General features: G+C 55.7%; 37 protein-coding genes (1 of these 37 cut by a window edge). 26 read left to right on the top strand and 11 right to left on the bottom strand.

Annotated features, from left to right (window positions below; translation table 11 throughout):
• Positions 1–1,499: 1,499 nt before the first annotated feature.
• Entirely contained in the window at positions 1,500–1,955 is a 456-nt protein-coding gene (locus OXR04_RS20755; RefSeq protein ID WP_267372811.1) for an NmrA family NAD(P)-binding protein, read from the bottom strand.
• 705 nt (positions 1,956–2,660) lie between these two features.
• Here OXR04_RS20755 and OXR04_RS20750 point away from each other — a divergent pair.
• The 12 genes from OXR04_RS20750 (at position 2,661) to OXR04_RS20695 (ending at position 17,049) form a co-directional block, all read left to right on the top strand.
• Positions 2,661–3,863, top strand: coding sequence for an AAA family ATPase (locus OXR04_RS20750; protein ID WP_009093252.1), 1,203 nt, complete (start codon positions 2,661–2,663; stop codon positions 3,861–3,863).
• Complete coding sequence (locus tag OXR04_RS20745; protein WP_009093251.1) at positions 3,860–4,831, top strand: ParB family protein; 972 nt, start codon at positions 3,860–3,862, stop codon at positions 4,829–4,831. The genes OXR04_RS20750 and OXR04_RS20745 overlap by 4 nt, the downstream gene beginning before the upstream one ends.
• Before the next feature lie 184 nt (positions 4,832–5,015).
• On the top strand, positions 5,016–5,942 hold the full coding sequence (locus OXR04_RS20740) for an aminoimidazole riboside kinase (RefSeq protein ID WP_058958383.1): 927 nt from the start codon (positions 5,016–5,018) through the stop codon (positions 5,940–5,942).
• A gap of 158 nt (positions 5,943–6,100) precedes the next feature.
• Positions 6,101–7,615, top strand: a complete 1,515-nt coding sequence (locus tag OXR04_RS20735) for a carbohydrate porin (protein ID WP_267372807.1) — start codon at positions 6,101–6,103, stop codon at positions 7,613–7,615.
• Positions 7,616–7,681: 66 nt separating this feature from the next.
• Entirely contained in the window at positions 7,682–9,052 is a 1,371-nt protein-coding gene (locus OXR04_RS20730; protein WP_046103061.1) for a sucrose-specific PTS transporter subunit IIBC, read from the top strand.
• A complete protein-coding gene (locus tag OXR04_RS20725) occupies positions 9,052–10,461 on the top strand; it encodes a sucrose-6-phosphate hydrolase (RefSeq protein WP_267372805.1) in 1,410 nt (469 codons plus the stop codon). The genes OXR04_RS20730 and OXR04_RS20725 overlap by 1 nt, the downstream gene beginning before the upstream one ends.
• 28 nt (positions 10,462–10,489) lie before the next feature.
• Complete coding sequence (locus OXR04_RS20720) at positions 10,490–11,494, top strand: substrate-binding domain-containing protein (RefSeq protein ID WP_150030333.1); 1,005 nt, start codon at positions 10,490–10,492, stop codon at positions 11,492–11,494.
• A gap of 476 nt (positions 11,495–11,970) precedes the next feature.
• Complete coding sequence (locus OXR04_RS20715; RefSeq protein WP_267372804.1) at positions 11,971–12,918, top strand: LysR family transcriptional regulator; 948 nt, start codon at positions 11,971–11,973, stop codon at positions 12,916–12,918.
• 325 nt (positions 12,919–13,243) lie between these two features.
• On the top strand, positions 13,244–13,813 hold the full coding sequence (locus tag OXR04_RS20710; protein WP_267395161.1) for an HD domain-containing protein: 570 nt from the start codon (positions 13,244–13,246) through the stop codon (positions 13,811–13,813).
• Between the two features lie 37 nt (positions 13,814–13,850).
• Positions 13,851–14,549, top strand: a complete 699-nt coding sequence (locus OXR04_RS20705) for an RraA family protein (RefSeq protein ID WP_167429373.1) — start codon at positions 13,851–13,853, stop codon at positions 14,547–14,549.
• Between the two features lie 26 nt (positions 14,550–14,575).
• The gene (locus OXR04_RS20700) at positions 14,576–15,994 is read left to right on the top strand and encodes a DASS family sodium-coupled anion symporter (protein WP_267372770.1); all 1,419 of its coding nucleotides are present in this window, start codon (positions 14,576–14,578) and stop codon (positions 15,992–15,994) included.
• Between the two features lie 23 nt (positions 15,995–16,017).
• Complete coding sequence (locus OXR04_RS20695; protein ID WP_267372769.1) at positions 16,018–17,049, top strand: hydroxyacid dehydrogenase; 1,032 nt, start codon at positions 16,018–16,020, stop codon at positions 17,047–17,049.
• Positions 17,050–17,300: 251 nt separating this feature from the next.
• Here the strand turns inward: OXR04_RS20695 and OXR04_RS20690 are convergent, their stop codons facing one another.
• From OXR04_RS20690 to OXR04_RS20680, 3 genes are all read right to left on the bottom strand, one after another.
• Entirely contained in the window at positions 17,301–17,846 is a 546-nt protein-coding gene (locus tag OXR04_RS20690; RefSeq protein WP_267372768.1) for a chorismate mutase, read from the bottom strand.
• A 309-nt stretch (positions 17,847–18,155) separates the two neighbouring features.
• Positions 18,156–19,322, bottom strand: a complete 1,167-nt coding sequence (locus OXR04_RS20685) for a zinc-dependent alcohol dehydrogenase (protein ID WP_267372767.1) — start codon at positions 19,320–19,322, stop codon at positions 18,156–18,158.
• Entirely contained in the window at positions 19,323–19,856 is a 534-nt protein-coding gene (locus OXR04_RS20680) for an SRPBCC family protein (RefSeq protein ID WP_058958374.1), read from the bottom strand.
• Positions 19,857–20,085: 229 nt separating this feature from the next.
• Here OXR04_RS20680 and OXR04_RS20675 point away from each other — a divergent pair, with 229 nt between their 5' ends.
• On the top strand, positions 20,086–20,325 hold the full coding sequence (locus OXR04_RS20675) for a hypothetical protein (RefSeq protein WP_267372766.1): 240 nt from the start codon (positions 20,086–20,088) through the stop codon (positions 20,323–20,325).
• Between the two features lie 2 nt (positions 20,326–20,327).
• Here the strand turns inward: OXR04_RS20675 and OXR04_RS20670 are convergent, their stop codons facing one another.
• On the bottom strand, positions 20,328–21,239 hold the full coding sequence (locus OXR04_RS20670) for an N-acetyltransferase (RefSeq protein ID WP_267372765.1): 912 nt from the start codon (positions 21,237–21,239) through the stop codon (positions 20,328–20,330).
• Between the two features lie 415 nt (positions 21,240–21,654).
• On the opposite strand from OXR04_RS20670, the gene OXR04_RS20665 reads away from it, so the two are divergent.
• The 7 genes from OXR04_RS20665 to OXR04_RS20635 all read left to right on the top strand — a co-directional run bounded on the left by OXR04_RS20665 (position 21,655) and on the right by OXR04_RS20635 (position 30,492).
• Entirely contained in the window at positions 21,655–21,864 is a 210-nt protein-coding gene (locus tag OXR04_RS20665) for a hypothetical protein (RefSeq protein WP_058958532.1), read from the top strand.
• Between the two features lie 588 nt (positions 21,865–22,452).
• Positions 22,453–23,406, top strand: a complete 954-nt coding sequence (locus OXR04_RS20660; protein ID WP_267372764.1) for a hydroxyacid dehydrogenase — start codon at positions 22,453–22,455, stop codon at positions 23,404–23,406.
• 10 nt (positions 23,407–23,416) lie between these two features.
• Positions 23,417–24,115 carry an RraA family protein gene (locus OXR04_RS20655; protein WP_267372763.1) on the top strand — a complete coding sequence of 233 codons (699 nt, stop codon included), beginning with the start codon at positions 23,417–23,419 and terminating at the stop codon, positions 24,113–24,115.
• 70 nt (positions 24,116–24,185) lie between these two features.
• Positions 24,186–25,583 (top strand): DASS family sodium-coupled anion symporter, encoded by a 1,398-nt coding sequence (locus tag OXR04_RS20650; protein WP_267372762.1) that lies wholly within the window; start codon positions 24,186–24,188, stop codon positions 25,581–25,583.
• Between the two features lie 13 nt (positions 25,584–25,596).
• Positions 25,597–26,760, top strand: a complete 1,164-nt coding sequence (locus tag OXR04_RS20645; RefSeq protein WP_167432330.1) for a metallo-dependent hydrolase — start codon at positions 25,597–25,599, stop codon at positions 26,758–26,760.
• A 136-nt stretch (positions 26,761–26,896) separates the two neighbouring features.
• Entirely contained in the window at positions 26,897–28,777 is a 1,881-nt protein-coding gene (locus tag OXR04_RS20640) for a sigma 54-interacting transcriptional regulator (protein ID WP_267372761.1), read from the top strand.
• 134 nt (positions 28,778–28,911) lie between these two features.
• Positions 28,912–30,492 (top strand): sensor domain-containing diguanylate cyclase, encoded by a 1,581-nt coding sequence (locus tag OXR04_RS20635; protein WP_267372760.1) that lies wholly within the window; start codon positions 28,912–28,914, stop codon positions 30,490–30,492.
• 24 nt (positions 30,493–30,516) lie between these two features.
• On the opposite strand, the gene OXR04_RS20630 is transcribed toward OXR04_RS20635, so the two are convergent.
• Positions 30,517–32,298, bottom strand: a complete 1,782-nt coding sequence (locus tag OXR04_RS20630) for a sensor domain-containing phosphodiesterase (protein ID WP_267372759.1) — start codon at positions 32,296–32,298, stop codon at positions 30,517–30,519.
• Positions 32,299–32,644: 346 nt separating this feature from the next.
• Here OXR04_RS20630 and OXR04_RS20625 point away from each other — a divergent pair, with 346 nt between their 5' ends.
• The 3 genes from OXR04_RS20625 (at position 32,645) to OXR04_RS20615 (ending at position 37,080) form a co-directional block, all read left to right on the top strand.
• The gene (locus OXR04_RS20625) at positions 32,645–34,078 is read left to right on the top strand and encodes a methyl-accepting chemotaxis protein (protein WP_267372758.1); all 1,434 of its coding nucleotides are present in this window, start codon (positions 32,645–32,647) and stop codon (positions 34,076–34,078) included.
• Between the two features lie 348 nt (positions 34,079–34,426).
• Positions 34,427–34,666, top strand: a complete 240-nt coding sequence (locus OXR04_RS20620; protein WP_009093224.1) for a hypothetical protein — start codon at positions 34,427–34,429, stop codon at positions 34,664–34,666.
• A 278-nt stretch (positions 34,667–34,944) separates the two neighbouring features.
• The gene (locus tag OXR04_RS20615; protein ID WP_267372772.1) at positions 34,945–37,080 is read left to right on the top strand and encodes an EAL domain-containing protein; all 2,136 of its coding nucleotides are present in this window, start codon (positions 34,945–34,947) and stop codon (positions 37,078–37,080) included.
• A 48-nt stretch (positions 37,081–37,128) separates the two neighbouring features.
• Here the strand turns inward: OXR04_RS20615 and OXR04_RS20610 are convergent, their stop codons facing one another.
• Complete coding sequence (locus OXR04_RS20610) at positions 37,129–37,665, bottom strand: GNAT family protein (protein WP_267372757.1); 537 nt, start codon at positions 37,663–37,665, stop codon at positions 37,129–37,131.
• A 245-nt stretch (positions 37,666–37,910) separates the two neighbouring features.
• On the opposite strand from OXR04_RS20610, the gene OXR04_RS20605 reads away from it, so the two are divergent.
• From OXR04_RS20605 to OXR04_RS20595, 3 genes are all read left to right on the top strand, one after another.
• On the top strand, positions 37,911–38,480 hold the full coding sequence (locus OXR04_RS20605) for a pyridoxamine 5'-phosphate oxidase family protein (protein ID WP_267372756.1): 570 nt from the start codon (positions 37,911–37,913) through the stop codon (positions 38,478–38,480).
• Between the two features lie 266 nt (positions 38,481–38,746).
• Positions 38,747–40,219, top strand: a complete 1,473-nt coding sequence (locus tag OXR04_RS20600; protein WP_346659855.1) for a YsnF/AvaK domain-containing protein — start codon at positions 38,747–38,749, stop codon at positions 40,217–40,219.
• A gap of 270 nt (positions 40,220–40,489) precedes the next feature.
• A complete protein-coding gene (locus tag OXR04_RS20595; RefSeq protein ID WP_267372754.1) occupies positions 40,490–43,027 on the top strand; it encodes an excinuclease ABC subunit UvrA in 2,538 nt (845 codons plus the stop codon).
• Here OXR04_RS20595 and OXR04_RS20590 read toward each other — a convergent pair.
• The 4 genes from OXR04_RS20590 to OXR04_RS20575 form a co-directional block, all read right to left on the bottom strand.
• A complete protein-coding gene (locus OXR04_RS20590; protein WP_267372753.1) occupies positions 43,024–43,884 on the bottom strand; it encodes an MBL fold metallo-hydrolase in 861 nt (286 codons plus the stop codon). The genes OXR04_RS20595 and OXR04_RS20590 overlap by 4 nt on opposite strands.
• Before the next feature lie 165 nt (positions 43,885–44,049).
• Positions 44,050–45,363 carry a CitMHS family transporter gene (locus tag OXR04_RS20585; RefSeq protein WP_009093217.1) on the bottom strand — a complete coding sequence of 438 codons (1,314 nt, stop codon included), beginning with the start codon at positions 45,361–45,363 and terminating at the stop codon, positions 44,050–44,052.
• 331 nt (positions 45,364–45,694) lie between these two features.
• Positions 45,695–47,146: a flagellin gene (locus tag OXR04_RS20580; RefSeq protein WP_267372752.1), complete on the bottom strand. Its 1,452-nt coding sequence runs from the start codon at positions 47,144–47,146 to the stop codon at positions 45,695–45,697.
• A 203-nt stretch (positions 47,147–47,349) separates the two neighbouring features.
• Positions 47,350–47,942 carry the 3' portion of a (S)-acetoin forming diacetyl reductase gene (locus tag OXR04_RS20575; RefSeq protein WP_267372751.1) on the bottom strand. The gene runs 181 nt beyond the window's last position, so only the last 593 of its 774 coding nucleotides appear in the window; the start codon falls outside the window, past its right edge; it ends in the stop codon at positions 47,350–47,352.

The raw sequence follows: 47,942 nt of genomic DNA, 5'->3' as shown, positions 1-47,942 counted from the left end.
CAGGCAGATCCGTGTTATGAACAGGCAACAGCCGCTGTTACTCGATACAGTGGATACTATCACTCACTATAGCGGTTAATCTACTTACCGCAGTGGTTATTTCTCTCACCACAGTGGTTATCTTACTCGCTACAGTGGTTGCTGACAGGGCCTTAAGCCAGCGCTGTCGGAGCCTGGCGTGCTGCAGGGATCTTTCAGGAACTATTAATGATCTTATGAGGATCGGTTACTGGATCGAATCGGTGGATAAAGGTGTAAAAACGGGTGGTTAAACGTTCATTTTCAGAAAATCAGACCAGCCGACCAGACCCATATCTTCAGAGCCAGCCTGAAAGCAGGCTGTAGCTGATAGCACTGCCGTTTATCCACCGTTATCAGAGCCGTCTACTCGCTACAGTGGTTGTTCACTACTCACCAGCGCGGTTACTTCTCTCGCCATAGTGGTTGTTATACTCTCCGCAGTGGTTGTTTTTCTCGCTATAGTGGTTATTGATCCCCTCTCAGGCCTTGTGTCACAAGGGTCTGGCCGCTGCGGGGATCTGTTTAGGATCTCAATTTGATCTATTGAGGATCGACCAATTGGATCTGGCCTGTGGATAACGGGGATAAAAAGACCCAAACCAGACGCTATTCCCGTCTCAAATGAAACTGCTTTTCTGCCGTGATTCGGCGTTAAGCCGTTTCAGCAAACATGACCAGATCCAAAGCCTGATACAGGAGGGTTTAAACAGACTCACCGAAAAACAAAAATTATCGTCAGCGGGGTTTCCAGGTGAGTAGTGCGCTTAAGTTGTCGATCAGCCATCAACTTTTTCTGAAGAGAAAAAACGTAAACTCACCCTGAAGAAATCTTACCTAAGCAATTGATTTATATATTTTTATCTGGATTTTTTCATGATGAAAACACCGTGCATTATTGCGATATTCAACTGACATCCAGTGAAAAACTTTTGCCGGTAAAGGGAAATTACACACCAGTAAAGTAAGAGCCAGAATGCGAGAGCAGAATGATAGCCAGAAGAAGAGAAGTTCAGGCTTACCAGAAAAGAATCCGATTCAGAGCGCAGTAGTCAATTCGGGTCTGTATAAAAAGGCGGGAATTTATCTGCATATCATCTGCTATTGAATACATTCAGCTAAGAAAATGAAGTGTGGGATCTCATAGAGGACGGTTTTAACCGCCCTGATCCTTATCCCGCCTTCCGGTTAAACTCTCCCCTTTTTCATCCGGCCAGAGCCAGAGCCGTTTCGCGGTAAGAATGCAAATTACGGCCTGGCATCTTAACCAGACGCTCGCGGTCGCCCTCCGGAGGGATCATGCCGTCGCTGACGTAACAGTTCGGCCATAATGCGCATTTCATATGCCATCCACTCAGGTATGAAATTCGCCATACTGGCCTCAAAGCCGCCCGGATCATCGCCTCCATAAGCAATGGGGCGACCCAGCACCTCAGTCCAGATTGCAGCCACATCAGCACCGGTGAGGATGTCGGGCCCGACTATATTGATTGTCTCAACAGACAGCTTCCCCGATCGCGACGAATCAGTTCAATGGCAGCTATTTCAGCAATATCACGGGCTTCAACCATAGCCACCCCTTTGGAACCGATGGGCATCGGATAAACGTTATGCTTTCTGACCACGTCTGCAATCATTACCTCATTATCGATGAAGCAGGCAGGCCGCAGGATGGTGGCGCTGAAGCCCAGCGTTTCAGGCATGCGCTCTGCGCCGAACTTTACAGCAAAGTGGGGCACGTTTACGGCCTTATCAGCATCAAACACCGACAGGTAAACGACCCGGTCAATGCCGGCTTCCTGGGCTAAATATAGCGTGATCAGGGCCTGAGTGAATTCATCCCCGGTGACAGCATTCAGAAGAAAAAGCATGTCGACGCCAGAGAAGACTTTCCGCAGGGAATCGATATCGAGCAGATCGCCTTTGAAGACGTCCACGCCGGTTGCAAAGCCCGAAGGTAAAATGCTTCGTTGAATTCATCTGTAGCAGATATAAGACGGGCTGGTTTATGCCATAAGAAAGAGAAAGGTTAAAACTGATGATCATCCCCGAAACCAGACGCCTTATCACATCGCACGCACTGTGCTTACAGCTTCTTCGCCTCTGGTAGTGATCTGGTTGACGCCGGACACAACGGCCTACAAAACAACGTTTTACTCCCCCGCCTTCTTGCTGCGCTGTCAGGCAGGTTTAACTAAGAAAAGGATTTTTGTAAACGATTACGCCGCTGAATAGAGCTGTGAAAGTCGCCTTTCAGTAAGCGTGGTTCAGAATTCATTGCCGGTCTGAACAGCAAAATGGAAAAGCACCCTGTCTGACCATGCACAACTGCAATTTTCACCAGGCGATTTCACAGTTTACTTATTGATAAATAATAACTATTTTACGATTTTCATGATGAAAACACCCTTCTCACGGCGTTGCCTGCATCGGAACGCCACATCATAAAGACGCTCAGAGCTGGCTGTATCCTACAGAAAATGCCCGCGCCATCACTCCGCTCCCTTCTATACCCTGCCTGATTTCCCGACGATTTCTTATCGTCTGCACTGAAAAATCCAGGTTTTTGGCATTTTTCTAAAAAATTGGCAGATATGCGCTTTTTGTGTAGTATGCCAAAAAACATTAAATCAGAGGGGCTTATGAAGCGTGATTATGGTGGCGTGCTGGAAATGGCCACGCGCGCCAATTCCATGTTACATGGACTGAGTAACCATATTGAGCAGCAGCGTCAGGAGTTTAACCAGACCGGTTTTTACCAGACCTTCTCACGTAATGCCGTTGCCAATATGCCTTTGCTGAGCAAGCACGCGGTCGTCGCGGCTATCGGGGATATGGAAGCTGCAGGCTACCAGTTTGGCAAAAAACAGACGGGCAGTACCTCGCAGTATGCACTGACCATTCAGAACGTCGTCGACATTTATCAGCACCGTAAAGTGCCGAAATATCGCGACCGCCACGACGGCCCCTTTGTCGTCTTTGTTGTCAGCCTTAAGGGCGGGGTCTCTAAAACGGTCAGCACCGTTACGCTCGCCCACGGTATGCGCGCGCACCCCTCCATGCTGCATAACGATCTGCGCATCCTGGTTATCGACCTGGACCCGCAGGCATCAAGCACCATGTTCCTGAGTCATACCAACAGCGTGGGTTCCGTTCTGGAAACGGCCGCTCAGGCGATGCTCAACGATCTCGATGCAGACCAGCTTCGCGAACAGTTCATCAAACCTACCGTCATGCCTGGCGTGGATGTTATCCCGGCGTCAATTGACGATGGCTTTGTGGCCAGCGACTGGGAAGAGCTGGTTGCCGAACACCTGCCGGGGGTCGCGCCATCCGAAGTTTTACGCCGTAACGTCATCGATCGTCTGGCAGGTGATTACGATTTTATCTTTCTCGACACCGGCCCGCATCTGGATTCCTTTATGCTAAACGCGATCGCAGCCAGTGATGTGCTGCTGACGCCTACGCCACCGGCCCAGGTCGACTTCCACTCCACGATGAAGTATCTGACCCGCCTGCCGGAAATGCTGGAGCGTATAGAATCTGAAGGCGTTGAACCGCGACTGAAGGCAAATATCGGCTTCATGTCAAAAATGACCTCTAAACACGATCACCTGACTTCACAAAGCTATGCGCGGGAAGTCTTTACGAAATCGATGCTGGACTGCAGCTTACCGCGCCTGGATGGATTTGAACGCTGCGGTGAATCTTTTGACACAGTGATCAGCGCCAACCCCTCCTCGTATCCGGGCAGTGCCGATGCCCTGCGTAAAGCGAAATATGAAGCTGAGCAGTTCTCAAGGGCGGTATTTGATCGCATCGAATATATCAGGAGCACCCTGTGAGCAAACCTATACAGCGCATTGGCCGCAAATTTGGCGACTCCGCGATAGCAAGCATGATCGACAGCAGCAGCCAGTCGCGGACTTTTACGCTGAAATCAGGCGCGAAGGCGACCTTTGTGCGTCAGCTGATCCCGCATGACGATATCGAAACCCGGACCAGCGTCGACCCGGCCATTAACGGAAGGGACCAGAGCAGCCTGACACCGGAGTCGCTGCAGGAGATCACCCGGACCATTACCCTGCAGCAGTTTTTCCCGGCCATTGGTCGCGTGAACGGTGACAAAATTGAGATCATGGACGGTTCCCGCCGCCGCGCCGCCTGCATTCTGTCGGGTGCCAGTCTGGAAGTCCTGGTAACCGCCGATGCGCTGAGCCTCGCGGATGCGCGTCAGCTGGCCGCGGATATTCAGACAGCAAAAGAGCATAACCTGCGCGAGCTGGGACTGCGCTTTATGCTGATGAACGAGAACGGCATGAGCAAATCAGAGATTGCTAAAGCCGAAGGCATCTCTAACGCCAAAGTCTCCCGCGCGTTCCAGGCGGCTGCCGTACCCGCCGAATTTATCGGCCTCTTCCCGGTGGTGTCGGAACTGACATTGCAGGACTACCAGTTACTGCTCGACGTCTGGGAGGAAGCAAAGGCGGAGGCCGCAGACGTCACGGAACTGGTCAGCGGGATTGAGCAGCAGCTGGAGGCTGAGGGTTCACTGCTGAGCGCAAATGCAGATGAGAAAAAAAGTGCCATTCTCAATGCCTTTAAAAGCGCCCGTCGCCAGTTAAAAAAGCCCGCGCCGGTCAGCAAAACGGTGACGGAAAAACTGGCCACCTTTACCACAGCAAACACCTATGCGCGCCGTAAAACCAATGACGAGAAACGCACCGTACAGTATGAATTCAGTCGTCTGCCGAAAGAGATCGCTGAGCAGATAGATGCATCAATCCGGCAGATTCTCGCCACCATGAAGTAACCTGCCTCGCTTCAGCGTAAACGAAACCGGCTCAGGCCGGTTTTTTTATATCGCTTCTCTACCCCAATGACCTGCTCGCGGCTGTCAGCGAGATATCACTCCAGCAGAAGAACACTTGAAGTCGGCATCGTTTCCCGCTATAGCTAAAACGGTTTAGCGTTCAGGTCTGATTAAAGGAGTAGGTATGTCAGTTCGCGTGTGGTGCCTCGGCGATGCCGTGGTGGATTTACTTCCCGAAATGCCGGGTCGGTTAATGCAGTGTCCGGGCGGGGCGCCCGCCAATGTCGCAGTGGGCGTCGCGCGTCTGGGGGGAAACAGCGCGTTTATCGGCCGGGTTGGCGCGGATCCCTTTGGAGAGTTCATGCGGCAGACGCTGCAGGAAGAGCAGGTCGACACCGGGGCCATGATAAACGATCCCCGGCACCGCACCTCGACGGTGGTGGTCGGGCTGGATGAACAGGGCGAACGCTCCTTTACCTTTATGGTGCGGCCAAGCGCCGACCTGTTTCTTGAACCGGGCGACCTGCCTGCGTTTGACCGCGGGGAGTGGCTGCACTGCTGTTCCATCGCCTTAGCGGCAGAGCCTTCGCGCAGCACCACGCTGAAGGCGATGGAACAGATCCGGGCCGCAGGCGGGCATGTCAGTTTTGATTTGAATCTGCGCCACGACCTCTGGCCCAATCCGGCACTGCTGCAGGCGGTAGTGAGCGAGGCGCTCAGCCACGCCGACGTCGTTAAACTGTCAGATGAAGAGCTCGATTTTCTCTGTCCGGAGGGTGAAGCGGCCGGGCGCATGCTGCAACTGGCGTCGCGTTATCAGATCAATTTGTTGCTGGTGACGCGGGGCAGGGAAGGGGTGCTGACCTGTTATCAGGGCCGGGTTGCGCACTACAGCACCTCCCCTGTGGTCAGTGTCGATACGACGGGCGCAGGCGATGCCTTCGTGGCGGGGTTATTGTGGGAACTCGCAAAGTCGGGTCTGCCCGCCAATGAATCGCAGCTGGCCCGCGCGCTGGCGAGTGCCCAGCGCTGCGGGGCACTCGCTACCACGGCTAAAGGTGCCATGACTGCACTCCCCTGGCTCCACCAGCTTCACGAACTGACGGAGTAATCCCTGCTTTTTAACCCCTGTTTTGCGAACTATCTCACAATCACTAAACCGGTTTAGCTATTTTCGTTGCGAAGGGAAATTACCCGTGGCTATGATTTGGCCTAAACCGGTTTAGCAAAAAGCCGGTGATGATAGCCTCCTCTCAGGGACATAAAAAAATGAAAAAAAGCACCATTGCAGTGACCCTTTCTACCCTGTTGCTTTCCTCTCCCGTCTGGGCCGATTCCAGCATGAGCAGTATCGAAGCCCGTCTGGCAGCCATGGAGCAGCGGCTTCAGGCGGCCGAGCAGCGGGCGGATGCCGCCGAAACCCGCGCGCGGGCTGCTGAGAAGCAGGCTCAGCAGCTGGCGGCGGTTCAGCAGCAGAATCAGGCCTCTGCCGCTCAGGTCGAACAGCGCACCGCGAAGCTGGAGCAGCATTCGGCCGATGAAGGCGGCTTTGAATTTCACGGCTATGCCCGATCCGGCCTGCTGATGAACAGTTCAGCCGCGAAAACCCAGGGCGGTCCGACCGTAACCCCCGCCGGGGAGACCGGCGGTCACGTTGGTCGTCTGGGTAATGAACCGGACACCTACGTTGAGCTGAATCTGGAGCATAAGCAGACGCTGGCCAGCGGGGCCACAACCCGTTTCAAAGCGATGCTGGCCGACGGGCAGCGGACCTATAACGACTGGACGGCCGCCAGCAGCGACCTCAATCTGCGTCAGGCGTTTGTTGAACTGGGCCAGCTGCCTACTTTTACCGGCGCCTTCGACAACGCCACCGTCTGGGCCGGTAAGCGTTTTGACCGTGATAACTTTGATATCCACTGGATCGACTCCGATGTGGTGTTCCTTGCCGGAACCGGTGCCGGTATCTACGACATGAAATGGAGCGATCAGGCGCGCAGCAACCTCTCTCTCTATGGCCGTACTTTTGGCGACATTGAAAACAACGAAAACACCGCGCAGAACTACATCCTGTCACTGAACAACTTTGTCGGTCCGGTGCAGATGATGGTCAGCGGCCTGCGGGCAAAGGATAACGATGACCGCCGGGATATTGAGGGTAACAAAGTCAAAAGCGATGCAGCCAATACCGGCGTCCACGCGCTGCTGGGCCTGCACAACGACAGCTTCTATGGGCTGACAGACGGTTCGTCGAAAACTGCACTGCTTTACGGTCACGGACTGGGGGCGGAGGTGAAATCCATTGGCTCTGACGGCGCACTGCTGCCGGAGGCCAGCACCTGGCGTCTGGCAAGTTACGGCATCACGCCGCTGGGCGGAGGCTGGCACATTGCGCCTGCTTTACTGGCGCAGCGCAGTGACGACCGTTACGTCAAAGGGGACAGCTACGACTGGGCGACGGTCAACCTGCGGCTGATTCAGGAAATCACGCAGAACTTTGAGATGCAGTATGAGGGCTCCTATCAGTACATGGATCTGCGTCCGCAGGGGTATAACAATCGCAACGCGGTCAGCGGCAGCTTCACCAAGCTCACCGTGGCGCCCACGCTGAAAGCCGGTGATGTCGGTGACTTCCTCAAGCGCCCGGAAATCCGGCTCTTTGCTACCTGGATGGACTGGGATCACCGGCTGGATAACTATGCCAGTGACGACGCCTTCGGCAGTAAAGGGTTTGATGCCGGTGGCGAATGGAACTTCGGCGTTCAGATGGAAACATGGTTCTGACCGGCTGGCCCCGCATCCGGGGCCGGATAGTCACGCGGATAAAAACATAACAAGACAGAGGTATGTATGGACTATGTGAAGATTTCCCGGGCACTCCTGCCCCTGCTGGGTGGCAAAGCGAACATCGCCAGTGCCGCACACTGCGCTACCCGGCTGAGGCTGGTGCTGGCCGATGATGCGCTGGCGGACACCGCTGCCATTGGCCGGATTGAGGGGGTAAAGGGGTGCTTCCGCAATGCGGGACAGCTTCAGGTGATCTTTGGCACCGGCGTGGTGAACAAGGTGTATGCGGCGTTCATCGCCGAGGCGGGCATCAGCGAATCGAGCAAGTCGGAGGCGGCGGATATTGCGGCCCGTAAGCTCAACCCTTTCCAGCGAATCGCCCGTCTGTTGTCGAACATCTTTGTGCCGATCATTCCGGCCATTGTGGCGTCAGGCCTGCTGATGGGCCTGCTGGGGATGGTCAAAACCTACGGCTGGGTTAACCCGGAGAATGCGCTCTATATCATGCTCGATATGTGCAGCTCGGCGGCCTTTATTATCCTGCCGATCCTGATTGGCTTTACGGCGGCGCGCGAGTTTGGCGGTAACCCCTTTCTCGGCGCGACCCTCGGCGGCATCCTGACGCATCCGGCCCTGACTAACGCCTGGGGGGTGGCGTCGGGTTTCCACACCATGAACTTCTTTGGTTTTGAAGTGGCGATGATCGGCTATCAGGGGACGGTATTCCCGGTGCTGCTGGCCGTGTGGTTTATGAGCATGCTGGAAAAGCAGCTGCGCCGGGTTATTCCGGATGCCCTCGATCTGATCCTGACCCCGTTTCTGACGGTGATTCTGTCCGGCTTTATTGCGCTGCTGATCATCGGTCCGGCCGGCCGTATGCTGGGTGATGGCATCTCCTTTGTGCTCAGCACCCTGATCGCACACGCAGGCTGGCTGGCAGGCCTGGTGTTCGGCGGACTCTATTCCGTGATCGTTATTACCGGTGTGCATCACAGCTTTCACGCTATCGAGGCGGGGCTGCTGGGTAACCCGTCCATCGGGGTGAACTTCCTGCTGCCTGTCTGGGCGATGGCGAATGTCGCTCAGGGCGGTGCCTGCCTGGCGGTGTGGTTTAAAACCCGTGATGCAAAAATCAAAGCGATTTCGCTGCCCTCCGCGTTCTCTGCGCTGCTGGGGATCACGGAAGCCGCGATCTTTGGTATCAACCTGCGGTTTATGAAACCTTTCATTGCCGGCCTGGTCGGGGGCGCGCTGGGGGGAGCCTGGGTGGTTTCGGTGCACGTCTACATGACCGCCGTCGGCCTGACCGGTCTGCCGGGCATGGCGATAGTGCAGGCCGGATCGCTGCTGAACTATATTATCGGTATCGCCATCGCCTTCATTTCGGCGTTTGTGATCTCTTACCTGCTTAAATATAAAACGGACGCGGAATAATGAGCGCATCAACACGTCTGGCCGCCATCCTGCAGGCGGTCATGCAGGGTATGCCCGCGGCGCTCAGCGACCGCCACTATCCCGGCTGGCATCTGGCACCGGTTACCGGGCTGCTCAACGATCCTAACGGCTTTATCCATTTTGACGGACACTATCATCTCTTTTACCAGTGGAATCCGCTGGGGTGTGCGCATCAGCATAAGTGCTGGGGGCACTGGCGCTCAGCGGATCTGCTGCACTGGCAGCATCAGCCCATTGCCCTGATGCCTGATGAGGAGTATGACCGCAGCGGTTGCTACTCCGGCAGCGCTGTGGAGGAGAACGGCGTGCTGACGCTGATCTACACCGGTAACGTCAAATTTGAGGATGGCTCGCGCACCGCGTGGCAGTGCCTGGCGCAGCAGAACAGCGCAGGGGGATTCGACAAACTCGGCCCGGTCATTGCCGTGCCGGAGGGCTATACCGGCCACGTCCGCGATCCGAAAGTGTGGCGGCACGAAAACCACTGGTACATGGTTCTGGCGGCGCAGACCACGCAGCGGCAGGGCAGGGTGCTGTTACTGCGTTCTGACGATCTGCGCGCGTGGCACTCTCTCGGCGAAATAGCGGGCAGCGAGCGGGGGGGACTGGGTGCTGCGGGCTACATGTGGGAATGCCCGGATATGTTCACGCTGGGTGACAGCACCTATCTGATCTGCTGTCCGCAGGGCGTGGCGCCGGAAGAAAAACGCTACCTGAACAGCCACGCCTGCGCCTGGCTGAGCGGCTCTCTGGATTACGCACGGGCTGAATACACACACGGCCCGCTGAATGAAATGGATGCCGGGTTTGAATTCTATGCGCCGCAGACCACGCTTACTGCGGACGGACGGCGTCTGCTGGTGGGCTGGATGGGTACGCCGGATGGCGAAGAGATGGCCCAGCCGACGGTCGCGCATCACTGGATCCACCAGATGACCTGCCTGCGTGAACTGAGCTCACGCAACGGGCGGCTCTGTCAGCAACCGGTTGCTGAACTGCAGGCGCTGCGCGAAGCGGAGCAGCACTATCAGGGTCGCGCTGATGACATGCCACCGATCGCCGCCGCGCGACTGGAGCTGATGCTGGAGAGTCAGGGAGATATCGAACTCAATTTTGCCGATACGCTGATCCTGTCGTGGCAGCAGGATGAACTGCGGCTTGCCCGTCGCAGTCTGGTTTCGGGCGAGTGGATCTTCCGCTACTGGACGGGGGCAGCCTGCCGGTTGCAGATCCTCTGCGACCACTCCAGCGTGGAGATTTTCATCAATGAGGGGGAGGGCGTGATGAGCAGCCGCTATTTTCCGGACACGCCGGTGAAGCTCACCCTGCGCGGAGGCGCAGAACTGACGGCCCGCTACTGGTCGTTGCGTCGCTGCATGGTAGAATAACGGCCTGTTCCATCAACCGTGTCCTGCCGTGAGAAAAACCAAACGCGTTACCATCAGTGACATTGCCGGGCTGGCTGGCGTTTCAAAAGCCACTGCCAGCCTGGTGCTTAACGGCCGTGGCGAAGAGTTACGGGTGGCAAAGGAGACGCGTGAGCGGGTTCTGACGCTGGCCCGTGAACACCATTATCAGCCCAGCATCCATGCCCGGATGCTGCATGATGCCCGCAGCCACACGCTGGGGCTGGTGGTGCCGGAGATCACTAACCATGGTTTCGCGGCCTTTTCGCATGCGCTGGAAAATCTCTGCCGGGCAGCCGGTCTCCAGCTACTGATCTCCTGTACCGATGAAAATGGTGCTCAGGAGAGGGTGGTCGTGAATAACCTGGTTGCCCGTCAGGTCGATGGGCTGATTGTCGCCTCCAGCATGCTGGATGACAGTGACTATGTCAGCCTCAGCGAACAGTTACCGGTACTGCTGTTTGATCGCCACATGAACAACACCGCGCTTCCCTGGGTGATCACCGACTCGGTCACCCCTACCGCCGATCTCGTTGAAAAACTGGCGCGCGCCTGTCCGGAAGAGATCTACTTCCTTGGCGGACAGTCTGCGCTGTCGCCCACCCAGGATCGTCTGTCGGGATTCCGGCAGGGGCTGGCGCGCGCGGGGGTGACCCTGCAGCCGGAGTGGATTATTCAGGGTAACTACCATCCCGGCAGCGGCTATGAGATGTTTTCGGCCTTGTGTGACCGGCTGGGACGTCCTCCTAAAGCGATGTTCACCGCCGCCTGTGGTCTGCTGGAAGGGGTGCTGCGCTACATGAGCGAGCATCACCTGCTGACCCGCGATATCCGCATCGCCAGTTTTGACGATCACTATCTGTATGATTCGCTCTCCATTCCGATCGATACGGTAGAGCAGAATGTTCCGGCGCTGGCGCAGGCCTGTTTCTCCATGCTGACCACCCTGATCCGGGGAGACGATCCCTCCGAGAGCCAGCTGGTCTTGCCGGCCACACTGCGGCTGCGCGGTTAACGGATGCGGGTCAGATCCAGCGCCTGAGAGCGCTGTTCTCTGCATCACTGAGGCATACAACGTCATTTACACCCGCCAGATCATTTTCGCCGTATCGTTATAACGATACGGCGACCTCTTAAGGTGCGTAATGCACTGTGCATTCACCCTGAGACTGCGGCACCTGATAAGGGTACAGCCGGTATCGGGTAATGCATAACGAGCCATCGCTCACACGTATTAAAAAAATCATCGCTTCAGCTCAGGTTGTCGGGGGACACAGCGCGCGAGAAAAAATATAATGGCAATCGATAATTCAAAGAAGATGATGCAAAAAAGTTAACGATGTTTAACCTCATTTACTTGCAAATATAAAATCATCATCTCTTTTAGCAACTTTGAATTTTTAATCATTATCTTCAGTATTTCAATACACGCAGATTGCCGTAAATCAGACGAGTAAAACGCGCTGGTTACAGGCTTACAGGGAGGTCATTATGAACTTAATCAGCATGCGTTACTTTGTTGAGCTGGCTGAAAATTTAAATTTTACCAGGGCTGCACAAAATCTTTCAACCTCTCAGCAAAATCTCAGTGTACACATAAAAAAATTAGAGGATTATTATGATACGATTCTCTTCCACAGAAAACCGCAGATTAAACTCACTCAGGCTGGCAGCGCGCTGTATGATTCTGCGATAAAGATACTGATGGAGAGCGATAATATCTCATCGCGATTAAGCGATATTAAGCATCATCATATTGGCACGTTATATATCGGGGCGACGCCCTACAGAGGAAGTTACTGGCTTCCTATGGTTCTGCCGGATTATATAAAAAAATGGCCCAACATTACGATAAACCTGACAAACGAAAAATCAGCCAGGATGGAACAGATGCTGATGTCCGGAGAGCTGGATTTTTTTGTCGGGATAAAACAAGGGGATGACCCCCTGTTAAAAACCATCCCATTGATGAACGACAGGCTCTATCTTGCCGTAAATAAAAATCTGCTGATTGAGCATTTTGGCAGTGACACGGATAATTTTATCGCAGGATGCCAGCAGGGCACGACGCTTGATAAATTCAAAAACTTTCCCTTTATCTGTTTTAAATCGGATTACCGGCTGCACAAAATTGTTAACGCATGCTTTGAGGAGGCGGGATTTGAACCGCGGAGAATATTTGAGGTTGACTCCATCGATGTTATGCTTGCCCTGTTTGAATTTGGTGTCTTTTTTCTGACTGAAATAAGAATACCCTCCTTACAGGAACGCTATCCGGAAGGTGTGTTTCTGCCCGTTCTTCTTCAGAATGACTATGTTTTCAGTCCGCTGAGCATTATTTACCACAAAAACCGCTATCTATCACGCTATGCGCGTGACTTCATCTCCCGGACAACGGCGCTATTTGGTACGCCCGGACCTTTTTCACGGCATCGCTGACGCAACCCGCGTGGTGATAAGCCTTCCAGTAACGGAGTTGACGGTTTTATTATGAACCAGACTCCGGAATTTCTGTGAGGTTAATTGCAAATCTCACCGTTTTATATTGACGGCTTAAGCGTGATTAACGAAGGCCTTATTGCAGAATAGTTAAATTAATTTTAAATAATGCATAAACAACATTTCTTTGTCGGAAATAAATAAAATATTGTTTCTGTTGGTGCGTATTAAAAAATAGAATGCCCGCAAGATCATTATATTCACCCGGTTTCCGATAGGGTGAAGGTTCTTCTTTATTATCTGACAGGACTTTGTGAGGCAGGAAATGTGCAAAATCACTATTGAAAAGATAAAAGAGTTTTTCCCTCAGTTAGCAGCAGTCAAAAACAGAAGGCTTGCGGATGCTGCATGTGAAATCTGGGTTGAGGCATTTCGGAACAGTGCATGGGAGAACATTGAAGATGCACAGTTTGCAATCAGAGCACCGGATGTTTCTTTGGTTAAGCACACCGAGAATGTCACGGACAATGTCCTGCTTATTGCCCGGAATATCCAGAAAAAATTCGGGTATGAAGTTGACACCGATATTCTGATTGTTTCCGCTGTACTGCATGACGTATGCAAGCTGGAAGAGATGGAGATGGGGGCGGGTGGGCCGGGCACCAGTAAAAAAAGTCAAACAGGTAAGCTTTATCAGCATGGCTTTTTAAGTGGCTATTACACCCATAAATACCGACTTCCGGAAGCAATTACGGCATTGGTCGTCGCGCATTCAGGACAATCCAAAGTTATCCCTCAGGGCATTGAGGGGATGATTTTATTCTATGCAGACATGATGGATGCTGATGTCCATTTTGTTCATGCCGGAACAGATATTTGTCTTACTGAAAAATAAAACGTCAGAAACAGATCATATTAATAAGGAGTCGCTCATGTCAGTGGGTAATCGCGTTTTCACCAGGAGAAAATTGCCGGATCCTGAACTGGTTAAAGCTTTCAGTAAAATTGCAGCCGCAAATGTGGCGGATTGCATGGGGAGATTATGCGGAATGAACCCGCAAATCAGACTAATGTCGAACCCCTCCGGCAGAATTATGTGCGGGGTTGCATTGACGGTCAAAGCCCGAGCGGGTGACAACATGATGCTCCATAAAGCGATGAATATTTCACAACCTGGCGATGTGATTGTTGTTTCCAATGAGGGGGAACGGAGCCGGGCTATCATGGGTGAAATCATGTTTAATTATTTACAGGGCTTCAAAAAAATAGAGGGGATTGTTATCGATGGCCCGGTCAGAGACATTGATATTCTCTCTCAGGGAACATTACCTCTCTATGCAACCGGAACCACCCCCTCGGGACCTTACAAAGAAGGCCCCGGAGAAGTTAATGTCCCGATTTCCTGTGGCGGTATCATGGTCAATCCTGGCGATATCATCCTGGGTGACAGGGATGGCGTCATCGTCATTCCGAAAGACGACGCTTACTCTGTTCTGGAAAAATCAAAAATATTATCTGAGAAAGATAAAGAAAAAGCCGTCAATTCCGCAGCCGGTACGGTTGATCGTCAATGGGTAGACGATTTAATGGAAAGAAAGAATGTAGAGATTATTGATAATCACTATGAGTAATAAAATAAAACCAGGAAGAACGAAAAATGAAAAGCAAGATAACAAAGCTTATTCCGGTCGTTATTTTCCCTGCGTTATTCTGGACGCTACCCTGTCCTGACGGACTGGATATTAATACATGGCATATGGCGGGCTTATGCCTTGCGCTGATGTGTGGACTCATTCTGAAGCCGTTTTCCGAGCCCATTATCAGCCTGATTATCGTAGGGCTTGGGGCTTTTTTCGTGAAAGATCCCAACGCGCTTTTTTACGGATGGGGACAACAAAACGTCTGGTTTATCCTGGCCGTGTTACTGGCTTGCAGCGCATTCAGGAAAAATGGGCTGGGTAAACGCATGGCATACATTTTACTTTCTAAATTCGGCAACACCTCCTTTGGCCGTTCGTCGCTTGGCCTGGGTTATGTCATGCTGATATGCGATCTGATATTGAGCCCGGCAACGGGATCTAACACATCACGGTCTGCGATTGTCTTCCCGATTTTCAGGGGCTTATCGGAAGCGCTGGATTCCCATCCCGACAAAAATCCCCGAAAACTGGGCGCATATCTTGAGCTCTTACAGCACGTCGTTACCATGTCAACAGCGGCGCTGTTTTTAACCGGAATGGCATCCAATGCCGTGATTGCATCGACGATAAACAATGTCGTTGGGATTGAGTTAACGTGGGCGCTGTGGTTCAAAGCCGCTCTGGTCCCCGGTTTACTGATTCTTTTTCTCAGCCCCATTGTGGTCTACAAGTTATTCCCACCCGAAATGCGTGACCTGGGAAATATAAAACCCATCGTTCTGCAAAAGATTGCGGAAATGGGCCCCATGAAGCGGGATGAAAAGATCATGTTTGTGCTTTTTATCTGTGCCATTCTGGGATGGAGTGTTGGCTATAAGATTGGCATGGGACTCTATATTGTTGCCTTTATCTGGTTAGCGCTGGAGCTGGTGTTTGGATTGTTAAACTGGGATGACCTGATGGCTGAAAAAGGCGCCTGGAACATGTTTACCTGGTTTGGTGCTTTTTACAGTCTGACCGTGGCGTTAAATGATGGCGGATTCTATACCTGGATTGCGTCACAGCTTCAGCTGTATCTGAATCTTAACGCGATTAGCGGCTCTCTGGTTCTGGTGATTCTGGTATTACTCAGTCTGGTCGTGAAATATTTTTTTGTTTCGAACTCCGCTTATATCGTTTCCATTTATCCAGTGGTGCTGACCTTAGCCAAAGCGACCCAGGTCAATATGATGGCCCTGTCGTTGATGCTGGTCTTCTTTGGCGCATACGGTGCTTTGCTTTGTAATTACGGAAACGGGGCAAGTATTTATTTATACGGGAACGGCTATGTCAGCCAAAAGGACTGGTATACAAAAGGCACGATAATACTCATCCTTATTTCTTTAGTGCTCTTTACGGTCGGTCTTCCCTACTGGAAATTGATAGGCATACTGTAATCTATAAATAACGAGGTTTTATTATGGGATGGAAAGTGCTTTTGCCACAGGAATTGAAACAGGATGGACGACTTCTGCTTGAACGGCAGGGGCATACGTTAATTGACGGGCGTGGCTTTGAAACCGACGACGTGATTGCAGACATGCAGTTACACCAGCCGGATGCCATCATTGTTCGTGTGACCAAAATGTCTCGCAAAGTGTTTGAGGCGGCAGCACCGAATTTAAAAGTTCTTGTCCGGCATGGTGCCGGGTTTGATGCGGTTGATTTGAAGGCTGCTGATGACTTTGGTGTTAAATGCCTCTATGCGCCTGTTGCGAACAGTACATCCGTTGCGGAGACGGCGTTGTTACTCATGCTTTATATGAGCCGCAATGTCAGCCGACTGCGTGCCATGCTGCCGGTCGACTACTATGCGGCAAAATTAAAAACGCCGATGACAACCTTAAACGGCAAAACCGTGGGGATCATCGGGTGCGGAAACATAGGCAGCCGGACCGCTAAACGTTGTCTGGCGATGGAAATGAACGTGCTTTGCTACGATCCTTACAAGCCTGCTAAAGATTTTCCTGATGGGGTTGAGGTCGTAAGAGACCTGGAGAGAATTTTTACGGAGAGTGATTACGTGTCACTGCACGCCCCCGATACCTCAGTGACGCATAACATGATTAACAAAGAAAAGTTAGCGATGATGAAACCGGGTGCTTTTCTGATCAATACCGCGCGCGGTGGGTTGGTTAATGAAGACGATCTGGTTGAAGCCTGTAAAAATGGCATCATCGCTGGCGCAGGACTGGATGTCATTGCTCATGAGCCGATGCACCCGGATAATCCTCTGGCGGCACTGGATAATGTGCTCATCACCCCGCACGTGGGAGGCAATACGGCTGAAGCCGCCATCCGCGCTTCTTACATGGCTGCTATGGGGGTTGCCGAGATGTATGAAGGTAAGGCCCCCACCTGGCCCATTCCAGTGATTGATTACCAGACTGCGCGAACTTACGCTGATACAAAAGAGAGTCATAAAATCCCCGCCGGGATGTTTGATTATTAATTCACTCCTGCACTGATCATCGATCCTGGCATTGTTAAAACTCTGCATAAGAGCCTGTCGGACAACAGGCTCTTATACCTGCATTAATGTAAACGCATCCTTTCGCGAACAGCCTGTGCCGCTATTCTTCAGAGTGAAAAGTCGCAACAGGGCTGTTGCCTGTAACGTTCTTACTTATGACCGGTGACACACCCTCAGATTCCCCCTTTTAATGGCAGAACGTTTTGCAGGGTCTGCGTGACGCCCTCCGCCTAATGCCTGCGATGAATGCGGGAAAGGGAGGTCACGAGGCTGTTTTTGTCCGACTCACTGAGGTGGGGGGCTGCGAGCTGCGAAAGCAGCCAGGCTCTGTCGGCGTCTGCCAGGGTGCCTGCCATCAGCCGCTGACTGATCGCCGTCAGTAACTGTGTATCCAGCCGTTGTATCTGCTGCCGGGTCTCTGCCAGATCCGGAACAGCCTGCAGGCTATCCGGCGTGGAAAGCCAGTCAGCCCGATAGCGATACTGAATGGCTTTACTGGCATTCATCAGGGCGTGAATAAAAGGTTCCACCGATTCCGGCTCAAGTCCTTCCTGCTGCGCATTGTGCAGCATGTTCTCCAGTACCACCTGCTCCCGGGGCAGATCCTCCACGGGTAAATGATGCTGCGCTTTATAACCTGCCACGGCTTTCATGACCTGCATACGTTCATTCAGGGCGGTTGAAATGGCCCCGAGTGAGACGGAAGAGACCGACCCGGCGAAAACGTTGCTGCACATAAAGAGTGAGGAGAAAAAAATCGCTACAAACTGCGTCATTTGCCTGCTCCATGAGTGAAAGGTGGCACTAATTTATGCATGAAACGATAACGTAGTGTGATTAATATTTTTACAAAATGTGAATGATGGCGGTATCGGCAACATTCAGGCAGGTTATTCATTTAACATCGTTTTTTGGCTTCAGGTTCATAAAAAATTCATATGATCCTGCCATCCTGATCGGTCGGCCTCCGCTCTGCTCAGGGGGAACGGGCTGCCATAAAAGGATAATCGGACGTTGAGGTAAGCGCGGGGGATAAAGAGAAAAGGGCGGCTCAGCCGCCCGGATCGGTCAGAGGCATCCTGTTCTCAGGGAACAAAGACGGCACGAACACAGCCATCTTCTTTATGCTTAAACATCTCATAGCCGCGCGGCGCTTCTTCCAGTGGAAAGCGATGCGTCGCCATAAACGCCGGATTGAGTTCATTCTGCGCGACATGTTCCAGCAGCCTGTGCATATAGCGTTGCCCGTGCTGCTGGGCGGTGCGGATGGTCAGACTCTTGTTGATCATCAGCCCCAGCGGAAACTTATCCATCACGCCATACACGCCCAGGATAGCGATGTTGCCGCCTTTGCGGCAGCTGTAGAGTGCCTGACGCAGGGCGGCACCCACATCCGTTTCAAGATGCAGCATCTGTTTCGTCTTGTCGTAGACCTGACTTAAGCCTTCCCCCCTGGCCTCCATGCCGACCGCATCGATACAGCTGTCCGGGCCGCGGCCGCCGGTCAGTTCCAGCAGGGCTTCGTGGATATCGACCGAGGTGTAATCCAGCGCGATGCTGCCTGCAAAGTCCCGCGCCATCGCCAGCCGCTCAGGATAGCGATCGACACCGATGACCTGATGTGCGCCCATCAGCCAGGCACTCTGCTGAGCCATCAGGCCGACGCCGCCACAGCCCCAGACCACCACCGTGTCACCCGGATGGATGTTGCAGAAATCGGCACCCATGTAGCCGGTTGGTGTCGCATCGGAGAGGAACAGCGCCTGCTCATCGGTGACACCTTCAGGTACGACAAAGCAGTCATTGTCGGCAAAGGGGACGCGGACATACTCCGCATGCGAGCCCGCATAGCCGCCAAAAGCATGGCTGTAAGCGTAAATCCCGCCGGTCGGATGGCCCAGCGCCGTCTCCCCTTTTTCCCACTGCGGATGTGTGTTGTCACAGCAGGAGGGGAGCTGTTGCTGGCAATACCAGCAGGAGCCGCAGGAGATGAAGGAGGGCACGACCACCCGGTCACCGCGGCGGATGTTTTTCACCGCGCTGCCGACCTCGACGACCTCGCCCATAAATTCATGGCCCAGGATATCTCCCTCGCGCATCATCGGGATCAGACCGTCAATGACGTGGAGATCGGAGCCACAGGTAGTGGTAAGCCTGACCCGTATGATGGCATCGTGAGGGTTAATCAGACCGGGATCGGCCACCGTTTCAACGCTGAGATCGTTGACACCATTCCAGCAGAGTGCGCGCATCTATTTCTCCTTATCCTTACGGCTGGCATGGCGGCCCGCAGGCTGCCCCTCCAGCGTGGGAATTTCACCGGTTTCAGCCAGGCTCTTGAAGCGATGTAACGCTTTGCTGGCCACCTCTTTCGGCAGCAGATCGAATAACGTGGTCACCTTTTTCCCCAGTGCCCCGCCCGGTGGGGTGAACTGCAGCGTCAGGGCCAGTTCGGTCCCCCATTCACCCGGCGCGGGGCGAAAACGCAGTTCACCTTCGTTAGGAATGTCCGCGCCGTCCAGCGAACGCCAGGCGATGACTTCGCCCGGCTGCGCTTCAACAATCCGGCTTTCCCAGCGGTAATGCCTGCCGAGAGGCCCTTCAACCTGCCAGTGCGCATCGCTTTTATTCACCGGTGTCACGCTGGCGAAGTGGCTCATAATCCGGGGCAGAGTATCCGGCTCAAGCCACAGGGCAAAAAGCTCGGTTGCGGGAAGGCCGATCGTTATCCAGCGCCGGAGCGTGAGGGTATTGTCACTGGTCGTTGTCTCAGATGTGGTTGTCAAAGCGTCCTCCGGGAGTTCTCAGTGGAACGGGATTACAAGATTTGAGTTAAGGACAGTGCGGGGGATTATGCGAGCGAAGCCGCGTCAGTCAGATCAAAGCTGCGATCTCAGAAAGAGGTCAGGATGCCTGCCGGATAGCCAGTGCAGAGACGCACTCTGGCATTCCGGAACAGAGACCTGGCGCCGCCGGGAGGGACATTTACAGCAGCAAAAAGAGGGAGATAGGGCCGTGAGCAACCTGTTTTCCGCGAACAAAAACGTCGCGGAATATGTGAGAAAGCTGGAGAAGCAGGCAGCCAGCCGCTCAGAAGCGAACTGTCATGAAGGACTGAAAATTAGCACCAAAAGCGCGCTGGAAAAAATCAATGCGGCTTATGAGGCTAACCTGATCGGTGCTGAAGAGAGCCTGAGCCTGAAGCAGCGGGTTTATCGGGTGCAGGATAAGCTGATTGCGCTCGCCTTGTGGTGACCTCAGCCGATCAGACCGCCCGTGCGTAAATCGGCGGGGGTAAAAAACTGATACTTCAGCACGCAGCGTCGTCCGGCATTGCAGGCCGTTCGTAAAGAAGGAAGGTTGCCTGGCAGAATCGTGCCGGTCAGCAGCGCGCGCTCGCCATGGTGCAGATAAAGCTGCCGCAGCAAAAGCCGCTGCGCGCTCGCGGCAAGCCCCCGGCCCTGACAGGCAGGGATAATGACTTCATCCATAATCTGGAAGCCTTCAATAAAGGCCGTTTGCCGTGGCACACAAATAATCAGTCCAGCCATCCTCTCCTGCCAGACAATCAGACGGACGTGCCCGTCAGCGATATCATCCCGTAACTCCTGCCTGCTGGTAGCCTGTAACTGATCGCGGAGATGCGGCAGGGTCTGCCTGCTGACGCGATAGGCATGATGGATCGCCGCGAGACAGGCGGGAAAATCGCGCCGGCTGGCGGTGACCAGAGACAGTTCGCCTGTGACAGGCTCCGGCAGCGAAGCGGGATCGCTGAGGAAAAGCAGCTGGTCAGTAACGCCGATTTCAGCGTGAGTCACAGGCAACAGGACCCGCAGCCTGAGCGGATTCAGCACCTGCCACGCCCGCATGATGGCGTCAGCCGCCACATAATCCAGCGCGCCATCACGTGCGATGACATCAATAAAGGGCTGAGCCAGGTCTCCTCCCAGATAGCGCGGTCCGGTGAGATAGCGCTGGCCGTTTATCGTCAGTTCCCGCTGCAAAAAGGTGTGCTGGGGCAGGCCGGTTTCGCGCCAGGGAAACGCGGCGGAAAAGTGATGATCGTGGCAGCGACTCTGCTCCCGAGCCAGCCAGCGGGCAAGCCAGGCGCTGAGACAGTCCGACGAGACAGGAACAGCACAGTAGAGCGACACCATATAATCCAGCATAAGAGTCCTTATTGCCTGCCGTAAGGGAACGTCTGAGCCGTGCCGGTTCGCAGAGAAGGCTGCTGAGAGTGTAACGATATGCTCTGTTTTTGACCATCCCGACAGCATCGGTGACGCTCTGCCCCAGCGGGCGCGCATCTGAAGCCGGAACGGCAGGCCAAAAAAATGCGCGGATGAGCGTGTTATCTGTGCTGTCGTCAATCGCGACAAGGGGCGTCTATTCACATCCGGCCCTGTTATGTCTGCATCGTCAAATTAATTGATGCAATAAGGCTGGTTTGCCCAAAAAAATACTTTGTTTTATCTTTTACGTAAATATTACAGATTCAGATAATCGGCGGGCGGATCCTGCATTATGCTTTAAAGGCTATTCCATAATTATAAAGCGTGCCTTTTTTACACAGCAGGGGGTTCCATGGTTCATATTGATTTATGCACCAAAGAGGGCGTGATGAAAGCTTATGCTTTTCAGACGCCCATGCAGGCGATGAGCCTGGTAGAGAAAATAAAAGATGATGAGTTTCAGTGGTTTAATCTTGAGTGGGATGGGCAGCGTTTTACCTGTCCCTACCATTTTATTAAAAGACTCAGCAGCCGTTCTTATATTAAGTCATTCTGGCGTTAACGTAACCTGATTGATGACGTTATCACGCTCTCGCCAGCCAGTACCGTTCATCTGTATCTGAAAAAATGATGGGTGGGGCAGAAATAGCCCCATCCAATTTTTCAATGAAGCGCCTGTCATCATCGCTCAAAAAAGTTGAACGGAATGAAAATTTTTATCTGTCACCTCTGAGCGCAACCCGGAACGAAAAAAACTTTCCTTTTTCATTATTGCAGCAAAAAGAGATCTTTATTTCTTTCCTGTTGTCGATGGTCTGGAAATAACATTAACAGCGTTATAGTTTATCCCTTCATTAATCTGATATACCTTCCTTTAACCAGTCAGAAAAAAACAAGAAAATTTAATTAACCAGCTATTAACGTAGTGGTTATTTCATATTGAAATTTTTTCTTTTCACTCTGAAATGTGCTTATTTTTCCATTGCGCAGGGTGAGACTGTTGTCACTCTTTTAAAGCGGCGTGTCAGCTAACATTAAAATAAAAAAATATTATTTTTCATTATCTTATTTATTTCCTGTTGGCTGTCTTTTTCATTCTGGCATGACCTCTGCAACAGCCGGGGAAAGAAACCACAAGGGAGTACCTTAAATGAGCTATAAAATTCTGCTTCCGCAGGAGATCATGAAGGAAGGGCGGGACTATCTGGAGAGTCGTGGTTACGAACTCATTACCGGTTCCGGCATGGAAGAGGAGGATATCATTCGCGATATCCCTGACTGTGACGGAATTATTGTTCGACTTTCAAAAATGTCTGAGCGCGTATTTGCCGCAGCAAAAAAATTAAAAGTGGTTGCCCGCCATGGCGCAGGCTATGACACCGTTGACTTAGAGGCGGCAAAACGCCACGGCGTCACGGTGCTTAATGCGCCTGTCGCCAACAGTATGTCCGTGGCTGAACTGGCGCTTTTCTTCATGCTGCACTGCTCACGTAACTTCCGTCTCGTCGAAGAGAAAATGCTGGAAGATTATTATTGGGCAAAACTGCGCACGCCAAAAGTTGAGCTGGACGGGAAAACCCTCGGCCTTATCGGCGTCGGCAATATTGGTTCACGCGTAGCCATGAAGGCGCTGCATGGCTTCAACATGAAAGTCATTGCTTTTGACCCCTACAAAACAGCTGCTCAGGTGCCGGACGGTGTTGAGTTAACTCAGGATTTTGACCGGATTTTCCAGGAGAGTGATTTTGTTTCGCTACACTGCCCGGCGACAGAAGAGACCTTTGACTTTGTCGGTGAAAAGCAGTTTTCACTGATGAAGCCAGAGGCTTACTTCATCAATACCGCACGCGGCAAGCTGGTCGATGAAAAAGCGCTGTATCACGCGCTGTCGACCTCTCAGATTGCCGGAGCCGGGCTGGATGTCCTGAAGAAAGAGCCGTTCGATCCCGCCGATCCCATTTTTGCACTGAGTAACGTCGTAATTGCCCCCCATATTGGTGCCGCCACGAAAGAGGCCACGGACCGTGCCTCGCTGCATTCCGCTATCGGCATTGATGAAGTGTTATCGGGCAAAAAACCATCCTGGCCGGTGCCGGGCTTTTAAGGAGAAGCGTATGTCTATTGGTAATCGTATTTTCACACAGCGTCCCGCTTTTGACGTGGCGTTACTCGAAGCCTATCAGCAGCTGCCTGTGGCCAACATTGCTGACACCATGAACCGGATTGCTGTACTCGGTAACGGCATCAGGCGCATCTCTTCACCGGTGAAACCTGTCATGGCGGGCTATGCCATAACCGTGAAGGCGCGCGCCGGTGACAATCTGATGCTGCATGCGGCGCTGGATATGGCAACAGAAAACGATGTCATCGTGGTCTCTAACGAAGGCGATCGGTCCCGTGCGCTGATGGGAGAGATCATGATCGCTTACGCTCACTACGATCGCAAAATTGCCGGCATCGTGCTGGATGGGCCTGTCCGGGATATTGATGCCCTCTCGGTGCTCGATTTCCCCATCTTCGCCACCGGTTCAAACCCCGCCGGTCCGTTTAAAGAGGGACCGGGAGAGGTCAATACCCCCATCGCCGTCGGCGGTGTCGCGGTGTGTCCGGGGGATTTGATCGTGGGCGATGCAGACGGGGTGATAGTCGTCCCGCTGAACGATGCCGCGGCGCTGCTCGAAAAAGCGACGGAATACGCCAGTTTTGACGCCGGTAAAGTTGCCGCAGCGAAGCGTGGCACCGCAAACCGGGCATGGGTCAGAAAATCATTAGATGAAAAAGGCGTTGAGTTCATCGACGACGTTTACCGCTAATTCTTAAAAATAATGAAAAGCCGCGTTCCGGCGTCCCGGTGCGCGGCTGCTAAGCAGAGGTAATATCATCATGCTTTATCTGAAGCTCTTACCCATCCTTTTTTTCCCCGTTCTGTTCTGGATGATCCCGCCCCCGGAAAGCCTCTCCGCCCAGACCTGGCACTTAGTCGGTATCTATCTGGCGATGCTGTGCGGTCTGGTTCTGCGTCCGTTCACCGACGCCGTGATTATGCTGATTATTCTGGGCTTCGCGTCACTGTTCATTGCGCCAGGCCCGCTGTTTGCCGGATTTGGCAGTCCGATGGTCTGGTTTATCATCAGTGCCTTTATCATCTGCAAAGCCTTCGTGATCACCGGCTTAGGTAAACGTATTGCTTACCTGCTGCTTCAGCGCTATGGCAAAAATACGCTGACACTGGGTTACCTGATGATGGTAACCGACACGGTGCTGGCACCGGCCACAGGCTCAAACATGTCGCGTTCCGGCGGCATCACCTATCCCATTTTCCGCAACATCGCCGAAGCACTGGGATCAACGCCCGATAAGGGCAGTCGCAGGATTGGCGCTTATCTCACGATTCTGATGTATGTCGTCTCGATGGGCACCTCCAGCCTGTTCCTGACCGGGATGGCAACCAACTCGATTACCGTCTCGCTGGCGAATGAGATCATGAATGTGAATCTCAGCTGGATGGTCTGGTTCAAGGCTGCCATCCTGCCGGCGGGCCTGGTGCTGCTGGCGGCCCCCTGGATCCTCTATAAACTCTATGCGCCTGAACTGAAGAGCATCGATAACGTCAATGACATTGCCGTTCAGGGATTGCACGAGCTGGGCCCGGTAAAGCGTGAAGAGAGACTGCTGATGGTCTTCTTTGTGCTGGGTATTCTCGGCTGGATGACCGGCTCTTTAACGGGGATCCCCTTCATTCCGGTGGGGCTGGCATTCCTGGCCTGTCTGCTGCTGTTCGGCGTACTGAACTGGAACGATGTAGCCAGTGAAAAATCGGCCTGGCAGACCTTTGTCTGGTACGGTGCGTTTTACGGTTGTGCGGTCGCGCTCTCTAAAGGCGGTTTCTATGTCTTTCTGGTCGACGTGATCAAAAACTATCTGGACCTGTCGCAACTCAGCGAAATCAGTGCCCTTGGCGTACTGGTTTTTATCAGCCTCGCGGTGCGTTACTTCTTCGTTTCTAACAGTGCCTTTGTGGTCTCTTTCTATCCGGTGTTATTCACGCTGGGCATGACCACGCAGGCCCACCCGATGTACATCGCACTGTCACTGGCCTTCTCTGCCGGGTATGGCGCACTCCTGACCCATTACGGCAACGGCGCGGGTGTCTTCACCTTCTCAAGTGGATATGTCCCGCAAAAGACCTTTTGGTTACTGGGTAGCGCCATGGTGCTGGTCAACGTGCTGGTCTTTTTTCTCATAGGGATCCCCTACTGGAAAATGATCGGTATTGGATAAAGGAAAAAGCAAAATGAAACTGGATATTCTGATTAAAAATGGTCGGGTAGTGGACCCGGAACGCGCCATCTTCCTTGACCAGAGCGTTGGGGTGGCAGGCAACCGTATCGTCGATCTGCAGTCGGTTGACAACCCGGAGGCGGAGACCGTCATCGACGCGGCGGGCTGCCTGGTGCTGCCGGGCCTGATTGACTTTCATGCCCACGTTTTTCATGGGGGCACAGCTATCAGCGTTAACCCCGATGTGATCGGCCTGCCCAATGGCGTCACCGGGGTGGTGGATGCGGGCAGCAGCGGCTGGGTGAACTACGGGCTGTTCCGTAACAGCGTCATCAACACGGCACAGACGCGGATAAAAAGCTATCTGAACGTCGTCAATGTCGGCCTCTCCACGCTGGGCGGCGGGCCGACCGGGTATCTGGAGAATACCAACCCGGCCAACTTCAACGTGGAAAAGATTGCCCGGACGGTAAATGAACATCGCGACAATATTCTCGGTCTGAAGCTGCGTTACAGCCAGGATATCGCCAGGGGACGTCACTTCAGTGGCGATCCCTTCTTCGCCACCGTGGAACTGGCCCGTCAGCTGAATACCGGGCTGTGCGTGCATGTGACAGATTCGCGTCTGCCCGCCGATGAACTGATTACGCATTTCCAGGCTGATGATATCTTCGCGCACTGTTTCCACGGCACCGGCCATGCCATCCTGCAGGACAACGGCGAGCTCTTTCCGGACATCAAAGCAGCCAGGGATCGCGGCGTCATTTTCGACTGTTCGAATGGTGTGGCGCACTTCGACTTTGCCGTGGCGCGGAAGGCGATGGAGCAGGGGTTTAATCCGGACATCATCAGCACCGATCTCACCCTGCGAAATAGCCTGCGCACCGATAAGGTCTTCAGTCTGCCCTTTATCATGTCCAAGTATCTGAACATGGGGATGTCACTGTTCGATGTGGTTCGCGCCGTCACCACCACGCCTGCACGCCTGATGAAGATGCAGGGCGAGGCAGGCACGCTGGCTTCCGGCGCCTTTGCCGATATCGCTATTGTGAAACTGCGGCAGGAGAAAGTGGTGTTTGAAGACACCCGGGGTGAACGCTTAACGGGCGATCACTATCTCGACAACTGTGCGACCATCAGCAATGGACAGATTGTCTATCGTCGCCAGCGTTTCTGATTGAGAATCCCGCTCATAAAAATCTGCCTGCGTATTGCCCTGCGCAGGCGTTGTTCGTTTCGTCACGCGGCATCGGTTGCTGTCAGCGTGACGAAAGTTGCCGCTTTTCCGGTAAAACGATGGCGCAGAATGGCCTATGAAAAACAACGAAATTGCGATCCTCTCGGTGTCACAAACCATCACACAACGCATCTCGAATGTCCTGCTTGAGAAAAAAATCGATATTCCGGTTTACGAATATCGCTATTTTGACGTGGTTGAAAAAGCGCAGCAGCTGATTCAGGGAGGAACCCGCATCCTCATCAGCCGGGGTGGCACCGCGGCACTGCTTCGGAATAACGTGGCGGTTCCGGTCATTGAAATCGCCCACGACCTGCACGGCATATTTCGTATCCTGATGGAAGCGCGCAAGAAGTCACAAAAAATCGCCGCAGTCGGGTTTCCGCAGTTCTGCCATGTTCTTCGCCATTACCAGAACATGACGCATGAAGAGTTCAAAATCTGTCAGGTCTACAACCACTATGACATTGATAACGTCGTCAAAAATCTGGCAGATAATGATTATGATCTGGTGATTGGCGGCCTGACCGTCGCGGAAATGGCCAGAAAGTACGATCTGAAGGTCATCATGGGGGACACCGATAATATCGCTATCGAGCAGGCTCTCGATGTCGCGGCGAGCACGCTGAAATATATCAACAGGGAGAGCACGAAGCTGGCGATGGCCTGGTCAGCCCTCAATCAGTCGCGGGAGGGGATCCTGTGGCTGGATCAGTCCGGGGAAGTCATCAATATCAACGCCCGGGGCTTGTCGCTTTTTCCCTGCCGGATCGGGGATAAGATTTTAAAAAACGACGCGTTTAAAACGCTGTTCAGCTGCATCATCAATGAGCGGGATATCACCGACGAGGTACATGAGATCAAGGGCGACGCCCTCCGGCTGACGGTGAAACATATCCCCGGTCAGCAAAATTTTTATACCCTCATCACCGCCGTCAGAGCGGGACAGCACGAGGGATGCGCTCCGGTCCCGGCGAGAAAGCCTGCAGGCAGCAGCTTCACCACGGTTTACACCTTTTCGGACATCGTGGGCCGCTCGCCTGAGATGGTGTCTGTGATTGAGCAGGCCAGACTTTATGCGGCTCACGATCTGCCGGTGAATATTCTCGGGGAGACGGGCACGGGCAAAGAGCTGTTTGCCCAGAGTATTCATCACGCCAGTGCGCGCAGCGCAGGGCCTTTTATTGCGCTTAACTGCGCGGCAATCCCGGAGTCCCTGCTGGAAAGTGAACTGTTCGGCTACGCTGAAGGGGCGTTTACCAATGCCCGGCGGGGCGGCAAACCCGGTATTTTCGAAATGGCGATGAACGGCACGGTGTTTATCGACGAAATCAGCGAAGCCCCGCCCGCCGTGCAGATCAAATTGCTGCGTATTCTGCAGGAAAAACGGTTCAGCCGGGTAGGGGGCGAGGGGCTCATCACCGCCAGTTTCCGCCTGATCACCGCCAGTAACAAAGACCTGGGTCAGATGGTGGCCGCAGGTCAGTTCCGCCAGGATCTCTTTTACCGCATCAATATTCTGGAGCTGCGGCTGCCAGCGCTGAGAGCGCGCCGGGGCGACATTATGCTGATTGTCGACGCGCTGCTGGCCAGCCAGAACCGGACGCTGACGTTTAGCGACGAAGCGGTTGCCCTGCTCAATAATGCGGCGTGGCCGGGCAATATCCGTGAGCTGAAAGCCGCTATCCTGCGGCTGGTGGTGCTGCATAAGAGCAGCACAGTCGATGCCGATGCATTGCAGTCACTCTGCCACCTTTCTTCAGCTGCCGGTGAGCGTGAGGCGCCACCCTGCACGCTCAGTGACGAGGTGAATTTACTGGAGAAGCAGGAGAGGAAACTGATCGCGTCGGTGATCAACAGAACCGGTGGCGATCGCGCCCGGGCCGCCGTGATGCTGGGCATCAGTCCCACCACCCTGTGGCGAAAGATGAAGCGATATGGACTGAACTCTGACTGACCGGTGTGCGCGCTGTCGGGTAGCGCCGGAACGGTAATCATCCGGAAGGAGAGGTAAATCTTCTTCTTTTCTCCCCTTCAGCCGAGCCATCAACGGTTACACTAAAGGGATACTTACTCCGGATTCCGACTGCAATGCCCCACGAAAAAATACGCCTTCGCTCCCTGCTGACGCTGCTTTCCATTGGCGGCGTCATCCTGACCTCCGGTCTGCTGCTGGGAGCGCTGCTGCTGTTTCAGAAGGCCAATATTGAAGACAGCCTGCTTGAGGGGAACATTGCCTATGCCCGCAAACTGGCAGATACCACCGATCGTTATCTGGGGACAGCGCAGCGCGAACTGGCGTGGAGTGCATCGCAGATCAGGGATCTCGGCGATCTGACGCAGCTGAAAAGCGAAACCGATCGCCTGCGGATGCAGTCGGGCTTTTTCAACTCGGTCGTGGTGGTGAATCATGACGCTGTTATTGCCGCAACTTCACCGGAAAGTCTGAAACTGGTTGGCGTAAAACTCCACTCGGCGGCCAGCCTGCAGGCGATTTCCACCAAAAAGCCCTTTATCTCCGCGCCGTTCACCTCTGCCGCCGGTAACTATGTGCTGTTTTTATCCCAGCCGCTGTTCAGCGCCGATGGCCGCTACCTGGGCTACATAGGCGGCACGATCTATCTCAAAAAACAGAGCATGCTGAGCGACATCCTGAGCCAGCATTTTTATACCAAAGGCTCTACGGTGAGCGTGGTCAGCAATGACGGTCTGATCGTCTTCAGTCACGACCCGGCGCAGGTCGGCACGAAAATGCAGCTGAGCCCGGCGCTGCAGAAGCGGCTTGAGGATACGGAGAGCGGGCACTTCACGCTGGAAAACGACGGTCGTCACTATCTGATCGGCTATGGCACACTGCACAAAACCGGCTGGAACGTGTTTATTACCGGCACCTCAGAAACGGTCAGGCACCTGCTGATGCGCACGGCGGAAAACGCTATCTGGTTCACGCTGGGCATTATCGTCCTGACCGCGGCGATTATTGCTTTTCTGGCGGGACGCATCGCCTCTCCGCTTGAGAAGCTGGCGGACAGAGTCCGCAACGGCGGCAGCGAAGCGCAGGCGGAATCTCTCTCCTCGGTCAAAACCTGGTATTACGAAGCCGACCGGCTCCGGGAAGCGGTGCAGGAGCATCGTCACGCCGTCGCCGGACATCTGGCGGCGCTGAACGATGAAGCGATGACTGACCCCCTGACCGGACTCTGCAACCGGCGCGGATTCTCGGCGCTGGCGGCGCAGAGTGACAACAACCATGAACAGTGCGTGATCGCCATCGATATCGACCATTTCAAAAAGATCAATGACTGGTACGGACACGATGCGGGCGATGCGGTGCTGGTGAGTCTGGCGGCGCTGCTGCGTCAGGCCAGCCGCACGGGGGATATTGTCAGCCGGTTTGGCGGAGAAGAGTTTATTCTGCTGCTGCCGGAGACGTCGCTACCGGACGCCGCCCGCACGGCGGAACGTATCCGTGAGAGCGTCAGCGCTACCCTGTTTCCGTTTGTCGGGACGATGACGATATCCGCAGGCGTCGCGTCGCGGGATCAGAGCAGCGAACGCGAAGCGCTGTTACGGCGTGCGGATGAAGCGCTTTATGAGGCAAAAGGCGCCGGACGCAATACCGTTGTGATTGCCGGATCGGCGGGATTCAGCGTGTTTGATCCGGCCCGGTAGAGGGCTGACGCTGGCGCAACCGGCTCAGCACTTGCTGCGGAGTCGCCAGCCGAGCCACTCATCCAGCGCCGCTTCCGCCAGCGGCCGGGAGTAGAAAAATCCCTGCGCCTGATCGCAGCCAAATTCGGTCAGCGTGTTGACCGTTTCCGCATTCTCCACGCCTTCGGCCAGCACCGTATAATCGAGATCTTTCAGCATCGCAATAATACTGCGGGCGATAACCCGCGAGCCGGTATCACTGGAGATTTCGCTAATCAGCGAACGGTCCAGCTTGATCACGTCCAGTGGCATACGTCGCAGGTAGCTGATGTTGCTGTAGCCGGTACCAAAGTCATCCAGAGAGATCCCAAATCCGCGCAGTTTCAGCATCTCAAGCCCCTGCATCGCTGACGGGCTCTCCAGTATCCGCTCTGTCTCAAGGCACTCAATGCCCAGCAGTGAAACCGGCAGCTTTGCCTTGATCATCTGCTCTTCAAGCTCGTCGGCAAACCCGCTGCGGGAGAAATCGCTGCTGCTGACGTTGATAGTGACGGGCAGCTGAATATAGCTGTCACGCAGCCGGGAAAGGCGGGTGATGGCCTGCTCGGTCACCCAGCGGGTCAGCTCGCTAAGCAGTTCAGTCTGTCCGGCAAAAGGCAGAAACTCTGCCGGAGAAAGCTCGCCGCGCTGCGGATGCCGCCAGCGGATCAGCGCTTCCAGCCCAATCGGCTTTCCGCTATGCAGACAGATTTTCGGCTGATACGCGAGCCACAATCCTTTGTTTTCCCGTATCGCCAGGGCCAGATCGTGCATCAGCGTGAAATCCTGAGTATGCCGTGTGTCGGTGGCTTCACTGAAACACATCGACGCGACATCCCGGGCGATCGCTTCATGAAGGGCGCTGACGGCGCGGCGCAGGATCTCCTGTGCGGGCATCTCACCGGTGATGAAACTGGCCTCACCGGTATGCGTCATCAGCGCGACAGACAGCCCGTCGCCCAGATCCGCGCTGATGCCCGTCAGCTGCTTCGCCACCCATCCGGCACTTAGCCGGCTCTCCTGGCGGGTTAACAGGGCAAAACGCCCGGTGGCCACGGTATAGAGTATCTCGCCCGGTGCCGGGCGCAGGCGCAGAGGCAGCAGCGTGGCGACATCTTTCAGCAGGCTTTCAACCGGCCCCATCCCCATTGAACGCGCCAGCTCGTAGGCGCGCGGCATATCAATGCAGTCAATCAGGACCAGTCGCCGTGGCGTCCGATCACCCGAGGCGGCCAGAAACTGGAGGTCGCGGATAAGCCGCTGACGGTTAGGCAATCCGGTGACGGGATCGGCAAAACCTGCCGAATACCAGGCTTCCAGAAATGACATGACCAGGGTGGCCAGCATCGTGAGCATGGTGACCTGAGCCGGACTGAAAGGGTGGGGCGTGGTGTCGGTGACACACAGGGTGCCCAGAATCATGCCCGTGCTGTTTTTCAGCGGCGTACCGGCATAGAAGCGGATAAAAGGTGCGCCAATGATCAAGGGGTGCGTCGCAAACCGTTCATCCAGCAGGGTATCCGGGATCACCACGGTGCTGTCGCTGTCGACCGCATACCGGCAGAGCGAATCTTCGCGGCTGGACCGGGTAAGGGTAAAATTATGCGCGGCCATCACATGCTGCAGCTCATCATCCAGCACGGAGATAAAACTGCCAGGAATGCTGAGCGCCTGACTGGCCAGCCGGACAAACTGACGCAGCACTTCATCACGACTTTCGTCGGGATTGCGCAACGCGCGCAGGGTTCGCGTGCGACCATCATCGCCGCCGCTGAGACTTATGAACATGAATTCCTCCGCCCCGGCTGGTTACGGAGCGAAATTAAGCAGAAAAATTGCAGAGTAGTGTGTAATGAGTACAGGCAATTTCCGTAAAAATAAAGTGTCCTGACAAATTTATTACGTAACGGAATGCAGAGAGCGGCAAACGGTTACCGGATCGGCTTTCTTCAATAAAATATTTTCAGAACGGCGATTCTTTTATTTTGTCGTCAAAAAATTTGTATTTCTGAAATATCCTGCCAGGATAGAAAGAACAAAAATAGTGCACTATATAATAACGCACTAAAGCAGATGACAGAACTTATTATTGCCCGACTTTTACACACACCAATAACAACATCAGGGAAACCTTATGAACTCACTCCGGCATTTCACCATCCGGCGCGTCGTGCTGTGGATGATGATCATTTCACTGGGCGTGGTTGCACTGGCTGGCGGCTACAGTAGCCATGTGCTGCGCGACATCTATCGTCAGACCGATCGCACCACCGTTCTCACTCAGCAGCTCAGCTTTCTGACGCAAAGCGCTATTGCCATGCAGAGCGGAAGCGCCGCCGACAAAAGTGCGGTGATGGCTGCCATGCCGGAAGGCGCTGACTGGGAGCGTCTGCGTACGGCACTCACCACCACACCTGCAGACTATGCCTCTGCGGCACGGGCGCAACTGAACAGCATCACGCAGCAGCTGGCGCAGCATCAGGCGCCGCTCAGGGCTGACCGGCATCAGCTGCAGGGTGTACTGCTGGCGGCGCTGCTGGCAGCGTTCGCGTTACTGCTGTTCTGCGATCGCTATCTGGTCGTGCATCTGGTGCGTCCGGTGGCAAAAATTCGCGGTCACCTGAAAATCATTGCGGATGGCGATCTGACGCAGGAGCCGGAAGACCTGGGCCGTAACTGTGTCGGACAGCTGGTTCCGCTGGTGAAAGAGATGCAGCACAGCCTGTTGCATATGGTCAGCGCTATCCGCGACAACGCCGCCATTCTTCATCGTGAAGCCGCGGATATTGCCGCAGGCAACGCAGACCTCTCCGATCGGACCTCCACCCAGGCTGCGGCACTGGAGCAGACCGCCGCCAGCATGGAAGAGATTACCGTCACCGTGCGCCACAACGCGCAGAACGCCCGTGAAGCGCGGGAGCTGGCCGTCAGTACAACCGATACCACGCAGCAGGGCGCGAAGCTGGTTCAGACGGTGACTGCGGCCATTACCAGCATCGCGGAAGGGTCAGAAAAAATTCGTCAGTTTACCGCCACCATTAACGGCATCGCGTTTCAGACCAATATTCTGGCGCTGAATGCGGCCGTTGAGGCAGCGCGCGCTGGTGAGCAGGGTCGCGGCTTTGCCGTCGTGGCCAGCGAAGTGCGCTCGCTGGCGCAGCGCAGTGCGGCGGCGTCTAAAGAGATTGAAGAGCTGATTTCAGATACGGTGGCGCGGGTTGACGATGGCCGCCGTGCAGCGGAGAGCGCCGGCACCACGATGGAAGCCGTCCTGCGCGGCGTTGGCGGCGTGAATGAGCTTATCGGGCAGATTGCGCTGGCGTCAGATGAACAGAGTAAAGGCATCGCTCAGGTCACCGTCGCCGTTGCTGAGCTCGACCGCGTGACGCAGCAGAATGCGACGCTGGTGCAGCAGGTGTCAGCCACCGCAGGCAGTCTCAGCGGTCAGACGCAAACGCTGGGCAGCGTCATCACCCGCTTTACCCTCCCGCATCAGGCGGTTGCCGTGGCGAACAGACGCGAAGCCACGGAACAGCCTGGCGGATGGGCTGCCTTTAGTCAGGCCTGACATCAGTCGCCCGACGAGGAATAGGCCTGTATGAAAAACGCGTGCACGTTCGCGAATGATTATTAAATCGCGCTCTGACACCTTATTTTTTAAGGGCAGAGCGTGCGGCAATAATCGCGGGATGATTTTGCAACTCATCCTGTCGGTTATTCTTTTATCGATGTGCTTATTATTCAGGCATCGTCAGAAAGATAATTTGCCTTATTTAATCATCGCACGCTGCATTAACGGATTTCACAGGACGGCCTGCTGTGCCGGGCGATTAAAACATAACCAGCATTTATGCTTTGGTCGGGCGTGTGATGGCGTCCGGCCCTCTTTACGGCCACCCTAAGCCGGGAGTTTCATATGGGAAATCAGATTTTACAGCGGCCTGTCGCCGTGCAGTGCAACGTACGTGAGCTCCGCCTTGCCGCCGGGTTTTCTCAGGAGATCGCCGCAGAGCGTTTCGACCTCAGCCAGCGTGTCTGGCAGACCAAAGAGGCGTCAAAAAATCCTGCGCGGCTCAGTCAGGGGGAATATGAATTGCTGATGCTGCTGGCCGGGGAGCATCCGCACTTTGAGCTGGTAGCAAAACAGAAAAAATAGGGTTTTCAGCCGCTGTTTTCTCTGAAGTTAGAATATGGCAGGCCGATAAACAGATTAAGCGAAGCGCAGCCATCGGCTGCGCCAGATTTTACTGACGGGCCTTTCTTACGGCAGCGGGTCAGCAGCATATACTGCCTGGCCTGTCTGATTGAACGTGTCCTCTTTATGCTGTGTCATGCCGTCCACAGTACCGATCCGCAGAGGAAGTTATCCTGAAACGTCCCGTTTATCACGATGCCGAGGCGGCGCGCCTCGATGCACTCAGGCAGTACCAGATGATGGATTCACCGCCAAACGATGCGCTGGATCGTCTGACTACGCTTGCCGCCCGACTGTTTAAGGTGCCCGTCGCGTTTGTTTCCCTTATTGATGAAAAGCGGCAGTTCTTTGCTTCCCGTTACGGACTGAACATTACGGGCACGTCACGCAACGTCGCGTTCTGCCATCACACCTTAACGCAGGGCAGGATACTCTGTGTCCCGGATACCCTGCAGGATCCGCGCTTCTGCGACAGCCCGCTGGTGCATGGCTATCCCTATATCCGCTTTTATGCCGGTATTCCGCTCTCCACGCCGGATGGTCATCACATCGGCACGGTCTGCCTGACCGATACCCGTCCCCGCGCGCCGCTGACCCCAGAAGATCGGCAGCATCTCAGCGATATTGCCGCGCTGGTGATGGATCGCATGGAGATGCACCGGCTTAAATTACTGCGCTATACCAGTCAGCAGCGGCTGGAGGCGATCTCCTCTACCTCGCCTGACGCCATTATCTGCACGGATCTGCAGCGCGGCATCACCTTCTGGAACCCTGCTGCTACCGCTCTGTTCGGCTACAGCGCAGAGGAGATGCGCGGTCAGTTCGTCAGTGAGCTGATCCCGGCGCGCTGCCAGATCGACTACCGTAATGAACTGGCCCGGATTACCTCCGATGAATCGGCGATCTCGCGTCCGCGCTCTCTGCAGATCTGGGGACTGACGCGTAACGGACGCGAATTTCCGGCCGAGGTCTCTTTCTCCGGCTGGCGTGAAGGGGGAGAGCGGCTGGTGGGCATGATTATCCGCGACGTCACGGCCCGTCATGAAAGTGAGGCACGGCTTTGTGAGCTGGCCTCTCTCGATATGCTGACGCGCCTCGCCAGCCGCAGCGCGTTTATGGATCAGGTCGCTCAGCTCACTAAAGCGGAGATCCCCTATACGTTACTGATGACCGATCTTGATGGCTTCAAGGAAGTGAACGATACCCTGGGCCATGCGGCCGGGGATGCGCTGCTGTGTCACGTTGCCGAACAGATTCGTACCGTGTGCACCGGTGCGGTGACGGCGGCGCGCCTGGGCGGTGATGAATTTGTCATTCTGCTGACGGGAGGCTGCGCGGAGGCGGCGCTGACGGCAGAGAAGCTGATTGCCGCCGTTCAGACGCCGTTCAGCTATCACGACTCACCGGTTGTGGTCGGCGCCAGCACCGGTATCGCCTCCTACCCGGAGCACGGCCGGGATCCCTCTGCGGTCATGTCCGCCGCCGACCTGGCGCTCTATCGTGCCAAAGCGTCGGGCAAAGGCTGCAGCATCCTGTTCAGGCCCGCCTTTCGTGAAGCGGAGCAGCAGCGCCGACGCTTTGAACGCGAACTGGAGTCCGCGGTGCGGCAGCAGCAGTTCACGCTCTACTATCAGCCCCGCTACGACGTCGAAAGCGGCAAACTCACCGGCTGTGAGACGCTGGTGCGCTGGCAGCATCCGACGCGCGGCCTGCTGTTGCCGGCTGATTTCATCGCCATGCTGGTGAAGAGCCCGCTTTCCGTCACGCTGGGGGAGTGGATTATCCGGACGGCGCTCGATCAGGTCCGGCAGTGGCAGGTACGCGCGCCCCATCTTCGCGTCAGCATCAATCTGTTTCCGCGCCAGCTGGTGGGCAACAGCCTGGAGAAGGTGCTCCGGGAGAGTGCCGGTGGCGATGCCGGTTTTGTCGAGCTGGAAGTGGATGAGCCCCTGCTGACGGTGCTGGTGCAGGATATGCCGGTGCAGGTTGAAGCTATCCGCCAGACCGGCGCTTCATTCATTATCGACCATTTCGGACGGACGCTGGGCGCGATCAACCTTTTGCGCTACAGCTTTGTGTCGGGCTTTAAAATTGACAAGTCACTGACACGCGAGCTGGGCTCCAGTATGCGGGTGCGTATGATGTTCCGGGCTATCGCCGGGCTCGGTAAAAGTCTGGGTATCCGGGTCGCTGCCGAAGGGGTCGAGGAAAAAGAGCAGATCGCGTTTGTGACGACGGCAGGATGCGACATTATGCAGGGTAACGGGCTCTGCCAGCCGCTGAGCCCAGCCGATTTTGAAGCGATGCTCTGCGCAGAAACGCCGTCTCTGCCTGCCGCGGCCATCGCGGCCGGTTCAGGGGCCGCTCTGCGCTGATCGCGCGTCACTGAGGCGGGGGAAAGTCATCTGTGGCCTCTCCCGGCCTCAGGGCCGGTACTCCTGTTTCAGCAGGCCGAAGATCCAGTCATCCTGCCACGCGCCGTCCAGAAAGAAATTCTGCCGCAGTGTTCCCTCCTGAACGAAACCCGCCGAGAGCAGGGTGCGGCGTGAGGCTGCATTACCCGCCGTCACCGTGGCGACCAGACGACGGTAATCCAGCTGCTCAAAGCAGAGCCTGATGGTGGCATGCAGTGACTCGCGGCCGTAGCCTTTTCCCTGCGCATGGGCGGCAACAATAAAACCGAACTCGGCAATGCCGTCTCCGCGATCGATAAACCCGCAGAAACCTGCGGGCAGCCCGCTGGCTTTTTCCTCCATCACCAGACAGAGCCAGTGCTGGCAGCCCTTTACCCATTCAGGCAGGCGAACATCAAAAGAGCGGTTTCTTATCTCTTCGGCGCTGCGCGGGTCACAGATATATTTCATCACCGATCTGTCCTGACTGACTGCCAGATAGAAGGGCCAGTCCTCAGGGTTGAGCGGCCGGTAGGTCAGACGTGGCGAACGCATTTCAGACAACATAGCCGCCTCCATGGCGTAACGCTTTTCGCGATCTCAGGGATAGCGCAAAAATAACACAGAGATGCAGAAACAGAACATGCGGCACGCATTTTCCCCCTTCCTGACCCGTTCAGTGACGGCCGGGTCGGCGAAAGGAGCCCGATCCCGCAGTTTACCTCCCGCGATGGCAGGCCATCTGGTCACTTCGTTGCTACGCTTGAGCGGAGCCGTCTGGCTTGCCCCCCAACCCTGACGAGAGAAACCCGATGGATTTGACACAGTTTGAAGCAACCGCCTGGGCAGCGCTGGAGGCGGCCGCCGCCGATCCACAGGACGCATTTCGTTATCTGGCACTCTGTACCGTTGACGCTGAGCAGCGCCCCCAGGCGCGCACGCTGGTCCTGCGCCAGAGTCGCAGTCACCGTCGGATGCTGACTTTTCACACTGATGTCCGCAGCCCGAAGTGGCAGGAGATGGCGGCCAATCCGGCGGTCACCGTACTCGGATATTGTCTGCAGCGCCGGCTGCAGCTGCGACTGGCGGGCCGGGTCAGCTGTTATGCGGCGGGGAGTGATATCGCCCGGCAGGCCTGGCAGGCATTACCTCAGCACACCCGGCAGACCTATCAGGGCGGGCCGCCGGGTGAGATACCGATACCGGCGAATAAGATGCCCGCTGTGCACGCCGCAGAGTCTGGCGAGCCGCACTTCGGCGTGGTGATCCTGCAGGTCACCACACTGGAGGGCTACCAGTTACAGCGTAACGACAATCAGCGCGCCCTGTTTCGCTATGCACCCGACGGCGAACTGAAGGCGTGTCAGTGGCTCAATCCCTGAACGCAGACGTCTCTGTTTCCCGGGCCAGCCTGAAAAAGGACTGGCCCTTTTTTTGAGCAGGCTAAACAGCAATCTGACTGTCTGACACAGTAAGAGCCTTTTTTTATCTGCCGCCTCGGTTATGCGATTTTAGCGCCACGTTATCCTCATATGGCTGCGTTTATCTGCATTTTCCTTTCTTTTGCCCATCTTTGTGCCAGGCTTTAACTAACCGAAAAGCAGTGACTTATGCTCAAGGCCAGGGGAAGTACAAATGATCGCTCTGTATGACAGGCAGGTTAACCATGAACAATCAGCCTCCTGAAAAATCAGGGTCAGCGGGTAACGAGCAGGTGATAAGTCTTGCTGAAGAAACGGCAGAGGTGTCAACACAGCGGATCAGTGACGGCGTTGTCAGGGTAACCCGGCAGGTCACTGAGCATCAGCAGACGATGGCGCTGATGCTCCGACAGCAGACGGCGGCGATAGAGCGCATTCCCAAATCGGAAAGGCTGGCGGCGATGCCGGCGATCCGGGAGGAAAATGGCGTTCTGATCATCCCGATTGTGGAAGAGGAAGTCGAGATCGTTCGTCATCTGGTGCTGAAAGAGGAGTGGCACATCCGCACGGTCGTCAGCGAGGCGGCGACAGAACAGGTCGTGACCCTGCGCAGACAGCACGCTCACCTGACCCGATCCCCTCATCCAGAGTCATCCGAATCCATCAGCGAGGAACACAATATGGCGCGTGAAACAATCGTAACAATGTTCAGCAATATCTCACTGGCAGAGGGGGCAAAACGTAACCTGATCAAAGCAGGCTTCCAGGATGATGATATCGATATCATCTCCGGCGAACGGCTGCGGACAGAAGGTCATGAGGCCCGCCATCCTGGCTTCTGGCAACGCCTGTTCGGCAACACGCTGGAGGAAGACCAGGCCGAAGTGTATGAAGATGCGATGCGTACCGGCGGGGTGGTGCTGTCGCTGCGCGCTGATGAAGATGAACTGCCGCGCGCGCTGGGCATTCTTGATGCCCATGAAGAGCTGACAGAGCGTACCGCCGCCGTTCCCGGTGACGCTGCGGTTGACAATGGCCTGACGCCGCCAGCCAGTGGAACGTTACCGGGTAACGAGACGGTCAATCCGCTGAACAGTGAGCGCGGCACGACCCGCCCCGCGCTGACCGGTGATGAGAGTGATGAGGATGTGCTGCGTCTGGCTGAAGAGCGACTGGAAGTGGGTAAGCGACTGGTCAGCGAAGGCTCGACCCGCGTCCGTCGCTATACGGTCACCGATCGGGTGTCTGAAAATGTCTCGCTGCATGAGCAGCACGCCGAAATCTTCCGCCGCCCGGTGAACGAAGCGGGTTCGCCCGATAATGTCGACTGGTCAGAAAAAACGGTGGAAGTGGAGGAGTCGCACGAGCAGCCGGTGGTCAACAAGACCGCGCAAATCATCGAAGAGGTGGTGCTGCGTAAAGAGGAGAGCGACCGGGTGGAGACCATCAATGACTCGGTGCGCCGTCAGGAAGTCGACATCGACCATGCCCGGGCCGATCACACCCGCGCCGCACCGGTCAGCGGCCAGGGCACGGCGGCCGATCCCCTGCTTGAAGGCACGCGGCAGGCCCGCGCAGAGCAGGATCACCGCTCGCTGACGCCAGACCATCCCGATCACAAAGAGGGGCTGATGGACAAGGCCGGGGACAAAATCGCGGAAGCGAAAGAGAAAGTCGAAGACAAGTTTAAAAAACCGTGATGCTGTGAGGGCCGGAAGGGGGGCGTCTCTGCCCCTTTCCCGGCTGACTACAGAAGGCCATGTTCCTCCGGCCCCCCCTCTGAACGTGTGCCCCCTTGCCGATTCAAGGCGTTACTCCACCCCATAAATTGTTAAATCCCGGTTCCCTGACTACCCTTGCTGATGTTTTTCAGAAGCGGGCCAGTGCGTCCGCCAGATTAGCCGCTGCAGTTTTCGGCCATTCATCGCAGGCGATCATCAGTCGGCCGCATTTCACCAGGCAGGGACATCATGACAGAACACCGCTTTACCGAGACATACCGCGCTGAAGAGGGGGAGATCGATCCCTGTATCTCCGTGCAGGGCGCGCGCACCCATAACCTTAAAGAGGTGTCGCTGCGTTTTCCCCGTAACGCCATGGTGGTGTTCACCGGGGTTTCCGGCTCCGGTAAATCGTCCCTCGCCTTTGATACGATCTATGCGGAAGCGCAGCGCCGGTTTATCGAGTCGGTTTCACCTCACGCCCGCCGTCTGATCGATCAGGCTGCGGCGCCGGATGTCGATAACATTGACGGACTTCCGCCTGCGGTGGCCCTGCAGCAGAGCCGGGCGGGCGCGCAGGAGCGATCGACGGTCGGCAGCCTCACCCGGATCGCCGTCACGCTGCGTCTGCTCTATTCCCGTGCGGGCACCAGACCGGACGGTGTTCCTTTTATGACGGCCGACTATTTTTCACCGAACAACCCAAAGGGTGCCTGTCCCCACTGCCAGGGGCTGGGAAAGGTTCACACTGTCAGAACTGAGGCGCTGGTGCCGGATAGCTCACTGAGCATCCGGCAGGGGGCTATCGCCGCCTGGCCCAGGGGCTGGCACAACAAGAATCTGCGAAGCATCCTTGACACGCTCGGCTACGATATCGATGCGCCGTGGCACACTCTGTCTGAGCGTGACCGGCAGTGGATACTGCTGACTGAGGAGCAGCCGTCGGTGCCTATCTACGAAGGTCTCAACGCTAAGCAGCGCGAAAAGGCGATAGCGGCAGGCGAGGAACCGGGTTACATCGGCACTTACACCAGCGCCGCAAAAATCGTGTTGCAGAGCTATTCGGGCGGCAGCGAATCGGTCAGAAAACGGCTGGCGCGCTTTGTGACGGTCACGCCCTGTTCCGAGTGCCACGGTAAACGACTCAACCGCGATGCGCTCTCCGTGACATTTGCCGGGTATGACATAGCCAGCCTGAGCGAGCTGACGGTTTCCGCGCTGGCGGAACGCTTTCGTCCCTATGCCCGTGGCGCCTCTCCCGATCTGCCAGAAGAGCCGGCGCTGCGTGAGGCGGTCATCCGGATGGCGGCAGACATCTGTATGCGGCTTGAGCAGCTTGACGCGCTGGGCCTGGGACATCTCGCGCCGGGGCGTCGCACCACGCTACTCTCCTCCGGCGAGCTGCAGCGCGTCCGTCTGGCAACCCAGATGATTTCGCGCCTGTTTGGCGTGCTGTACGTGCTGGATGAGCCGTCCGCCGGGCTGCATCCTGAAGATGTGAAAGCGCTGCTTGCCTCCCTGAAAAGGCTGGTCCGCGCAGGCAACTCGCTGATAGTCGTGGAACATAACACTGACCTTATCGCGGAAGCGGACTGGCTGGTAGAGATCGGACCCGGTCCGGGCGATTACGGCGGGGCGATCGTCTACAACGGCGTCCCGGCGGGGGTCAAAGAGGTTGAATCGCCCACCTCAGGCTATCTCTTCTCCCGACGCTACATCGGACTGCGCCAGCGGCAGTCGCCGGAAAACTGGCTCAGGCTGGAAGCGATCGACTGCAACAATATTGTCGGGATGGATATCGCCCTTCCGCTGGCGAGAATGACGGCCATCACCGGGGTGTCAGGCTCAGGGAAATCGACGCTGCTGAATCGCGTGCTGCCGGAAATGCTCGGTCATGCGGATAAAGAGTCCGACAGCGAGGAGGGGGAGGACGAGGATCTGGTGCCCGACGTGAAGGGACACGTGGTCAGCGGAAGCGACGCCTTCGGCCGACTCATCAGAATCGATCAGCGTCCTATCGGACGGACGCCGCGCTCCAACCTGGCCACCTATACCGGCTTTTTCGACATCATTCGCCGACTGTTTGCCGACACCCCCGAAGCGAAGGCAAAAGGCTTCGACGCCGGGCGGTTCTCATTCAATCTGCCTGCCGGGCGCTGTCCTGCGTGTGAGGGGCAGGGGCAGATCTCCATTGAGCTGCTGTTCATGCCCAGCGCCACGGCCACCTGCTCCGTCTGCGCGGGCAGCCGCTACAACCCCGGGACGCTGGAGGTAAGGTGGCACAACCTGACGATTGCGGATGTGCTCGATCTCACGGTGGACGAGGCAACCGCGGTCTTTAGCGGCAACGAAGGGATTCAGCGTTCGCTGTCGGCACTGACGGCGCTGGGGCTGGGATACCTCCGGCTCGGGCAGCCCGCCACAGAACTTTCCGGCGGAGAGTGTCAGCGTATCAAGCTCGCCTGGGAACTGCAGCGGGCCCAGCGCACCGCCACGCTCTACCTGCTCGATGAACCTTCGACCGGATTGCATCCGGCGGATATGGATAAGCTGCTGCGGGTGCTGGATGAGCTGGTTAAACGCGGCCATACGGTCATCATGGCAGAACATAATATGCGTATCGTGGCGGAGTCGGACTGGGTGATCGATCTGGGGCCGGGTTCGGGCGATAAGGGGGGCCGGATTGTTTCATCCGGCTCACCGGAGACGGTCAGTCAGTCATCAGAGAGTCTGACCGCTCCGTGGCTGTCAGCCCAGCTGCAAAAGCGAGCGGGCGATCCCGATTAATCGGACCGGGCACTCTGGCTGAACCGCGGCGCATTAACCTGCAGGGCCTCCAGCTCACGTGCGTCGTGACTGCAGAAAAAGGTGATCTCGCTGCCGCGCTGACAGGAGAGCTCCCGCAGGCGTTGCTGGTTGTGTCGTCTGGCACCGTTATCCATCGCCATCATCCACTGGTAAAAACGCAGCCCAGGCGTGCAGTGGCGCGTCTGCTGGCGCATTTCGTCCCGATAGAACCACGCATCGCCGCCGTGCAGCAGCCAGCCGTCAGGCTGCTGAATGGCGATGCCCGCGTGACCCGGCGTGTGGCCCGCCAGCGGCACCAGCAGAATCTCCGGCGGTAATTCCCGCAGGCGATTTACCGCCTCAAAACCAAACCACGTTTCGCCCTGCGGCTGATAGGTCTCCCAGTGGCTGATCCCACCCCATTGTCCGGGACGATAACGCTCCCGCGACAGCCAGCTATGACGCTGATGGGCCGTGTCCACCTCCTGCTGTAGCAGGTGGATACGCGCCTGCGGAAAATCGGTCAGTCCGCCCGCATGATCAAAATCGAGGTGGGTCAGAATAATATGCCGCACATCCTCAGCCCGAAAGCCCAGCGCCCTGACCTGTGACAGGGCGGTCAGTTCATCGCGACGCTGAATATTGTTCAGCGCGCGGAAAAAGCCGGACAGGCGGCTGCCCGGCGCGTGGATATCCTGGCGGCCAAAGCCGGTGTCGACCAGCACCAGTCCGTCGCGGTCCGTCTCAATCAGCAGGCAGTGACAGACCAGATGCGCTTTGATGCCTTTGCTGAATCCATCATAAAATGCCCCGCCCAGCGGGCACATACAGCCACAGTTCAGGTGGTGAATTTTCATCGGGCCTCCATCGCAATCATCGGCAGAATGGCTGAGGTGCTTCGGCTCGTCTCCGGCACGCAGCAGATCAGCCTGGCTTTAGAGTGTAGAGAGGGTTGTAACAGTAGGCGGAGCGGTGAAGCGGATAACCGGGCAAATTTGCCGGTTATCCGCCAGAAAGCAGAGTTAACGATGGAAGAACGGGAAAGCGCCGGTGAGCAGACCGCCCGCCATCAGCACCAGACTGACCAGAATCCCCCATTTAATCGCAAAGCGCTGGTGGTCGCCGATATCGACTTTTGCCAGCCCCACCAGCAGATAGACTGACGGCACCAGCGGACTCAGCAGATGGAAAGGCTGACCGACGATAGAGGCGCGGGCGATCTCCTCTGCGGTAATGCCGTAGCTGGCCGCCGTCTGGGCGATGACCGGCAGAATGCCGAAGTAAAAGGCATCGTTCGACATAAAGAAGGTGAACGGCAGACTGACCAGCGCGGTGAAAACGGCCAGATAAGGTCCGAAGCTGTGCGGGATCACCGCCAGCAGGCTCTTCGCCATGGCATCCACCATGCCGGTGCCGGAGAGAATACCGGTGAAGATACCGGCGGCAAAAATCAGCGCGGTCACAGCCAGCACGTTACCGGCATGAGAGCTGATGCGCGCTTTCTGCTCCTCCAAGCTTGGATAGTTGAGCATCACGGCAATCGCAAACGCCAGCATAAACAGGATCTGAATCGGCATTAACCCGACCACCAGCAGCACCAGCAGCACGGTGGTCAGGATGAAGTTGGGCCAGAACATCTTAGGACGGCGGTTGGCGGCGCACTCATCGGCATCGCCCAGCCCCAGCTCGATGTTGTCGAGATGATGATCTTTCAGCGTCATGACGCCTAAACGCTTGCGCTCACGCAGGCCAAACAGCATAGCCATCGCGACCAGGCTGACACAGGCAAGCAGCATGGCGGGCAGCATCGGGATAAAGATGTCGAGGGCGTCAATGCGCAGGGCGGCGGCGGCGCGGGCGGTCGGGCCACCCCAGGGCGAGAGGTTCATGATGCCGCTGGCGAGGTTGACCAGACAGGTCATCATCAGCACGTTCATCCCCAGCCGGTGATAGAGGGGCAGGAAAGCCGCGATGGCGATCATGTAGGTGGTGGAGCTGTCACCATCCAGTGAAACCAGCAGCGTCAGCACGGCGGTGCCGACCAGCACTTTAAGCGGATCGCCGCGCACCAGCCGGAGAATAAAACGGACCAGCGGGTCAAACAGGCCGGCGTCGATCATCAGACCAAAATAGAGAATAGAGAAGGTCAGCATGACACCGGTGGGGGCCAGCTTTTTGACGCCATCCAGCATCATTTCGCCCAGTCCCGCATAAAAACCGCCAATCAGCGCAAAAATGGTTGGTATCAGGATCAGCGCAATTAAGGCTGACATGCGTTTGGTCATGATGAGATACATGAAGCAAACAACCATGGAAAAACCCAGTATCGTCAGCAAAATAACAGCCCTCACAATGGCGTAAAAGTAATGAAAAGGTGGCGTTCAGTCAGGAAAATTCAGGAAATTGCTTAGCGTGGTAACGATTAACCTGTTGTTTTAATTAACCCTGAGCGGAAAGATGATATTAAATTGTTATCAGGTTTTAGCATTTCTTTAACAGGGAAGGGTGATCGGGATCATCTTTAAACGAATGTTAAACGAGATTGTGTGACTGAGATCAAACGATACGGGGGCGTAAGAGGGAATTGCGGGCCAGACGGGGGCTGATGCAGCGGCGAAAATCCGTCAAGGGGAAGCGGCTGAGCGCGAGCGCTCAGCCTGATGGGCTTTAATTATTCAGCAACTGGATAATCGTCTCAGGCGTTTTGTTGGCCATTTTGCTGACGGCGGTCTGCCCCTGCTGAATAATCTGGCTGCGTGCCAGCTGGCTCGCTTCTTCCGCGTAGTCAGCATCCTGAATACGGCTGCGGGCGGTGGCGGTATCCACACCCTGCTGCGACAGCACATTCCGGTTCGACTCGTAGCGGTTAATCTTCGCGCCATAGAGCGACTGATAACTGCTGATCTTCTCCAGGGCTGAATCCAGCGCCTTCATGGTGACGGAGATGTCACCGCTGGTCAGCAGCGTGGTGTTATTCAGCTTCAGCGTTTTGGTGTCCGAGGGCGTGGCCGGAATCGAGTCCGACTGCACCGGCTGACCATAATCCGCACTGGTAATCACCTCCATCGGCTGGCTCTTATGCGGCGGTATGGCGGGCATCCCTTTCGGCTCAGGCAGGATCCCCCAGGTCAGATTGCTGGTGAAAGAACCGTTGCCGACCACCACTACAATCAGATCTTCGCTGACGGTATCCAGCGTGATGCGCTCCAGCCGGTTGCCGGTAATGGTGCCGTTGTTGAAATCGCCGCTGGTGGCATCTTCATAGCGATCGCCGTCACCGCTGTAGGTGATGTTCATGCCGTTGTAGCTGCCACTGTTACTGCTCGCCAGCGCCCAGCTCGATCCCCCTTCCAGCAGCGAGGAGCTGTCATAGGCCGCGTTGCTGTCAAAGCCGTTACTGCTGGTCAGCAGACGCGATTTTGCGGTCGCCGCATCGGTTATCCCCTTGCTGGTCCAGGTGTAGTCGGGCGCGCTGCCTTCCAGCGGCGTGCCGACCAGATGCTTACCGTCGCGGGTAAACAGCTGAAGGTCATCATCCTGACCCAGCGAGTCGATGGTAATGGTAATCGACGTCGAGCCTGCCGGAATATAGGCCAGCGGGATTACCCCGGAGCTGAAGGAGTAATTCCTGCCCGAAACCGGAAATTTGGTATTGATGGGATCAACGTTGCCCAGCTTCGCTGGCGGAAGATCGGGATTATCGGTCGCCAGCGGATAGCGGCCAAAAATCTCGGTGTGATCGGCCACTTCATCAATCCCGGCCAGAATCTGCTGATACTGGGCGTTAACGCTCTGCCGATCCGCATCAGAGAGCGTGCCGTTCGCCGCCTGCACGGAGAGCGTGCGGGCCTGAATCAGCAGATTGGCGATGGTGTCCAGGCCGCCGCCTGCCGTCTGGGAGTAGCTGATCGCATCATTGAGGCCGCGCGCAACAACCGCATCGGCATTCACATTGGCCGTCATGCGGTTGGCGATGGCCTGACCCGCCGCGTCATCTTTAGCACTGTTAATCCGCATCCCTGATGAAAGTCGTTCAACCGTTCGTCCCAGAACAGAGTCAGTGCCGTACCGCGTTTTGTTCGCTATCGCGGCGGTTTCGTTATGGTTGATTGTTAACATGGTCGCTTCGAACAGGGAGAGGAGTCTCTGATTTATCGGCAGGGTGATAAGCAGCTTTAACCTCTGCAGTGACAAAAAACCAGCAGGGGCGCGGCCAGGCGGGCAACCTGCTGATGGTTAACCGCTTTTCAGATAAAAAATATTTAAGGGTGAAGCCGGGCAGGAAAAACAGCTGCTGCGCGCTGGCGCAGCAGGCAGGGGGATTAGTTAAAGACCATGCCGCCGTCGATCAGCAGGGACTGGCCGGTCATGTAGTCGGAGTCGGGGCTGGCGAGATAGGCCACACAGGCCGCCACATCTTCCGGCTCAGAGAGACGTCCCAGCGTAATGCGTCTGGCGAACGCTTCCGTGCCGTAACCGGCCGGTTTTCCGGCCGCTTCCGAGATCTGCCGGTCGATCGCTTCCCACATTGGCGTCCTGACGATGCCGGGACAGAAGGCGTTGACCGTGATGCCGGCCGCGGCCAGGTCGCGCGCGGCGGTTTGTGTCAGGCCCCGCACGGCAAATTTACTGGAACTGTAGACGGCCAGCTCCGGGTTGCCGACGTGTCCGGCCTGAGAGCAGGCGTTGATAATTTTGCCGCCGTGCCCTTCAGCCGCAAAGGCCTTTATCGCCGCCTGCATACCCCAGATCACGCCTTTGACGTTGACGTTGTAAACCTTGTCGACCACCTCTTCGGTAATCTCCGCAATCGGCGTCGAGGGGGCAATACCGGCGTTGTTGACGATGACGTCGAAGCCTCCCAGCGCACGACGCGCCTCCTCAACTGCCGCCATCACCTGATCGCGCTGCGACA

Source organism: Pantoea sp. GM_Pan_3 (genome assembly GCF_026541045.1).
Lineage (GTDB): Bacteria > Pseudomonadota > Gammaproteobacteria > Enterobacterales > Enterobacteriaceae > Pantoea > Pantoea anthophila.
The sequence above is the reverse complement of the archived record's forward strand: the minus strand, read 5'-3'. Positions and strand labels throughout refer to the sequence as shown.

Excerpts from the sequence above, each read along its gene's own strand:
- OXR04_RS20725 (WP_267372805.1), top strand. The coding sequence starts at position 9,052 with ATGAGCGCATCAACACGTCTGGCCGCCATCCTGCAGGCGGTCATGCAG.
- OXR04_RS20615 (WP_267372772.1), top strand. The coding sequence starts at position 34,945 with ATGGATTCACCGCCAAACGATGCGCTGGATCGTCTGACTACGCTTGCC.
- OXR04_RS20635 (WP_267372760.1), top strand. The coding sequence starts at position 28,912 with ATGCCCCACGAAAAAATACGCCTTCGCTCCCTGCTGACGCTGCTTTCC.
- OXR04_RS20710 (WP_267395161.1), top strand. The coding sequence starts at position 13,244 with ATGTGCAAAATCACTATTGAAAAGATAAAAGAGTTTTTCCCTCAGTTA.
- OXR04_RS20630 (WP_267372759.1), bottom strand. The coding sequence starts at position 32,298 with ATGTTCATAAGTCTCAGCGGCGGCGATGATGGTCGCACGCGAACCCTG.
- OXR04_RS20620 (WP_009093224.1), top strand. The coding sequence starts at position 34,427 with ATGGGAAATCAGATTTTACAGCGGCCTGTCGCCGTGCAGTGCAACGTA.
- OXR04_RS20705 (WP_167429373.1), top strand. The coding sequence starts at position 13,851 with ATGTCAGTGGGTAATCGCGTTTTCACCAGGAGAAAATTGCCGGATCCT.
- OXR04_RS20690 (WP_267372768.1), bottom strand. The coding sequence starts at position 17,846 with ATGACGCAGTTTGTAGCGATTTTTTTCTCCTCACTCTTTATGTGCAGC.
- OXR04_RS20685 (WP_267372767.1), bottom strand. The coding sequence starts at position 19,322 with ATGCGCGCACTCTGCTGGAATGGTGTCAACGATCTCAGCGTTGAAACG.
- OXR04_RS20740 (WP_058958383.1), top strand. The coding sequence starts at position 5,016 with ATGTCAGTTCGCGTGTGGTGCCTCGGCGATGCCGTGGTGGATTTACTT.
- OXR04_RS20595 (WP_267372754.1), top strand. The coding sequence starts at position 40,490 with ATGACAGAACACCGCTTTACCGAGACATACCGCGCTGAAGAGGGGGAG.
- OXR04_RS20670 (WP_267372765.1), bottom strand. The coding sequence starts at position 21,239 with ATGCTGGATTATATGGTGTCGCTCTACTGTGCTGTTCCTGTCTCGTCG.
- OXR04_RS20700 (WP_267372770.1), top strand. The coding sequence starts at position 14,576 with ATGAAAAGCAAGATAACAAAGCTTATTCCGGTCGTTATTTTCCCTGCG.
- OXR04_RS20665 (WP_058958532.1), top strand. The coding sequence starts at position 21,655 with ATGGTTCATATTGATTTATGCACCAAAGAGGGCGTGATGAAAGCTTAT.
- OXR04_RS20600 (WP_346659855.1), top strand. The coding sequence starts at position 38,747 with ATGACAGGCAGGTTAACCATGAACAATCAGCCTCCTGAAAAATCAGGG.
- OXR04_RS20695 (WP_267372769.1), top strand. The coding sequence starts at position 16,018 with ATGGGATGGAAAGTGCTTTTGCCACAGGAATTGAAACAGGATGGACGA.
- OXR04_RS20590 (WP_267372753.1), bottom strand. The coding sequence starts at position 43,884 with ATGAAAATTCACCACCTGAACTGTGGCTGTATGTGCCCGCTGGGCGGG.
- OXR04_RS20715 (WP_267372804.1), top strand. The coding sequence starts at position 11,971 with ATGAACTTAATCAGCATGCGTTACTTTGTTGAGCTGGCTGAAAATTTA.
- OXR04_RS20750 (WP_009093252.1), top strand. The coding sequence starts at position 2,661 with ATGAAGCGTGATTATGGTGGCGTGCTGGAAATGGCCACGCGCGCCAAT.
- OXR04_RS20610 (WP_267372757.1), bottom strand. The coding sequence starts at position 37,665 with ATGTTGTCTGAAATGCGTTCGCCACGTCTGACCTACCGGCCGCTCAAC.
- OXR04_RS20660 (WP_267372764.1), top strand. The coding sequence starts at position 22,453 with ATGAGCTATAAAATTCTGCTTCCGCAGGAGATCATGAAGGAAGGGCGG.
- OXR04_RS20650 (WP_267372762.1), top strand. The coding sequence starts at position 24,186 with ATGCTTTATCTGAAGCTCTTACCCATCCTTTTTTTCCCCGTTCTGTTC.
- OXR04_RS20735 (WP_267372807.1), top strand. The coding sequence starts at position 6,101 with ATGAAAAAAAGCACCATTGCAGTGACCCTTTCTACCCTGTTGCTTTCC.
- OXR04_RS20580 (WP_267372752.1), bottom strand. The coding sequence starts at position 47,146 with ATGTTAACAATCAACCATAACGAAACCGCCGCGATAGCGAACAAAACG.
- OXR04_RS20605 (WP_267372756.1), top strand. The coding sequence starts at position 37,911 with ATGGATTTGACACAGTTTGAAGCAACCGCCTGGGCAGCGCTGGAGGCG.
- OXR04_RS20645 (WP_167432330.1), top strand. The coding sequence starts at position 25,597 with ATGAAACTGGATATTCTGATTAAAAATGGTCGGGTAGTGGACCCGGAA.
- OXR04_RS20625 (WP_267372758.1), top strand. The coding sequence starts at position 32,645 with ATGAACTCACTCCGGCATTTCACCATCCGGCGCGTCGTGCTGTGGATG.
- OXR04_RS20730 (WP_046103061.1), top strand. The coding sequence starts at position 7,682 with ATGGACTATGTGAAGATTTCCCGGGCACTCCTGCCCCTGCTGGGTGGC.
- OXR04_RS20655 (WP_267372763.1), top strand. The coding sequence starts at position 23,417 with ATGTCTATTGGTAATCGTATTTTCACACAGCGTCCCGCTTTTGACGTG.
- OXR04_RS20640 (WP_267372761.1), top strand. The coding sequence starts at position 26,897 with ATGAAAAACAACGAAATTGCGATCCTCTCGGTGTCACAAACCATCACA.